Genomic DNA, 51816 nt, shown 5'->3' on the forward strand with positions numbered 1-51816 from the left:
TTGCGCTGAAGCAAGATGCATTTGTTATTGTGGGAGACTTTACAGACACAGGTTCAGTGGAGCAATATAATCGTTTTATGCAAGTGTATAATCAATATGCCAATAAAGATGCAGTGAGAATGAATTCTTTAGGAAATCATGATTATTGGAACGGATTATCAGCAGAGAAAGCGCAAAAACGTTTCTTGGGAAAAACAGGTATGGAATCCATCTATTATCACAAGGTAGTAAAGGGATATCATTTCCTTGTTCTGTCTCCAGAAGATGGAACGACACATGGATCTTATTCTGATAAACAAATAAATTGGTTAAAAGAAGAAATGGTGAAAGCGAAAAATGATGATCCAGAAAAGCCAATCTTTGTGTTTTTACATCAACATATTAAAGATACAGTGTACGGAAGCCAAGATTGGGGTACGAAGGATAGCGCGAAAATAAATGATGTACTAAAAGAGTACCCACAAGCAATTACGTTTTCTGGTCATTCTCATTATCCTTTAGATGATCCAAGATCGATTCATCAAAAAGAATTTACTTCTGTTGGTACAGCCTCTATTAGTTATATGGAAGTAGAAGGTGGAAAAGTACAAGGGAATATTCCGCCAGGAGCTAGGGAACTGAGTCAAGGATTATTAGTAGAAGTAGACGATCAAGAAGTAACGATTCATCGCCGTGATTTTCATACAAATTCTTGGACAGGTGAGCCTTGGAAAATCCAATTACCAGCAAAAAAAGATACTTTTAAATATGTAGAAAATCGCGATCAGGACAAGCCATCTTTTGAACAAGATGAAAAATTAATGGTATCAAATATAACAGAGAATTCGGCGACTATTACATTCCCGCAAGCTACAGATCATTTGCTTGTTCATTCTTATCGCTTACAAGCAAGAGAGAAAGAAACGGGTGAAATAAAAAATAAGTTATTAGCATTCTCAGAATTCTACCGTGATCCAGTGCCGAAAGAATTAACATTTACATTAGCGGGATTAGACGGTGGGAAAACATATAATGTAGAGGTAGTCGCAATCGATTCATTTGGTAATGAAAGTGAACGCCCTTTGTCAGCGGAAATAACAACGAAAACAGAAGTTATCGATCCGAATGTACAAGTACCAAAAGCAGATGTATTTGACGTGAATTTCTTAGACGGTACGTTTCAAGATCAGTCATCATTTGGTGTGAAGGGAGATGTAAAAGGGAATGTACCAATTGTGTATGACGCTGCACTTAAGAAACATGTGATGAAATTAAGCGGAGAAGCGAATACGTTCGGTTATATTCCGTTTTCAGCAGCATAAAAGGAACAAGTAACAAAGGCATTTACTTTAGAAGCGGTATTTTCTATGAATGAAATTCGCGGCCAAGGTATTTTGCAAAATACAGAAAGCGGCGGAATTGGTTTTGAATCTACAAAAAATGGGTATGTGGAATTGTGGGCTCATATTGGCGGTAATTACAAACGTGTTGGCGTTCAATTAGAAGCAAATCAAACCTATCATATAGCCGGAACGTATAACGGTAATGAGGTAGCGATTTATGTTGATGGTAAAAAAGTAAATAGTAAACCAGCAACTGGAAATGTGTCTCATCCGAATGTACCATTTGCGATTGGAGCAGATCCAAGTAGTAACGGTAATGGTGGAATTCCATTACATGGACAAGTTGCTCTTGCAAAATTATATAGTAAAGCATTAAATGCTTCAGAAGTAGCAGCAGCTTATCGTGAATTTGCAAATCGTACGAAAATTGAGCAATTAAATAATTTATACGAAGAGATTGGAAAAGGAAAAGAAACATTGGCAGGTTCCTATGAATTTGGTGATAAAGAAGGGCAATATTCTAAGGCTGCTTTTATTGAATTAGAGAACCGTTATAATGAAGCCAAGAACGTTTTCGAGCATATGGCGGTTATAGAAGAAAAAGTAACGCAAGCCCATCAAAGCTTAAAGACGGCCCATCAAAAGTTTATACAATCAAAAATAACGGAACAAATACCAGAAACAGCAAAGGATAAGTTAAAAGTAACGATCGACTTGGCAAAAGCTCTTTTAGAAGAAGGACAAGGACAGCAAACGCAAGGGCCCATTAAAGCGTTAGAGAAAAAAATTACTGTGGCAGAAGCTGTATGGAAAGATCAATATGTAAAAGAGAACCGAGTAAATAATATGCAACGCACATTGAAACATGCGATGAATCTTGTGAAAAAACAAGCGCATAAGTAAAACGGAGAAGAAGCCTCGTGATGATGGGCTTCTTTTTTGCTATACTAAAAGTAGAAGAAGCTTGAATAGGGGAGCGAATAATTTTGGAAGAGAAAAAACTGAAAAGAATTCTTGAATATGTATGGATCGCTATTGTGCTCCTTGTTGGATATTATTTTTGGAAAGATAAAAGCATATGGATTCTATTTTTCATGACATTTTTATTAGCTGGGTTAGGAACATTATTTATTAACTTTTTCTTTGATAGTGTAGCGGTATGGAAAAAGAAGAAAGACAAAAAATAATCGAATAGAAAGGATATGAAATATCGCTCGCTGTATGCCATAGTGAGCGATATTATTATAGTTTGGAATATTTCGTCAAACAAAAAATGTAACAAATAAAATGGCATCAATAAGCAGAGACTACCGTTAGGAATAGACGTATTCTATGAAGTAGGAGAAGATGCTATGCTGTTTTACTTTGAACTAGTTGTTATTTTACTTTGCACAAAACTAGCTGGTGACATTAGTGTGAGACTTGGTCAACCATCTGTATTAGGAAAATTAATTATTGGTATTATTATTGGTCCGGCAGTTTTAGGGATTATTGATAGTTCAGAACTCATTGATGAACTAAGTGAAATTGGTGTTTTACTCCTTATGTTTATGGCAGGGTTAGAAACAGACTTAGAAGAACTAAATCGTAATTTAAAATCATCATTTGCAGTTGCAATCGGCGGTATTATTTTTCCTTTTCTCGGTGGCTATTTAGCGGGAATTGCGTTTGGAATGATGCAGTCGCATGCCATTTTCTTAGGATTATTACTTTGTGCAACTTCCGTCAGTATTTCTGTTCAAACATTGCGTGATTTAGGGAAAATGAATACGAGGGAGAGCACAACCATTCTCGGAGCTGCCGTCTTTGACGATGTCATTGTTGTAATTTTATTAGCCTTTGTTATGAGTTTTTTAGGGACACAAGATGTAAACATTACCCTTATAATTGCTAAAAAAGCCATCTTTTTTATTAGTATTATTGTAATTGGATGGAAAGTCGTTCCGTGGATTATGCGTATGTTAGTGCCGCTTCGTGTATCAGAAGCATTGATTAGTGCAGCACTTATTATTTGTTTTTCATTTGCTTATTATAGTGAACAAATGGGGATTGCCGGGATTATCGGAGCTTTTGCAGCCGGAATTGCCATATCGCAAACAACATATAAGCATGAAGTAGAACATAAAATTGAACCGATTGCCTATGCTATTTTTGTACCAGTCTTTTTTGTTAGTATCGGAATGGAAATTACATTTCAAGGGATTGGAAGCCAAATTTGGTTTATCGTTTTGATGACGATAATTGCAATCTTGACAAAGTTAGTTGGATCAGGACTAGGAGCAAGATTAACAGGATTTAATTTAAAATCCTCGATTAGTATTGGAGCCGGCATGGTGTCACGCGGAGAAGTAGCACTTATTATTGCGGCAAATGGATTAACCGCAAATTTACTGGCAAAAGAGAACTTTACCGCAATTGTCATTGTTGTTATATTAACGACGATTATTACACCGCCATTGTTAAAGAAATATTTTGTTTAAAAGGAAGGGCCTGTGCAACTGGACGGGCTCTTTTTTTACATTTTTAGTAGCGGTGATTTGACGAATTTGTTGGTTGATCGATATACGATATATTTGAAAAAAGGCTCATATATGGTGAGTAGGATGGAATGAAAGTGGTGATTAAGCTACAATAAAAATAAGAGTAAGGAATGGAGGATGACCAGTGAAGGCATCAACACTATTATTTAAAATTGAAAATGATATGGATCAATTCTCCCCCGCTGAAAAAAAGGTCGCTCAGTATATTATGGAACATGCTGAAATTGTTCCAAATTTAACGACGAAAGAAGTGTCTCATAATGCGGGAGCTAGTGAAGCAAGTGTCGTGCGCTTTTGTAAAACGATTGGCATTGGCAGCTTTAAAGCATTTAAATTAGCGCTTGTTCGTGAATTAACGATTGCCGATTATAATATTAATGATTTTTCCGTGCTAAATACAGAAGATGGTCCGTTTGATTTGTTTAATAAAGTGACATATGTGAATAAGGCTGCCATTGAGGCAAGTGTGACAGCAATTGATAAAAAAGAGTTAGAAAAAGCAGCAGATGCTATTTTAAATGCGGGAACGATATTATTTTACGGAGTTGGTGGATCCGCTGCACCAGCAATGGATGGAGCATATAAATTTACAAGACTTGGGTTTACAGCGATGATGCTTTCTGATTTCCACATGATGCTTCCGCTTATTACGAATTTAAAGACAGGCGATGTCTTTGTTGCTATTTCAACATCGGGACGCACAAAAGATGTATTAGAAATGGCGCAATATGCGAAAAAACAAGGAGTAACTGTTATTGCGATTACGAAACTTGACCAATTATCGCCGTTATATAAAGAAGCTGATATACATCTTTGCATCCCAGATGTAGAGCAAGATTACCGCATTGCAAGTATTGCGTCTCGAATGACACAATTAAATATCATTGATGCATTATATGTCATTACATTTAATCGGATGGGCGATCAAGTGTTGGATCGCTTTATGGAAACGAGAGCGGAAGCAGTTCGGTTAAGAAAGTTAAAGTGAAACTTTACATACAGTACTTGCTGGCCTTCTTTATAAGCGGCAAAATTCCCCTCGCGAAATCTTACATCATTGTCATCTTTACGTAAGGTTTTTAAATAGTTTTATGATTGTTCTTATGAAATAATAAGGACATAAGAAATCATTCTATTTTTTGAGGTGAAAGAAATGAACGGAAATCATATATTAGCTTCTTTAAGTTACTTTAGTATCTTTTTTGCACCATTTCTTCTTCCAATCATTATTTATTTTGTTGCAGAAGAAGAAGTGAAATATCATGCAAAGAAAGCTTTATGGACACATTTCATTCCGTATGTAGTTGTAATCATAGGTTTTGTAATATCCGGTGCATTTGGACTAAGTTCAGCGAATGATGGTGCAGTTGGTATTGCTGTTATCGCTACATTTGTAATTGCGGGTATCATAAGTATTTACTATTTCATTTGGAATATTGTAAAAGGGATTCAAGTATTGAAAGCAATTTAAATGAACGAAGAGCCTGTTCTTTTGGACGGGCTCTTTTTTATATGAGAAAGACACAATTTCGTCATGAATGAAAATGAAATATCATAAAATGAATGGTGAATATTGATTTTTAATTTCTTGGTTATATAATAAAAGTATGAAACAAAATTTCAAAGAAGGTGAAAGAATGTTAGAGCGTTTATCGACAGAACATCGGAATGAAAACACGATGAATTTAGATGAAATGAGTATAAAAGAGATTTTAGAGGCGATGAATCAAGAAGATCGTAAAGTCGCGATAGCAGTACACAATGAGATTGAACAAATTGAAAAAATCGTTCGAAATGTAATTTCATCTTTTCAAAATGGTGGACGCTTAATTTATATCGGTGCTGGAACAAGTGGCAGATTAGGTATTTTAGATGCTGTTGAGTGTCCTCCTACATTTGGTACAGACGAGAGACAAGTACAAGGATTTATAGCAGGAGGAATGAAAGCGTTTACTAAGGCGGTAGAAGGTGCAGAGGATCGCGAAGAATTGGCGATGGAAGATTTAAAAGGGATTCAGTTAAATGATAAAGATACAGTGATTGGAATTGCGGCGAGTGGTCGCACACCATATGTCATTGGTGGATTAAAATATGCAAATTATGTTGGGGCAAAGACAGCGAGTATTTCTTGTAATAAAGGGGCTGAAATGAGTAAGTTAGCACAAGTGAGTGTAGAAGTAGAAACGGGTGCTGAAGTGCTAACTGGATCGACACGGTTAAAAGCGGGCACGGCTCAAAAGTTAGTGCTCAATATGATTTCAACGGCTTCGATGATTGGTATAGGAAAGGTATATAAAAACTTAATGGTCGATGTTCAATCAACCAATCAAAAATTAGTGGAACGTTCTAAACGAATTATTATGGAAGCAACAGAGGTAGATTACAAGGATGCAGAGGCATATTACGAAAAGGCAAATCGGAATGTGAAAGCAGCAATCGTTATGATATTACTACAGTGTGAATATGGGGAAGCACTTGAAAAATTAAAAGATGCAAAAGGATTTGTGAAGAAGGCGCTATAGAAATGGGGAGGGGGGAGATTCTACTATGAAGAAAGAACAGCGAATGGCAAATGAAATTACAGAGCAACTTGGGGGAATACAAAATATACGCAGCATTGCACATTGTATGACGAGATTACGTCTTACACTTCGTGACGAAAGTAAAGTGAATATGAATCAATTGAAAAAAGTTGACGGTGTAATGGGCGTTATTGAAGATGAAACATTGCAAGTTGTCGTTGGACCGGGAACTGTCAATAAAGTAGCGGCTGAAATGGAAGTGTTGACAGGGCTACGAATAGGGGAAGTGGCCCATGATAACGATCTTGAAGACATTGGGCAAGAAATGAAATCGGCCATTAAGAAGAAAAATAATACACCAGTGAAAAACTTTTTGCGAAAAATAGGAAGTATTTTTATTCCGTTAATTCCTGGCCTTGTTGCTTCAGGTATTATAAATGGGGTTGCGAATTTCGCAAAAAATGCAGGGGCAGATCCAAATGCGACGTGGCTGCAAATCCTACTTTTAATTGGCGGCGGTATCTTTACATTTTTAGGGATTTTGGTGGGCTGGAATACAGCGAAAGAATTTGGTGGTACACCAGTTCTCGGCGCCATCGCGGGTATTTTAATTTTCAACCCGGCTATGGCAAATGTGAAAATATTTGGTGAAGCGTTAGTGCCAGGGCGCGGTGGCTTATTTGCCGTAATCTTTGCAGCATGGCTCATGGTTATTGTAGAAAGACAAGTCCGAAAAGCGGTTCCAAATGCTATTGATATTATAGTGACGCCGCTCGTTACAGTATTAGTTGTTAGTTTAGTAACGATGCTAGCTATTCAGCCAGTTGCGGGACTATTATCCGATGGAATTACAAGTGGAATAAATGCGATTTTAAATATTGGAGGAGCTCTTGCAGGTGCGGTGCTTGCAGGAACATTCTTACCGCTCGTTATGGTCGGATTACATCACGGACTTACACCGATTCACATGGAATTTATTCATCAAACACATGTAACGCCATTATTACCAGTTTTGGCAATGGCAGGAGCTGGGCAAGTAGGGGCAGCGATTGCAATCTATGTGAAAACAAAAAATAAACGCCTTCGCAATGTTATTAAAGGGGGATTGCCAGTTGGATTTTTAGGGATTGGTGAACCGTTATTATACGGGGTGACATTACCGCTTGGGAAACCATTTATTACAGCTTGTTTAGGAGCGGCTGTTGGCGGTGCTTTTCAAGCAGTTATGAAAACGGCTTCACTTGGAATCGGCGTATCAGGGATATCGTTAATTCCGCTCATTGCCGATAATAAATATTTACTCTATTTCCTTGGTTTAGTAATCGCTTATGTTTTTGGTTTTATTTTTACGTATTTCTTCGGATTTAAAGAAGAAATGGCAGAAAATATATAGAGAAAGGGATTCCTTTCTCTTTTTCTATTAATAGAGAGGAAGATTCATATGCTAGGAGTTTCGATTTATCTTGCAAAAGAGCGAGTAAAGCAACAAGAAGAATGGTTAAAAGTTGCTAAAGAAAATGGATTTTCATCTATTTTCACGTCTCTTCATATACCAGAAGATGATCCTAATACGTATAAAGAACTCATACAAATACTTGGAAGACAGGCGCAAAAGTATGAAATGGAATTAATGGTAGATGTATCTTCAAAATCATTACACCATTTAGGCATTTCATATGAAAATGTAGAAGAGCTACTAGGCTGGGGAATTACAGGTTTACGTATGGATTATGGGATAGAACCAAAGCAAATTGCTCATATATCCCGTAAGATGAAAGTTGCATTAAATGCAAGTACAATCACACCATCTTTTTGGAAAGAACTTTGTAAGGAGAATATAAGAGTCGATTCTGTAGAAGCGTGGCACAACTTTTACCCGCGTCCGGAAACGGGATTAGCAAAATCGTTTTTACAAAAGCGAAATCACTATTTACATCAATATGGTATGAAAACGATGGCTTTTATTCCTGGTGATGGTGAAAAACGGGGCCCGTTATATGAAGGACTGCCAACATTGGAAAAACACCGATATATGCGGCCGCTTGAGGCATATTTAGAATGTGTACAAGAATGTAGTGTAGATAAAGTGTTAATCGGGGATATAAGCGGGAGTTTGCAAAGTTTACAAGACATTGCATGTGCAGAAAAAGGCGTGATTCCCATTCGTTATACACCTTGTATAAATGAGAAGAAGATAGTAGAGAGGATAGAAAGAGTGCATACGAATCGGTTTGATCCAGCACGTGATGTCATTCGTTCTGTAGAATCAAGAGAAGAAAATCCAGCTATATTACGAGCAGATAATACAGTGGAACGAAAGCGTGGAAGTATTACAATTGATAACGAATTATATGGCCGATATGCAGGAGAATTACAAATAACGCTTCACGATTTACCAGAAGATGAAAAAGTGAATGTAGTTGGAAAGATAGTAAAGGAGGATATTCCGCTATTATCTTATGTGAAGGCAGGACAAAAATTGAAACTTATAAGAGCGAAAAAAACGCCGTAATATCACGGCGTTTTCTTTAATGATTGCGCGCAAGTGGTGCGCGCGGCTGCAAGATAGCGGTTTTAAAATGAGAAAATAAATAACAACCTGTGATAACAATTGCTGTTCCTAACACTTGCACCCATGTTAACGCTTCGCCTAAGAAAAGGAATGCTAATATAGCAGTGAAAATAGGGTTGAAATTTAAGAAGATTCCCGACGTTGTCGCTCCTAATTTTTGTACGCCAATATTCCAAAGGACCATGCAGACGACAGTGGAAACAAGCCCAGTGTAAAGCAAAGAAGTCAGAAAGGAAGCATCGATCTTCGTCACAGTAAATGTACGGATATGAAAAGGTAATAATAGGATAACACCGAAAATTCCCGAATAGAAAGTTGCTAGCATGGGGGATATTGTTTTCGTTGCCCATTTACTACAAACGGAGTAGATGCCCCAAATACAAACGGCAGCAATCATCCATACATCTCCACTATTGAAATGTAACGAAAATAAAATGGAAACATCCCCTTTTGATAGAACGAGAAGAACACCAAAAAAAGATAGAATCATAGAAAGAATTTGAAGCATATTGATTTTTTCTTTTAAAAATAAAGCGGAAAATAAGGCGATTGAAATCGCATTTAATGTTGAGATGAGCCCAACATTCGTAGCGGATGTGTTCTCAAGTGCTAAAAATTGAAAAATATTAAAAAGAGCAACTCCTGTAATTCCCATCAGCACTAACGGCAGAAGAGCAGCACGCGGCGGGAGGAGTTTCTTTTCTTTCAGCCATACAACCGGTAATAAACAAACAATCGCGATGATCCACCTTAAACTTGTAAGTGTCATTGGCGAAGCATAATCAACAAGTGATTTTCCAACGACGAAATTTCCTCCCCATAATAAGCTTGTTAATAATAATAAAAAAACATAAAAATAAGGCATGACTTCAAACCCCTTTTACAAAATAAGAATGAATTGTAAATCATTTTAGCATTTTTTCTTCAAATCTAATATATTCTTTTGTATAATGGTGAAAATTCAATAAAATATTTTGCCAATCATCTGTTTAAGGAAAAAAGATTCGTATTTCATATAGTTATGATGTGTTTTTTCGAAGAATCATCGGTAAGGAAAAAAGGGGGAGTTTGATGGAGTCTTCCGTTATTAAGGTATTGGATGATTTAGATGTACAAATACTTGATATTTTACAAAAGGAATCGCAAGTAAGTAATGCGGAATTAGCGCGACGTGTAAATTTATCACCATCGGCGATGCATGCGCGCATTAAAAGACTGGAGAATGAAGGATTTATTGATAAACAAGTTGCAATTTTAAATCAAGAAAAACTTGGGTTTGATTTGTTATGCTTTATTTTTATGAGTACAAATATTCATCAAGCAGAAAAGCTAGAAGTGTTAGAAACAGAATTACAATCGATGCCAGAAGTGTTAGAGTGTCATTGTTTAACAGGGGAATACGATTACTTACTGAAAGTAGCCAATCGAGATCGCAAAGAATTAGAACGTTTTATTAGAAAGTTAAATAAGCTTGGCATTACAAAAATACAGACAAGTCTGGCGCTCCGTGAAATTAAATATTCTACTGTGTTGCCGATAGGGGATACCGAAAAATCATAAATGAATTGTTATTCCAACATCCGTCATCAAGTAAAAGAAAATCCCCCAATTTGGAGGATTTTCATTAGAGTTATTTTGTATTTAGATTGATTTGAGTTTCAAGTTGAAAGAAAATCTTTTTCTTATTCTCTTTCAGTTCTTATAAATCATTATTAAAACGGGACAACTTCAGCTAAGTCAAGATTGTGATTCGGATTTGTTAATAAGACTTTCAGTTCACCTACTTCTGAGAGAGTTACAAGAATATAACCACTAATGAGGACGATGACACGTAATGTTTGCAATGTAATGTCACGGCTATTGTTTTCTGAGGTGTTTTCGGGTGTTGAAGGTGGAGTGTTATTCATAATAAGGCTCCCCTTTTTTATTTTGTATGTGTAAAATCGTTATTTCACTTATGGATACGAATCGTATAGTCATTTTCACTATATGATAAATGTCGATGAATAGGATGAAAAATTTTAGGGTGAGAAAAAAGAGATATTTGGGGGACAGGCTGTCCATAACTGTCCGATGAATATGAAATAATAACCAGTGGGGATGAACAAAATCCCCACTGGTTAAATTTGTTTTTCATGTAAATAAACGAGGTGAACGAAAGCACCTATCTTAATATACGCAATGATTCTTCAATAAACGCTGGGATATCTTCCGGTTGTCTACTTGTGACTAGTTGATTTTGGCATACGACTACTTCTTTGTCATGAAAATTTCCACCGGCATTTTTTAAATCAACTTCAATGGATTTATATCCAGTCACATCACGACCTTCAAGTGCTTCTGCAGTGATGAGAAGCTGGGGCCCGTGACAAATAGCCAAAACAGGTTTTTTCGCATCCATAAACGCTTTGCTAAAGCGAACAAAACGCTCGTCTGCACGAAGTATATCTGGGGAAAATCCGCCCGGTATGAATAGAGCATCAAAGTTCTCTGGAGAAACCTCATCAATACTTTTATCAATTACGACTTCACTCTTTCCTTGTTTACCGTGTACCGTTTTTCCTTTTTCCGTTTCAATAGTTGTTAATTCATAACCTTTTTCACGAAAAGATTTTACCGGCTCTGTGTATTCTGTATCCTCGAAATAATCCGTTAATAAAATAGCAATTTTTTTACCCATTGCGATCAGCTCCTTAATTTATAATAATGTGAAATGATAAAACGATGTCTTTTTCTTATCGGTTCCAGAATCGTCCTTGAGCAATGCCTTCTATAAACGATTCCACCGTAGTGTCTTTTAAGTTGTAAACTCCCGCCCCATCCAGTTTAAACATACAATCATCTAAAGCAAGAGGATTACTTACGAGATGGGCTATCGGTTTAAAATGTTTAAAAGTAGTTTCTGCAAATTGTAAAACAGGTGTTTGAATGACAGGCTCACTACTAAACACTAATACTGCATCAAAAAGGGAGGGATCTGTTGTTGTATAAGTATCCGTTACTTTAATGGAATCATTAAAATGATAAACTTTCTGATCTACGATGCTATAGTTCATTCGGTGCTGTGTAAAAGCTTGAATCCATTCGGACAGAAGGGATACGCTTATTTCACCATTTAATAGAATTGCAACATTTTTGGAAGCAGCTTTAGAAATAGTATTGGCCATACTGAGTGCAGGTGATTTTGCATCCGAATGTATTTCGTGATTTTCCTTAGGCAAGGGAGCTCCAACAACAGCAGCTACTTCCTGTGCTAATTGACGATCAACGTGATTCAGAAGAGCAATTACATTTGCCTTCACCATGTCAGATTTACATTTTCCAACTTCAAAGCAAAATGCTTCTTTTATGTGCTGCTTTTCGATCGGGCTCATGCTATTGTAGAAAAGTTTAGCCTGAGAATAAAAGTCAAGGAAGCTTTTACTACGACCTCTGATTTTGTGCCCATCAATCTTTTCTTGATAATGTTCATATCCTCCCTGTTCGGCCGAGACGGTTGCTGGTTGATTGTCATTTAAGCCATTGCGGTGATAGCTCGTTTGTCCGCGATGAATCTTCATCTGATGCATACCGTCACGCTGATTATTATGAAACGGACATACAGGCTGATTAATAGGAATTTGGTGAAAATTAGGACCTCCTAAACGAGATAATTGTGTATCTGTATAGGAGAATAATCTTCCTTGCAAAAGAGGGTCATTTGAAAAATCAATACCTGGTACGACATGTCCAGGATGAAATGCTACCTGTTCCGTTTCGGCAAAGAAGTTATCAACATTTTTATTCAATGTCATTTTACCAACTAGTTTTACGGGAACTTCTTCTTCCGGCCATAACTTTGTTGGATCTAAAATATCAAAATCAAATGTATGCTCATCTTCTTCGGGAATCAACTGTACTCCAAGCTCCCATTCAGGATAATCTCTTTTTTCAATTGCTTCGTATAAATCTTGACGATGGAAATCAGGATTTTTCCCAGCAATTCTTTGAGCTTCATCCCATACTAATGAATGAACCCCGAGGGTAGGCTTCCAGTGGAATTTGACGAAATGGGCTTTTCCTTCTGCATTGACAAGACGAAATGTGTGAACCCCAAAACCTTCCATCATTCGTAAACTGCGCGGAATGGCGCGGTCACTCATCTGCCACATAACCATATGAGTCGCCTCGGGATTCTGCGCAATAAAATCCCAAAAGGTATCATGAGCGCTAGCTCCTTGCGGAATGTCAGTATGCGGTTCCGGTTTAACGGCATGGACAAAGTCAGGAAATTTAATAGCATCTTGAATAAAGAATACGGGTATATTATTACCCACTAAATCATAGTTACCCTCATCTGTATAAAATTTTGTGGCAAATCCGCGTACATCTCTTACTGTGTCATTGGAACCTTTAGATCCCTGAACGGTCGAGAATCGTACAAATACAGGTGTTTTTTTTGATGGGTCAGTAAGGAAATCCGCTTTCGTATATGCTTCTAAGGATTCATAAAGTTGAAAATAACCATGTGCGCCAACGCCGCGTGCATGAACAATTCTTTCTGGAATTCGTTCATGATCAAAATGAGTCATTTTCTCGCGAAAGTGGAAATCCTCCATTAAGGTTGGACCTCTTAAGCCCGACTTTAAAGAGAATTCATCCTCGGCTATTTTTAGCCCTTGGTTTGTTGTTAAAGCATGTTTGCGTTGATTATCGATAATATGGTCTTCTAATTGCTCGGTTTTTTTATTCACAACATTGATCCCTCCTTTACTCTGTTAATTTAATAGATACCCTTTTTATTGGGATGTAAACATGTATTACGGTTTTTATATGTAAAAATCATAGTGAAACCATAAAACCTCGGGTAAAGTAAGCTTAAGAAAAAACAGAAATAACCTAGTGTATGAAGAAGTAAAAATAAGAGCAAAGCAAAGTCTTTTGTTTGATGAAGGAGCACCAATTTACGTCAAGAGAAAAGTGAAAGTAGAAATCGAGTGCGGGCATTCCGTTCATTCTCGTATAACAAAAACCACAGAGGAAATTTATTTTCTCCGTGGCTTTTAGTCATTGAAATCTGCTTTTGGAATTAAAATGAAGTAATTCGTTTTTTTGTTTTTGGTACAATAATAAATTTGATCCAAAGTAATCCGATAATCATAATGATAAGGCTATGTAAAAATTGTCCTGTAGCAACAAGTATAACAGCTGAAAAAACAACGAATTGAATACTTATTAATATGGAAATTAAGCTAAGAAATTGCTTCATTCTTTCTTCAGTATGAATCGGATACAATGCTACAATAATATTTCCCGAAAAATATTTCCAAAGGGAACGAAGTTGCATAGAAATCATATAGAGGACGACGTAAGTGATAGCGCCTTTTGCATATATGTTTGGTATAAAGTATAAGGTGAAGGCACCAATCAGCCCTAAGCGAATATATATACCGAAATAATCATTGCCGCGTAAAAATGATAGCGTATTTAAATAAAAGAAAGTTGCTTGTTTTTTATGTAAGAAAGGTTCGATCCAACTGGTAAGCCATTTTCTTTTATGTACTTGTTTTTTTAACTGAGGCACATCGGTGAAGATGCTAGCAAATTGATAAAAGCGAATATCCAATTTTTCTTCTTGTTCAATTATGTATTCCCACGGTATTCGTTTTGTAGGTTGTTTTTTCGTATATAGAAGTAGGAAAGCGAGAAGTAAGAGAGATCCGCCTAATACGATTACATTTGCTGTATAAAACAGCATGTAAATGATAAGGGCATTACAAGCTATGCGAATGATCAGCCATATGTTTTTTTCATCATGATCACGCCACGCCCAGTGTATGTACATGTTCCACGCTTTCGTAATCATTAAAACAATAAAGATTGTACATAAGAAAGGTACAGTTAATTGTAATGATTGCATAGCAAGTGGCACGAGAATAAGGAACGTAAATAGTAGCGGGAAAAGCTGAATGATGTAATTATATAGAAGCGCCTTTTTGAAATAAGATGCTAATTTCTCTTCTAGTGCAAGCAAATAAACAGCATCAGGTCGTTGAATCAATGTGCGGATTGGGCATCTCGTTATCATAAAGGTAAGTACAGCCGTTATGAGTATGAAAGATAGTCCTTTAGAAGGAGATGTTTTTAGAAACTGAGCATAATAGTATGCACCAATGCATGAAATAAAGATAAAGCTATATAGTAAACCGTTAATCATACGTGCAAAGTATGTAATGATATTTTGAATATGTTGTTGGAAGCGGCTGCTCCATAGCGATTCGATTGACATGTTTTTCACCTCTATTTCTATTATAAGGTGAAAATAAAAACGAGCAAATTTGAAGTGACCCCTAAAAGTTAGACACGGTTATTTCATTAGGCAGCTTGATAAAAGTGAGTCCGGTATTGTACCGGGCTCATTTTTAATTTTGCCTTTATCCGTTTCTTATTATAATAATCTATATATTTTTCTAATTCTATTTTAAATTCCTCTACACTTTCAAACTCTTTTATGTAGAGGAATTCTGACTTCATGATCCCGAAGAAATTCTCCATGACTGCGTTGTCATAACAGTTTCCTTTTCGGGACATACTCTGCACCAATACCTCTTGATTCAAGTGTCCGGACATATTGTTTCATTTGATAATGCCACCCTTGATCGGAATGCATCAATAGTTGGTGGTTTTCAGGTAATCGTTCTAATGCTGTCTCTAACATTTCTGAAACAAGTGAATACGTCGGTCTAGAGCCAATTGTATAGGTAATAATCTCACCATTATACAAATCTAATACAGGTGATACATACAGTTTCTCTCCAAACAATTTAAACTCTGTGATGTCCGTTACCCATTTTTGATTTGGTGCATCTGCATGAAAATTGCGCGCTAAAATATTCGGTGCAATTTTACCAACTTTCCCCTTATAAGACTTATATTTTTTCATACGCACAACACATTTTAATCCAAGCTCTTTCATAATGCGCTGAACCTTCTTGTGATTCACTTTCTGACCACGATTCGTTAATTCATCACGTAGCCATAACGACCTTCATTTTCCTCATAAATTTCTTTAATTTCAACCTTTAAATCGGCATCTAGATCCGGACGATTCATTTTCTTTACTAAATCATAATAGGTGCTTCGTGGAATATCAGCTAGCTTCACGAGTGCCTTCACTGAATATTTGTGCCTTAATTCATAGACTACTTGCGCTTTGTCTTGTTTCGTGACTTTTCCTTGTTTTGAACTAAGGCATTCAACTTTTTTAAGTACTCATTTTCCATTTCAAGCTGTTTAATACGTGCTTCAAGTGCTTCGAATGATCCTTCAGCTGATGCTTGTTTGGATTGTTTACTTGACTCTTTTTTCATGAATGGACGCCCCTTTTTCTTTGATTGAAAGGCATCAATTCCTTGTGTTTCGAGTTGTTTTTTCCAAACAACAATCGTTGAGGGAGCAGGAATGTTAAAGATAGCTGCCGTTTCAAATAAGGACGTACCGTTTTCAATCATAAAGTTTCGTACGTCTAGTTTAAATTGTTGCGTGTAATTTGTATACCGTTTTAAAAAAGCTTCCACACCATTTTGTTTATATTGGTTTACCCAATTCAAAATTACTGTGTCTCTTATGCCGATTGCTTTACCGATTTCTCGGTAACTTTCATATCCGTTCAAATAACGTAGAACGATGTGTATTTTTTCATCAGCTGTAAATTTAACCATAGAAAAACTGCACCTCCAATTGTTAGACTGTGTCTAACAATTGGGGTGCAGTTCAATTGCTTTAGGCAACTTGCTCGTTTTTATCTTGTTTTGTATCGCGATTCATTAATGGATAGAAGGCAAAGCCGACTACGAATAAACCAATTCCGAGAAGGAATGTTTTTAAATCAGAAGAGCCTGTTTTAATCACCCATAGTGCATAGCAAAGTGCGATAACTGCGACTATGCCATCTGTAATTCTTGCCCGCATTTCATTTTTATATGTTTCACCAGTTGCGACTAGTTTTAACTGGAAGATTGGTGAAACGAGATAGGGAATGAGGTAAGCTAGTGTTGATACAGTAATAACGAATGTATAAGCTTCAGCGATTGTGCCTGATAATGTTGAGAATAAGAAAACTTGTGACATAACATTTGTCAGTCTTAGTGAATAAATTGGACTTCCTTTTTTATTTGTTTTTGCAAAGAAGGAAGGAAAGAAACCTTCTTTTGCTGCTTGATACGGTACTTCTGAGCTTAATAAAATCCAGCCTAAAATGGAACCGAAGAGAGAAGTAAGGGCAAGAAGCGCCATTAATTTTCCTCCGCCGTGACCCATAGCGGCATTTAATGCATCAGCTAACGGACGTTCTGAAACTTGCAATTGATCCATGTGAAGAACACCCATTGTTAAAATGGTAATTCCTAAATAAATTGCAACTGTGATTAATAATCCAGCTACGGTTGCATGTTTCACCGTTCTTGGGGATTTCGCTCGGTTTGATAAAAGAACAGCAGACTCAATGCCGATAAATGCCCAAAGCGTTGTTAGAGCTGCCAAGTTTACTTGTGAAAGTAGCTCATGCGAGACACCTTCTTTATCAACAATGGGGGTGTACCATTGTCCAAACTTTGAAGCTTGGAATGCAAATAAAGTCACTATGATGAATAGAAGGAATCCTGTTACTTTTGTTGTTGTTGCTAAGAAGTTTAATTTTCCAGCGCCACTTACACCGTTTGTTAAAATGATATGTGTTCCCCATAATAAGAAAGAACAAATGGAAAATGTAATGAGCTTTCCAACTTCCACATCGAAAGTACCGATTGTAAATAATAGTCGTGTATCTTTCATAATTGGGAAGAAAAGCGATAAATAACCTGCAAAAGATGTAATAATAGCAACATTACTCGCCCAGTTTGCGACCCAGTAGCCCCAAACCATGCTGAATCCAGCCATTTTTTTCTTCTTAGGTGATGAGAAGAAAGCGTATGCGTGACTTTGTGGTCCTGTCGTTAAATCAGGACGACGAATTGCTAAATTGCCAAAAACAAGAGCTAACATTAAAACACCGAATCCGGTTGTTAACCAAGCTAACGTAACACCAAGAGGGCTTGCTGTTTGTGCTAATGTACTTGGCACCATGAAAATACCAGCGCCAACCATATTGCCGACAACAAATGCTGTTAGTACCCAAAAGCCCCATTTTTTCTGTTGCATAAAAAATACCTCCAAAGTTAGTATAACCATGTCAAGCAAGGAGATATGTATGTCTTCCAAAAAGGAAGTAAGGTAAGCTTCGTACAAAACAAAAAAAGCACGGACAATCGTCGCACGTGCTTTCTATCTTATAGGAAACCCACGACATACCTCTCGATAGCTCTCCACAAACAATTGTTTGTGACAGTTCTGCATTTATTAAATAGCAGACCCAGCAAGTGTGCATAGTGGACACATCTTACTTCGGCAATCATTCCTTTCTCATTTATTCATCGATGCCACTTCATCTCCTGAAATGATACTCTTAATGATTGCAACCTCTACCTCACCGAGATACGAATGAGGATTTATGTATTTAATTAACATAAACAAGGGTAACAAATGAATTTTTATACGTCAATGGATATAGTAATAATCAGATTATAGAGAAGAGTTTGTGATTAGAGTGGCTAGTGCGTATTCAGCGGTTTGCTGTGAAATATTTGGAGAGCGATCTTTATTAATTCCGTTAGCTCGAAATAGGTAAATGCTTATTTCAGCGTAATTATAAAACAGTTGAAATGGTAAAGTGTGCATAAAAAATAGACCCTTTAAAGAGTCTGGTTAAGCGGCTTTACCTTTTTTCTTCCCAAGAAATGAAATTACCAATGCAATCGGAGCAACAAAAGGTAAAGCGGGAGTCCAACTAATGAAATAAAATATTGGTGCTAAGAAAGCTATCCCACCAAAGAACATTGATAATTGGGATTTTTTCTGTAATCCATAAACAACCAATAATAATCCTGCCATTATCAATATGACAAAAGAGATATGAAGCAAATTCATAAAATGACCTCCGACCAATCTGTAAAATGATTCCATATGTATTATACAATAAATCACATAAAAATTTCATTTTATAAAAAACAACGATGTTTACGAAAATAGCTTTGAATAAAAAAAGAAGCCGATCTAAAACTAGATCGGCTTCTACATATAAGATCAAACTAAGTTTAAGACAGTTACTTTTTCACGCGTCATAGACTCAAGGCTCTTGCGAATACCTTGTGCGCCCATACCAGAGCCTTTCACACCGATGAATGGGAAGTGGTCAGGACCGCGTTCTGTACGTCCGTTAATTTGAACAGAACCAGTATCGATTTTGTTTGCAATTGCAAATGCTTTATTAATGTCTTTTGTGAAGACACTTGCTTGTAAGCCAAACTCAGATTTGTTTGCAATTTCAATTGCTTCTTCATCAGAAGAAACGCGGATGATTGGAAGGATTGGACCAAATGGTTCTTCCCAAGCCACTTTCATTTCTTCTGTTACGTTATCGATAATTGTTGGATAGATTAAGTTGCGCTCACGTTTGTTACCAATGATAATTGTTGCGCCTTTTTCTACTGCATCGTCAACTAAACCTTGAACGAAATCAGCTGATTTATCGTCAATTAATGGAACGATTGTGCTATCTTGTTCTGGAGAACCAACAGATAATGCAGCAACTTTCTCTTTTAGTAAGCTTACAAGCTCGTCCGCTACGTTTTCATGTACAAGTACACGTTTAATAGCTGTACAACGTTGACCAGAGTAAGAGAATGCACCGCTTACGATATGGTTTGCAGCATCTTGTAAGTCAGCATCTTCACGAACGATACCAGGGTCTTTACCACCAAGTTCTAATACAAGTGGAATCATTGCAGCTTTTTTCGCTAAATGTTTACCTGTGTTCGTACCACCTGTGAACGATACCATATTGATGCCTTCGTGTTCTACTAAGTAGTCACCAATTACAGAACCGCGTCCTGTTACAACGTTTACAAGACCTTTTGGAAGGCCAGCTTTATGAAGTGCTTCAACCATTTTAATACCGCTAATTGCACCTTGAGTTGCTGGTTTGAAAATAACAGCGTTACCCATCATTAATGCTGGTGCAAGTTTTGCAGCAGATAAGTTTACTGGGTAGTTAAATGGTGCGATTGCTAATACAACGCCAAGTGGTGCGCGCTGGATAATCGCAAGTTTCGATTTTGTTCCGCCAGGGAAGCTATCGCCCATCATACTTTCTCCGTGCATATGTAGAGCTTCTTCAATAGTGTAACGAATGAAGTCAGCTGTACGAACAACTTCTTTCTTTGCATCTTTATATCCTTTACCGACTTCTTTCATAATGATGTCAGCAATTTCATCTTGCATATTTACAAGCTCATCAGCCCATTTATATAAAAACTTTGCACGATCTTGCAGAGATGCTTCTGCCCAATCTTTTTGGGCTTCTTTTGCAGATGCAATCGCTTCATCTACTTCATCGCGAGTAATTGCTTGTACTTTACCGATTACTTCGTGTAAGTACGGAGATAGAATGTCAATTGTTTGACCAGAAGAGCTTTCTCTCCATTCTCCGTTTAAATAAAATTTGTACGTATTGCTAGTTGTCATGATTAGTCCTCCTAAAATAGCAACTTGTAAGAGTGAGTATATGGTGATTGTAGGTGGTTTCAGAATATATTTCAAATAAAATGTTTGTGAAAACGATTTCTTATTGGAAATATATTTTATAACCCTTTTTTATAAACATTTCTTTCTTTATTTAAGTCGCATATAGAACATGTCATTGTTATATCAATACAGTATTCTTTCAAGTGTATTAGGATTACATCTTTTTTGATGAAAGATTATTTTATGATTAAGTGAAAAAATAATTGACAGAAAAGTCAGTTAAGTTATAAAATTAAAAATGGAAAATAAAAGAAGGAGGTGTGCGTGATGATTGTAATGGTAAATATGATGAAGTTAACTGTAGGAAAAGGTGAAACAAAACATTCATATCATTGCGCAACCTGTACGGAAAGATAAGGCTTTTTTATTTTTTGAAAGCGTACGTTGCGTAATATCGTAACGTACGCTTTTATGCATTTTCGCATATCGTCAAGCGGCGGTATGCGTTTTTTTTGTCTTTATAATGAGGGATTATTATATTTTTTATGGTTTTTATTCGCTATTTTTGGACAGTAGGACTTCTGTTTCAAGAGTCAAGGAGGAGCAAAGAAGATGGGAAGGAGCTTTATCCCGCATTAACGGGCAGTAAGACTCCCACCTCAAGATTCAGAGAGAAGCAAGGAAGATAGGTGGGAGATTAACTGCCCGTAACAGCCCGATTGGTGAGGGCTCATAATCAGTGGGGGATGAAAAAAGCCCCCACTGATTAAAGTTTTACTTTATTGTCCGTAACAACCCGATTGGTGAAGACTCATAATCAGTAGGTGATGGAGAAAAACTCGTTAATTCAAGTTTCACTTTACAAAAAAGAGAAGGTGAAAATATGTGATGTATAGTTTTTTACATGTAAAAGTGATGGCAGTCAATCGGGAACGAGAGGGGAGAGATTACATTGTTTTCAGTATTACAAAAGTTAAGATGGTTTTTTAAAGAACATTGGAAGAGGTATAGCATTGCAATTGGAGCACTTTTAATTGTCAATATCGTTGAGATTATTCCTCCGAAAGTGCTTGGTTTAACGATAGATCAAATAAAAACAGGATCTTTAACAAATGGAACAATTATTACGTATATTTGGGTTTTATTTGGAGTTACAATCGGTGGATATGTTTTGACCTTTATTTGGCAACATCAATTATTTGGAGGGGCTTTTGTACTCGAGAAAACGATGCGTTCAAAATTTATGGGGCATTTGCTGAAAATGACGCCAACCTTTTATCAAAAAAATCGCACAGGCGATTTAATGGCGCGAGCGACGAATGATTTAAAAGCAATCTCCATCACAGCTGGCTTCGGGATTTTAACGCTCGTTGATTCTAGTTTATATATGCTCACTATTGTATTTATGATGGGGTTTTCCATTAGTTGGCAGCTTACATTTGCGGCGCTTATCCCGCTTCCGATTATGGCATATGCGATGAATGTATATGGAAAGAAACTTCATGAGAGATTTACAATTGCTCAAGATGCTTTCGGAGATATGAACGATAAAGTACTCGAATCGATTGCTGGTGTGCGTGTGATTCGCGCGTATGTTCAAGAAAGGGCAGATCAAGAACGGTTTCAACATTTAGGAGATGATGTGTACGAAAAAAATATGAACGTAGCTCGAATTGATGCGTTATTCCAGCCAACTGTGAAAATGCTTGTTGGTCTTAGTTACTTAATTGGTTTAGTGTACGGGGCATATCTTGTGTTTCAATCAACAATCACACTAGGTGAACTCGTTTCGTTTAACGTCTATTTAGGAATGATGATTTGGCCGATGTTTGCAATCGGTGAATTAATTAATGTGATGCAGCGCGGGAATGCTTCATTAGATCGCGTGAATGAGACGTTAGCGTATGAGCCTGATGTGAAAAATCCACAGAATCCACAGATGATTCAGCAACCGAAACAGATTCAATTTGATCATGTATCTTTTTCCTACCCTTCATCGGCAAAAGTAAATTTAAAGCAAGTATCGTTTTCGTTAAAACAAGGAGAGACGCTTGGAATTGTTGGGAAAACAGGAAGCGGGAAAACGACGATTGTACGACAGCTTCTTCGTGAATATCCACTTGGAGAAGGAAACATTACTATTTCCAATGTGCCGCTTGATCAAATTTCAACTGAAAAAGTACGAAGTTGGATTGGGTATGTACCACAAGAGCATATTTTATTTTCAAAAACAGCAAGGGAGAATATTTTATTTGGAAATAGAGAAGCGAGCGAAGAGGAGCTTTGGAAGGCGATTGAAATTGCTGCGTTTAAAAAGGATTTAGAATTTTTGCCTGAAGGTTTAGAAACGCTCGTTGGAGAAAAGGGAGTTTCTTTATCCGGTGGACAAAAACAACGAATTTCGATTGCAAGAGCTGTGATTCAAAATCCGGAAATTTTAATTTTAGATGATTCATTATCGGCTGTTGATGCACGAACAGAAGCGGCGATTATTGAAAGTATTCGAACGGAGAGAAGCGGAAAAACGACTATTATAACGACGCACCGTTTATCGGCTGTGCAACATGCGGATTGGATTCTTGTTATGGATAACGGTGAGGTCATTGAAGAAGGAACGCATGAACAACTTGTCAAAAATGGAGGATGGTATCGAAAGCAGTTTGAAAGACAGCAAGGTGAAACGGTAGAAGGTGGGGTGAAAATATGAGTATTTCCAAGCGATTATTTCAATATGCAATGAAGGTGAAAGGTACGATTTTTGCAGCGCTAGCGATGTTATTTATTTTTGTTATTGCTGAGCTCGCCGGTCCTTTCGTTGCCAAGACGATGATTGATGATCATATTGTTGGAATAGAGAAGCCGTGGTATGAAACAGGAAAGGGCGATGATACCGTTTTCTATAACGGTGCTTATTATAAGCGGAGCGACCGCTTTCAACAAGGTGAGAAAAAAGGAAAAGAAGTTCACGTTATTCAAGTTGGGTCTCAGTACTATTTTGTACCGAGTAAAATGAACCTCGAAGGGTCACGCGTTGTAAAAAATAATATGATTACCATTCAAAATGGGAAAGCGGTGCAAGTATATAAAGCGAAGCCATTAACAAAAGAGGAAATATACGCGTTTTATAAGCCAGAAATAAAAAGGCTCCTACTGCTTGGCGGTGGATACTTTGCTTTATTAGTTGTTGTATCCTTATTTTCATATGGAAAGCAGTTTTTCTTACAGAAAGCAGCGAATAAAATTATTCAAATGATGAGAGAAGATGTCTTTTCTCATATTCAAACATTGCCGATTCGCTATTTTGATCATTTGCCAGCTGGAAAAATCGTTTCTCGCGTTACGAATGATACAGAGGCGATTCGGGATTTATATGTAACGGTGCTTGCCACATTTGCTTCGAGCATCATTTATATTATTGGGATTTTCGTAGCGTTATTTTTACTCGATATAAAATTAGCGTTGTTATGTTTACTTATTGTCCCTATTTTAATCATTTGGGCGGTTCTTTATCGAAAGTATGCTTCTGTATACAATCATAAAATGCGCTCTCGTTTATCTGATATTAACGGAATGGTCAATGAATCGATTCAAGGGATGACGATGATTCAAGCATGCCGCCAAGAGCGTGGAACACAACAAGAGTTTGAACAATTAAACGGGGATTATTTTAAATATCAAAATAAAATTTTAAACTTAAATGCAGCAACGTCACATAATTTAGTCGGTGTATTAAGAAATATCGCCTTTACAGGGGTGATTTGGTATTTTGGAGGTGCTTCTTTAAGCGCTGCCGGGTTGATTTCTTTAGGAGTTTTATATGCATTTGTCGATTATTTAACAAGACTTTTTTCACCGATTACGAACATGGTGAACCAGCTTGCTAACTTAGAGCAAGCGCGCGTTGCTTCAGAGCGAGTCTTTGAATTATTGGAGGAAAAAGGAGAAGCGCTCAAGGAAGAGCGTATCCCGCGCTTATGTGGACATGTGAAATTTGATCATGTGTCATTTTCTTATAATGGAAAAGACGAAGTGTTACAAAACATTTCCTTTGAAGCAAGGCAAGGCGAGACGGTAGCGCTTGTCGGTCATACTGGATCTGGAAAGAGTTCGATTATGAACGTACTGTTTCAATTTTATGAGTTTCAAAAAGGGAAGCTTATGATTGATGGTCACGATGTGAAACAGATGCCAAAACAGGCGCTTCGTGAACATATGGGAATTGTCTTGCAAGATCCGTTTTTATTTAGCGGAACCATCGCTTCCAATGTAAGTTTAGAAAATCCAAACATTTCAAAGGAGCGGATTATAAAAGCATTGCGAGACGTTGGTGCTGAGCGATTTGCGAATCATATAGATGAAGAAATTACGGAAAAAGGGAGTACGCTTTCGGCTGGGGAACGTCAATTAATATCATTTGCACGTGCATTAGCTTTTGATCCAGCTATTTTAATTTTAGATGAAGCAACTTCTAGTATTGATACGGAGACAGAAGCGATGATTCAAAGAGCATTAGAAGTCGTGAAACAAGGAAGAACGACTTTCATTATTGCTCATCGGCTGTCGACGATTAAAAGCGCAGATCAAATTATTGTACTAGATCGCGGGCGAATTCTTGAAAAAGGTTCGCACGATGAACTAATGAAAAAACGAGGGCGCTATTATGAAATGTACAAAACACAATTAGAAGGAAGTCAAAGTGCTTAAATTTCAAAGAATGTGTATAACGATTTCTATTCCTTATGATATGTTGGAGGAGCTTGCTTCTGTAGTAAGCTCTTTTTTTAGTAGAGAAAAAGGGGCGGATTTTGTCGACTGGTCGGTATGAGGTGAAGAAATCTTATATCTTATTTGTATTGCCTTTTCTTTTTTAGATGAAAAAGAAAATTTATTTGTATAGAGAGAAGAGGTATTGTTTTACCTTCGTTATAATTAATGCTATATTAAAAAATGTTACTTATTTTTTGTGTGTAATATGTGTTTTTTGTTTGATTATGAAGAAAAAGGATACACTAATGACGAACATTTTCATTGAAAAATTGTTCAAGATTGCATACAATCAATATAGTTTTTTAAAATTCCTATCAGAATACTTGGAGGATTAGATCATGAAGAAATTATTTTCAGTGCTTGCGGTAGCTACTTTAGCAGTTGGGATTGTGGCAGGCTGTGGCAAAGAAGAGAAAAAAGATACAGCTAGTCAAGATGCATTACAAAAAATGAAACAAAGCGGTGAACTTGTAATTGGTACAGAAGGTACATACCCACCATTTACATTCCATGATACGAGCAATAAATTAACTGGATTTGACGTTGAATTATCAGAAGAAGTTGCAAAGCGTTTAGGTGTAAAACCTGTATTTAAAGAAACACAATGGGATAGCTTGCTTGCAGGTTTAGATGCAAAACGTTTCGATATGGTAGCGAATGAAGTAGGAATTCGCGAGGACCGCCAAAAGAAATACGATTTCTCTAACCCATATGTTTCTTCTTCAGCGGCGTTAGTTATTGCGAAAGATAAAGATAAGCCAGCTACATTCACTGATGTGAAAGGATTAAAAGCGGCGCAATCTTTAACGAGTAACTACGCGGACATCGCTAAGAAAAATGGCGCAGAAATCGTCGGTGTAGAAGGATTTAGCCAAGCTGCTGAATTATTAAACTCTGGGCGCGTTGATTTCACAATTAATGATAAGTTATCAGTACTTAATTATTTAGAAACGAAAAAAGATGCAAATATTAAAATTGTAGATACAGAAAAAGAAGCATCACAAAGTGGATTTTTATTCCGCAAAGGCAGCGATAAATTAGTACAAGAAGTAAATAAAGCGTTAGAAGATATGAAAAAAGATGGTACGTATGACAAAATAGCGAAAAAATGGTTCGGTGAAAATGTATCTAAGTAGTATATTCACCCTAGATCGTTTCTCTACGTGGATGGATATTATGCAAGCTTCCTTCATGCCTATGCTGAAGGAAGCCATTTTTACGACAATTCCATTGACGATTATAACATTTATTATCGGTCTTATTTTGGCGACTTTGACGGCACTTGCACGTATTTCAACTAGTCGTATATTACAATGGATTGCTCGCATCTATGTATCTATTATTCGCGGAACACCACTTCTTGTACAATTGTTTCTTATTTTCTATGGTCTTCCAACTTTACAAATCGAAATTGATCCATATACAGCAGCAGTAATTGGATTTTCATTAAACGTTGGTGCATATGCATCTGAAATTATTCGCGCTTCTATTTTGTCTATTCCGAAAGGACAATGGGAAGCAGCTTACACAGTGGGTATGACATACACGCAAGCATTAAAACGTATTATTTTACCGCAAGCGACACGCGTATCTATTCCGCCGCTTTCAAATACTTTTATTAGTTTAGTGAAGGATACATCACTTGCTTCCTTAATCTTAGTTACAGAAATGTTTCGAAAAGCACAGGAAATTGCAGCGATGAACTATGAGTTTTTAATTGTATATTTCGAAGCTGCACTGATGTATTGGGTGATTTGTTTCTTATTATCCATTGTGCAACAAATATTAGAAAAACGTACGGAACGCTATATACTAAAATAATCCTTTCATAAAAGGAGTTTTTATTTTTATGATTTCAATTCAACATTTACAAAAAAGTTTCGGTGAAAATACCGTACTGAAGCATATAGATTTATCCGTTGAAAAAGGTGAAGTTGTTGTCATTATTGGGCCGTCTGGTTCTGGTAAAACAACATTTTTACGTTGTTTGAACGTGTTAGAAACACCGAGTGCAGGTAGTATTCGCATTGGTGAAAAAAAGTTAGATTTCTCAAAAAAGGTTACAAAGACGGATATCGTCAATCTTCGTATCCAAACTGGTATGGTGTTTCAACATCATAACTTATTTCCTCATTTCACAGCGCTTCAAAATGTAATGGAAGGGCTTGTTACAGTAAAAAAGATGAGGAAAGAAGAAGCGAAGAAAAAAGCAGCATATTTTCTTAAAAAAGTTGGTCTTGGTGACAAGATGGACTTATATCCATTCCAGCTTTCAGGTGGTCAGCAGCAACGTGTAGGGATTGCACGTGCGCTTGCGATGGAGCCGGAGGTGTTACTATTTGATGAACCGACATCAGCATTAGATCCTGAACTTGTGCAAGAGGTTTTAAAAGTAATGAAAGAACTAGCAAAAGAAGGAATGACAATGGTGATTGTCACGCACGAAATGCGCTTTGCTCATCAAATTGCGAACCGAGTGATTTTCATGGACGGCGGTGTAATCGTCGAACAAGGAACTCCAGAAGAAGTATTTACAAATCCGAAAGAAGAACGTACAAAGAAATTTTTACAAATGCTACAATAGTAAGAAAGGTCTCAAGGCGAATGCCTTGAGACCTTTTTTGCCATATATATTTATTTTTGGAATCCGCCAAGGCTTTGCTCAGCCATTGCAACTAAACGTTTTGTGATTTCTCCACCAACAGAACCGTTTGCACGAGCTGTAGTATCTGCTCCTAATTGTACACCAAATTCTTGAGCAATTTCGTATTTCATTTGATCGATTGCAGCTGTTGCTCCTGGTACTACTAGTTGATTTGAAGAATTTTGGTTTGCCATAGGAATATATCCTCCTTAGAGTATAAAAATTTTGGTTGGATTAGCTGGAATTGCACCAGAGAATCGCCTCGTTTGGCGCTAATCCATTGTTTGAAGTGAATGTATTCATAGTATGGATGTTACCTAGAAAGATATGCGAAATAATAATTTGTAAATTTTGTAAAAAAGAACTGAACTGAAAAAAAACGCAAGCGTTGTATTTTTAGAAAAGAAGGTCACACTAATGATAAATAGGCCTTAATTGGCGAATGACACGGAGGAATGATGATGATATGTCCACTTTGTAATGCATTAGATGCGCAAACATATTCTTGTCCAACTTGTCAAAATGTACTCCAAGATTACGGAAAAGTTGTGGATTATATAGATGATTACAGCGCCTATATGGATCAAGAGCTATTAACTGCTGTCGATGGTTTAACAGCACAGAATTCTGAGCATTATTGCACGCATCTGTTTTATTGTGCAACATGTAATACTGATACTGAAATGGTGGTTGAACTTCGCGGGGTGTACTAACTAAGAGGATGCAAATAGGAAATAACATAATAAAACAGGAGCCATCATAAGGCTCCTGTTTCTTACCGTTCTCGGTTTAAAATGAGCGGGGTGGACGGTAAGTTCGTTTTAGGTAACTCCGTTTCATTTTCTTGCGTCTTTGTTTTTGGGAATACAAACGCATGTTCAGTTAAATACAAGGCGTATTCATAAAATAATTGTCTCGTTTGTTCGCTTTGTTCTTTTAACTTCTCCTCTTGAAATATACTTCTACCCGGTTTTGAGTTTGCTTCAAATAACCACGGATTTTCGTCTTTATCTAAACCAATATCAAAGCCAATTTCACCAATATTTCCCGAAATATGTTGATCTAAAACAGAGCTCAGTGTTAAAGCAGCATGAGACAATATATTCGTTATTCGAACTTGTTCTGTTGGGTCTGCGAAAATTTCGTGTAAAAGTTTCACATTTCCACCGCTATTCATATGGGTTGTCATGCTACCTCTGCCGGCCACTTTGGCAACAATTGTACTAACTTGCCAATTTCCAACATGATTTTTATTTGTATGAATGCGAAAATCCATCGGTTGACCATTAAAACGCAATAAAGGGATGCCTTGCTGCACAATAAATTTCTTTAAGTCATGCCCGCTTAAAATATGGTTCATAAGTGTTTCTAAAGAATGGTACTTTCGAAATTTATTTTGTTCGTTTTGACGATAACGACAATAATACTTGTTTTCTGTTTGCGAATAAAAAATTTGATAAATATTTCGCCCAAAGCTGCCATGCATCGGTTTTAAATAGACATACTTATAGGTGGATAACAATCTTTCTACTTGTTCGAAGTGTTGAAATGCTTCTGTTCTAGGTAAGAAAGAAGCAATGTTTTCTTCTTTTATCAGTAGTTTATGAATATCCCATTTGTCAAAAAAACCAGGATTAAACCAGGGGATCGTATATTTAGTTTGCAATCGTTTTTTTGCTCGAGCGATAGGCTTATAAGATTCTGCTTTCCTATTTGGTAAGCGATCGTAAATGACATTTGGGAATGGAATCGTATGTTGCTCCCATTTTCCTTCTAAAAAGAATAATCCATCCATTGTCTCTGCGTCCCAGTTGATATGCTGCGAACCAAATAAAAAGACAAGCGGCTGTAAGGAGCAGGGTGGCGTAAGTAGATCAGTAAAAATAGTGGAACGGCTTCCTAAAGGTGCTGTCTTTGATTCAGTGAACCCAGTCGTGAAAATGCCAAGTAACGGACCAAGGATAATGGTTTCCTCTTGCATAAAGGCATGAATTGTTGACACTGGGGGAAGCAGAAGATTTTGTGAAAGCTGCTTTCCAATTGTAATTTCATTTGCAAGCGTATAGTGCGTCTCAATATTTGTAAATGAAACACTGCGAGTGCCAAAAGATAGGGATGAAAGGGATTGATTGTTAGAGAATATGTAAGGCAATGTGATCGAATTTGGGTGTTTTTCTGAAATGTGTAGTGTATACGTTTGTTCTTTCAATGACATAACCTCCTTTCTTTATTATGGAGTAAAGCGACTAAACCGAAGCGGACTATGAAAGATGTCTTCGGCTAACGCTTGTTTATAAGGGATAAAGTGAAACTTGAATTAGTAGGGGCATCTCTCACTGATTATGAGCTCTCGCCAAGTGGGCTGTTACTATCCTAAAGTTTTTTAGATCTACATGCATAAGCCAAATCGCTCCATTTCTGTCCATTATAATAGAAAGAATCTGTGTCATAGTAATCAGTTCAGTGTTTAAATCGATATCAAATGGAGTAAACTGAGCAACAACATTGTAAGAAAGGTATGCTCTTTTAGCGATTTCGGTGCAGTACGTTCATGCATGATGAAGCGAGAACCAACAAAATCACTCCTTTGTCTATGATGCTACAAATGAGAAAAGGTGTACATAATCAGTAAGTTTTTATATTATTATACTGTTGTCCATATGACGATATGCTACTTTTTCTTAGCTATATATACTTGGAGAAATGGAAGGTAGATTATAATGAATGTTTGGCTAAATATGTTAACTACAACAGGATTAGGTGCGATAATTGGCGGATATACGAACCATCTCGCTATTAAAATGTTATTTCGTCCGCATCGTCCAATCTATATTGGGAAATTTCGCGTGCCATTTACACCAGGTTTAATACCGAAGCGTCGTGACGAACTAGCGGTGCAATTAGGTAAAATGGTTGTCGATCATTTATTAACCGCTGAAGGAATCGGAAAGAAATTAACAGATGAAAACTTTCAAAGAGAAATGATACAGTGGGCACAAATAGAGGTTGATAAACTGCTTATGAATGAGCAGTCGTTACGAGACGTTTTAGAAAAATGGGGACTGGTACATGTCGAAGAGAAGGCTGTTCAAGAAATAGAAGATAGGCTTATGAAAAAAGTAGATACATTTGTATCAAAGTATTATACATATACGTGGGAGCAAGCTTTGCCTCAATCCGTTCATGAGAAAGTGGAAGAAATGATTCCAAAAGCGGCAACGTTTATTTTAACAAGAGGCATTCAATTTTTTGAAAGTGATGAGGGAAAAGCACGACTGTCAAAAATGATTGATGATTTCTTTGCTTCCCGAGGTACATTATTAAATTTAGTCGGGATGTTTTTAGGAAACGTAAGTTTAGTGGACCGTGTGCAGCCGGAAGTGATTAAGTTTTTACAGCAGGAAGGAACGAAGCGGCTGTTAAGTGATGTTTTACAAAAAGAATGGCAGAAATTAAAAGGAAGAGAAGTGAAAGAATTAGCGTCTTTTATTGAGAAAGAAAGGATTGTGAAATACATTGTATCAACAATAAAAACGCGAGATATAGTAAGCGGATTTCTTAATCAATCTGTTCAAAAGATATGTGAACCTGTGCGAACGAGCATTGTTGAAACAATGGTACCGAATATGGTGCAAAAAGGATTAGCTTGGGGAGTAAACAATACAGCGCATATATTGAAAAGATTCCGTCTTGCGGAGGTTGTTCAACAAGAAGTATCTACATTTTCTACAGAAAGATTAGAGGAGCTCGTTTTATCCATTACGAAGAGTGAGTTAAAGATGATTACATATTTAGGTGCTGTACTTGGAGGAACAATTGGACTTATGCAAGGTATATTACTGCTTTTCCTTATGTAAGGATTGTAAATAAAGTGAAATTTCTTCACATCTCTTGCATAGTTTGATATTGTAAGAAGGTGCGTATGGAAAAGGGATAGAGCTAAAATAAAGCGCTAACCTGCTAAAGGAGGAAAATAATAATGTCAAAAAATATTCATGATGTAGCATATGATTTACAAAAAGCAATCGCAGACCATGCAGATTTCAAAACGCTAAAAGAAAGCTATGAAAAAGTGCAAGGAGACGCAAATTCAAAGCAATTATTTGATACATTCCGTAACATGCAATTAGAAATTCAACAAAAAATGATGCAAGGTCAAGAAATTACAGAAGAAGACAACAAAAAAGCACAAGAAGTAATCGACTTAATTCAGCAAAATGAACACATTACGAAATTAATGGAAGCAGAACAACGCTTAAATGTTGTAATTGGCGATATTAACAAAATCATCATGAAGCCGCTTGAAGAATTATATAGTGCATATCAAGCATAATGAAAAAGACGTCTCCTGAATGAAGGAGGCGTCTTTTTGTATATACTGTGGAATGTATATTTAAGCTACACCTTATCTTAAGATTTAACGAAAAAATTAGGAGGGGATAAAAAAACAACTAACGGAAGTTTCTATTCAATTCATAGCATTCTTATTTATTTTATTATAATCAAGGATATGATTTGCAATTATATATTTTACTGGTAAAATTTGAATTTGTATCCTATATAGAAAATGGATATAATAGCTGGGAATATTTTTTAGTATAAATAAGTAGTTTTAAATTGGAAATTTGATGAAACAGGATGAAGAATGATTCTTATCCCGCCCATTTTAGGGCAGCCCGATTGGTGAGGGCTCATAATCAGTGGGGGATGAAGAAACCCCCCACTGATTAAAGTTTCACTTTATCAGATGATATAATATGAACTGTCTCCGAATCGCTAATGGTTAAAAATCCATGATTCGGCTTTTTTATTCTCCTCATACTGTTTTGCTATTCATACGTAGTAAGAAGAGTAAAGCGTCTTTGTATTTGCTTATCACTTATGCCTTCTCATATACCGTATAAAGGTTTTCTTCTTAAATTCTATTCAGAGCGTGATTAAATTATATTCATTCTGAAAAAGTGGACATGTATATATAAAATAAAAAATAATCATTTTTTCCTTTTTAAGAGAGCTGAATTGATACTGTGCCGTGCGAAATGAAAAAAGATAATGAGGAGAAGTGGAGTGAAAAACAGTTCGATTTAAAAATGAATAAGAAAGAGTGTGATAAAATGATAAAAAAAATAGGTGAATACAAATTTCAATATTTCATAATTGTATTTTCTTTCCTTATTAGTGGGTATCTTATACATTTCATTCTTACATATCCTGAGATTGGTATAAAATTAAATTCAAACTATACGATAAGCGAGGTGCATAGATTTACTTGGGCATATCAGCATGGGATCCAAGTAGGAGATAAAATAGAAAAGATAGATGATAAATTGCCGAGTCAGCACTTTACAGTTCCATCCTATCATGCCATTGAACAAGCCAAAAAAATATCTATACAAACAGATGGACAGGTAAAAGAATATAACGTTCAATATGTTGCTTACAGTAAGCAGCTTTTTTACCAGTTATTAATACCAGTTGGCTTTTATATCATATGTATTTTTATGGCTCTCTATCTTTTACTATTTGTTCCAAAAACGAATAAGAGTATAAAAGATTTACTATACTTTTTAATTGCACTTGGAATGAGTTTTATTAGTATTATAGCTGCGCAACGAAAAGATGAAATTGCCTTTATAAACGCTTCTATATCATTAGTTTCTTCTTTTACCTTTTTTATTAGATTTATGAAATTGTATTTTAAACATAATCAAATTAAATTTTTAACGAGAGGACAATTGAAAGTTTTGGATATAATAATGATTTTATTAATTGTAGTAAATATCGTTGTTTATATGAAGTATAATGAAATTTCCGTAATGTTTACAATCGTTTTAAGCATTACTTTATTTCTATTAACGGGATATCTCTTATTAAGGTTTTATTTTAGAAGTAAACATAGTCATCATTTTAAATTTATGAAGATTATCGTAATGAGTTTTTTCGTATGTGCGATTCCGTTTATTTGTTTATTCTTAATTCCTGATATGGTATATGGAAAAGAAATGATCAGCATTGAAACAACTGGGATTTTCTTTTTGTTTATTCCGATATATATGTTTTATGGGGTGGTTTCAGGAGATTTATTTGATGCTAAATTTATGATCCAACGAATTCCATATTATATTATATTGTCGATTTGTTTTACAGGCTTTTTAACCATATTGGGTATTTTCATTTTTAATGATCGTGCAGATCATATATTAGACACAATTCGCTTTAGTTGTATTACTTTTATTGCAACAACTTTGTTTTTATTTATAAAAGATTACTTAGATTTTAAATTAAGAAAAAGTTTATACCATCATCAAAAAAATTATCAGTTTAGTTTGTATCGGTTTTTATATCAAGCAAAACATGAATATAAAGTATCAAATTTGATTTATAGCATACAAAGAGAATTTTCTGATGTATTGAAAATGGAAGAAATTTGTTATGTAGAAGTGGATAAGGAGAATAAATCTATTCATGTTCTTGAGAGTAAATATGTGCCTTCCCAACAAATATTGGACAGTTTATTTGATTTTCAACTGGAAACATACAAAGTTGGTTCTATGATGAAATTAGAAGGACATTTTGGATTTGTTCTTTCTACAACGACAGAAAAAATGATTATCTTATTATGCAAAAATAACAAAAAAGAAACGTTAAATTTTGATGAGACGGTTTGGGTTGAAACCTTATGTAATTATACAGATTTGCTATTAGAATGTTCGAGTCAAATTGAAGACTTATTAAAACAATTACAAGATTTACAGAATATAGAACACCCTCCAATGTGGTTATCAAGACTTTTGTTCAAGTTATCAGAAAAAGAAAGAGCAAATCTTGCAAGCGATATACATGATGGGGTCTTACAAGATCAAATTCGTTTAGTAAGAAAGTTTGAATCTTACAATAAGCATATTAAAGAGGAAGAAATGAAACATATACTTCATGAAATAAAAGAACAATTACTCGATCATATTTATATGACTCGTGAAACATGTAATCACTTAAGACCACCATTTTTATATGAATTAGGAATAAAACAAGCGTTATTAAATTTATTCAAACAAATTAACTTAAAGGCTACTTTCTTTTTTTATTATGATATTCCTGAACATATCGTTGTACCGAGTGTAGAACATGAACAAGCAATTTACCGGGTGATACAGGAACTTTTAAATAATGCTTTGAAACATTCGAAAGCTTCGAATGTAAGTATAAAATTATTTCAAAAGGATCATAATTTATTTTTAACCTATACAGATAATGGAATAGGGATGGATTTAAATCATTTTAACTACTCGTATAATACTTTAGGATTGTCAGGAATTGTAACGAGAATTCGAAGTCTTGGTGGAGAAATAACAATAGATTCAAAGCCTAACGATGGTTTACAGGTATTTGTGAAGTTTTAGAATATGTGGTAATGCTCAAGGATAAGGAAAGGATGAAAGAGATGATTTCTGTACTAGTAGTAGACGATCATGTAGCCGTAGGTTTAGGAACAAAAGCATTAATTGAGCAATATGATGATATAACAGTTGATGTATTACACGAAAGTGATAAAGTGATAGAAAGACTTCAAAGTAAAACGTATGATGTGTATTTAATTGATTTACAAATGCCGAATATAAATGGCTTGGAACTTTCTAAGAAAATATTAACAATTCATCCAGAAGCATCTATTCTTATTTTCACTGGATATGATGTGTTGTCGCATTATAATTTACTGATTGACAATGGAGTTCTTGGTGTATTAAGTAAGACATATTTCGAAGAACAGATTATAGATGCGATTCGGCATGCCGTAAAAAAAGAAGCTGTTTTACCACATCAGCTTATTCAGCAGTTAAGAATTAAAGATAGTGTATCGAATATAACAGAACAAGAGCAAGTAGAAAATGTAGTTTCCTTAACTGAGGAAGAAAAGCAAATTTTAATTGAAGTGAGTAAAGGTAAAACGAATAGAGAACTGGCTGAAATTTTACATTTAAGTCAAAGAGCTGTAGAGTACAAATTAACTGATATATTTCATAAATTAAAAGTGTCTTCTCGAATGACAGCTGTTCAGAAGGCAAAAGAGTTGAAGATCATTGCTTTTCTCGATTTGTAAGAACCGTTTCATAATATGGAGTTGTAAATAGAAAGTAAAAAAGAGATCCTGTTCCAATTTATATGGAGCAAGATCTCTTTTTTGTATTTTGCGTGGGGACGTTTTGCTCTCTATCGCAACAAGTAATTCTTATTTGAATAGTTAATATAATGATAAAATTAAAAATTGCGTATTTTGCGTGGAAACACATAGTTTTTGCGGATATATAATCTCGTTTTTCGTTTTGAAATTTTCAGCCAATTTATATAATAAAGTTAAATCAAAAATTGAAAGGGGGAGATAATATTGAGGGAAGGAATAAGGCAGCTTAGTAAGGTATGTTTAGCCAGTGGGATTATATTAACTCAAGTTAGCACACTAGGTGCTTTTTCAACAACCGCTTATGCGATAACAGAAAATCAAATATCGGATTTTATCATAAAAGCTGATAAAGATCAGGTAAAGATAAATGAGAACGTTGTGCTTACACTAGACGGTATATACAATCAAGACCAAAATCTTGAAGTAGTATTACCTGATGGCATGAAGTTTAATGAACAAGAGACAGCGAAGTTAAATGAAAAAAATCCGGCAATTGGAACCATTCAGATGATAAATCAATCTGTTATACAAATTGAAAGAACATCAGAAGGTGTTGAAGTAGGAAAGGTATTTCTAGTCGTTACAGGAAACGTAGCTGGAGAACATACCATTACAGCAAAAGCACAACGAGAAAACAATGAGATAGAGACAAAGGGAAAGGTAAATGTTTCTGAAAATAAAAAAACAAATCCAAAGAAATTTATTCAGAAACCTGAAGTGAACGATTTAGCAAAAGTGGAAGAAAATCAACAAGTAGAATGGAAAGAGAATCCCCAAAAATCAACTGTACCATCTCAAAATATTCCGGTTCAACAATCAAGTTATTTTAAAGATGCTAAAACAGACGTAGTACCTGGGGATAATGCCTTTGTTGCAAGGTTTACGCCAAAAACAAAAGTTATTGTATCAGAGGGCATTCGGACTAAATGGGAAAATCTAGTTGTTGATCATTCACATAAAACAGCAGTAGTAACGTTTACAAATGTAGGGTATTACAAAGGAAAACCAGTAACATTAAAAGTAACTTTGCGAAATCATAGTTCAGCTGAATCATGGACTAGTACTGAATCTTATAAATTTTTATATTTAATGTTGGGGGAGCAAGTCAATGGTTCTAAATCTTCAGTAGATATGGAGTATGAATTTTTGGATGAAGAAGGTAATCCATTTCCATTAAAAACAACTTTAAATTATCAAGGTGTAAACCGCGCAAAATATATTACTATTCGTAATTTTAACGAAACAATTAGAAATATGTACGCTTCACAAGATTCACCTATTCAGTATGACATGCTAGATGGTGGAGCATATCGATTTCATTCTGATGTAAAACAATGGAATGGTGATCCACAGAAACTGACTTTAACTACAAAGGAAGTTACTCATTTAAAAATGCATATAGAGAATCGAGAGTCTACCGAATCTGAAGTAAGATACTTGACAGATTTTTTTCCAAAAGTTGAAACTCCAAAAGTGGATGCACATAATCAATCGTTTCAAGTCGCAAATGACCCCAATATAAGTGCTGAATTTATTCAAACGGTTCCATACTTAAATAAACAAAGGTACATCAAACAATTATCATATCTCTTCACTTCCAATGAAGGAAATCAATATGCAAAGTCAAAATGGATTGTGGAAAATATTCATGGTAAAGATTGCTCAAATTGGTTTACCTTTGAAGAGAATTCAGACGGTACGACGAAAATTACAGCGAAACCAGAAATATTAAATAATCAAAATTTTTATGATAATGTGTATATTTTTAAACAATTCTATGATTTTGTAGGAAGTGAAACAAATCCAGTTGATAAGTCAAGGTTAAAGCAAAATAATATGTATCCGATTGATTTTACTGTATCTCAAAGTGTTGATGGAAATACAAACTATGCAAAAATAAATGGAACAACGCTGATTAACTATATGGGTCAAGTACAAGTACAACATATTAATCAAGAAACGAATCAGCCCATTCCAAATGTCCAAGATACAATCGTAGAGGGGATTATAACAGATCCATTTCATGTGGATTCGATTGCAATTCCAGGATATCAAGTGATAAAGAATCAGCCGATAACAGGTATCTTTTTACCTGAAAAACAAATGTTGTCACACCTATATACACTAGTGGAAGCGACTTTAGAAGCAAATGACTTTTCAACTGTAGTGGGGAATATCCCAGCGGATACAGAGGAGCTCAAAAAATTTCTCTTACAGGAAGGGAAAGTCAAAGCTACGGAGTTGCCTAGTAATACAGATATCACTAGGCAAGTAGAAGTTGTAGATATAGGTGGGCTGTGCAATCAAATTGGAAGTTATACAGTGACCTTGAAAGTTAAGAATGTGGAGAAAACAATTACGGTAAATGTTATAGAAGGAAACTTAGAATTTATTTCGGTACCAGAAAAAATATCTTTTGAAAACATTCAGATTCCATCTAGAGAAAAAACAGTAAATCGCAGTAGCATGCAAGGCGAGATTGTTGTTTCAGATAAGCGCGAAAATGGAAAAGAGTGGAGCTTATATGTAAAACAAGTGAAACCACTAACTTCGAGCGAAAAGGATCTATTACCAGATGCATTAGTATACACGCAAAATGGTGTGGATACTGTACTGAGTAATCAAAATTACTTAGTGCATAGTCAAAAATCATCAGACTATCAAAATGCTCATATTAACTGGAAAGACTCTGAAGGAATCCGATTAAAAGTTAAGCCGGGCCCGAATGTCAAAGTGAATGAGACATATCAGGGTGAATTAGAGTGGACCTTAACAGATACTCCAATTTAAAATGATATATCTAATAAATATTCATAGATATATATAAATTTAAAAGGAGAGAATAGAATGGTCAAGAAATACATAGTTTCAATACTATTCATCATCAGTGTGTTAATTCCCTTGTTTTCCCCTTATGAAACAGTAAGAGCAGAAACAATGCATTCTAAAGTGGGAATTACATTTTCAAATAGTTATATTCCAAGTATAACTATGGATCCAGCAGCTATACCAGATGGTTCTACGCCGACTGATTATTCATCTGATGATCAGTTTAATAAGGGCGTGCTTCCTAAAACTGGAGGTAATCTATCTAGTTCCTTTATATATATGGGATTGGGAAGTATGTTAGTAGCCTTAGCAATTTTGATAGCATTAGCAAAAAATAATAGGGAAAATAGAAACAAATGTTTCTATCAAATAAATAAAAAACATATTAATGGAGGTACATTATGAAACTAACAAAAGTAGCATTAGCAGGAGTCGTATCATTTTCGGCAGTATTAGCAGCAGGAGCACCAACATTTGCAGACACAGCTGCAACAATGAAGTCGCATACAGACGTGTCATTTACACAAAATGAAAAACCAGTGAATCCAGTAAATCCGGTTGACCCAGGAGAAGATGTAGTGCCAAATGATGATCCAAATGATCCACATGAACCAGGAACAAAAGGTCCATTAAGTATTGATTATGTATCTAATTTTCATTTTGGCGAGCAAAAAATGTCAGGGAATGACAAAGTGTATACAGCGCAATTAGATAAAGTGAAAGTAAAAGGATCAGGAGAGGAAAAACAAATACCAAACTATGTCCAAGTGACAGATGACCGCGGTACAAATAAGGGTTGGAAATTAACAGTAAAACAAGATGCTCAATTTAAAGCAGGAAATGATGAGTTAACTGGTGCAGAGCTGAAATTACATAATCCAGTTGCAAACTCTACAATTGATATGAAATATGCTCCAGATGTAAAAGAAGTAACATTAAATCCAAATGGAGCTACACAAGAAGTAGCAATTGCACGAGATAGTAAAGGTATGGGGACATGGGTCACTCATTATGGTAAAGATAATGTGGAAGGTGCAAAAAGTGTTACATTATCTGTACCAGGTACAACTGCAAAAGTAAAAGACGCAAAATATGAAACAACATTAACTTGGGCTCTAGAAGATACACCTCAATAAGTCAAAATAAAAGATAGATAAGGAGAAAAACACTATGAAATTAACAAAAGTAACATTAGCAGGAGTCGTATCATTTTCAGCAGTATTAGCAGCGGGAGCACCAGCATTTGCAGACACAGCTGCAACAATGCATTCAAAATCATTTATTAAATTTGAACAAAATACAAATACGGTAGACCCAACGAATCCAATTAATCCAGGTGAAGTAGTAGAACCTACAACAGATCCAACTAATCCAGAAGATACACATGAACCAGGAACACAAGGACCATTAAGTATTGATTATGTATCTAACTTTAATTTTGACAGTCAAAAAGCATCTGGTAACAATGAAGTATACTATGCAAAATTAGATAAAGTGAAAAATAAAGAAGGAAAAATGATTGAAGTACCAAACTATGTACAATTAACAGATAACCGTGGTACAAATGCTGGCTGGAAACTGACAGTTAAACAAAATGATCAATTTAAAACTACGAATGGTGCAGAATTATCAGGAGCTGCTTTAACATTGAAAAACGGAACATTAAATTCACCTTCTGGAAGCGATGCACCAACAGCTCAGCAAGATATTACATTAATTCCAGGGCAATCAGCTGACGTTGTGATTGCCGAAGCAGATTACGGTATGGGAACATGGACAAATGCCTTCGGTAAAACAGCAGATGAAGGGAAAAAAAGTATTGAATTAAGCGTACCAGGTAAGACAAAGAAGGAACAAGCACAGTACACAACTTCATTAACTTGGGAATTAAAAGATTCACCTATGTAATGGCTCATTATGTAGAGAAAGTGAAGAAAGAGATAAAGAGGATTTCTTCTTTATCTCTTTTGTTATCTATATAAAATAATAGATGTGAGAGGGATACAATATGAAATGTATGAAGAAAGTAGTCAGTAGTTTATTAGCCATAGTATTTCTACTGCATATTACAAATATAACTACACATGCAGCAGAAATGAAATTTGCAGTCACTGCAGTCATTCCAGAAAATCAAATTGATAAAAATCAAACGTATTTTGATTTAAAAATGAAACCAGGGCAAAAACAAACGCTTCAAGTACAAATGAAAAATGATACAGATAAAGAAGTTGTTGTTGAAACTCATGCGAATACCGCGGTCACAAATAGTAACGGAATTACGGATTATAGCATGACAGACCCTCAATTTGACTCCACTCTAAAAAATCCATTTTCTAAAATTGCGAAAGTAGAAAAAGAAACGAAAATTCCTGCAAAAAGCACTGTTACATTAGATGTAAACATTGAAATGCCAAAGGAGTTGTTTGATGGTGTTATTTTAGGTGGCTTGTATTTTAAAGAAAAAGAAGATAAAAAAGCAAAAGGAAAATCTGATAACGTACAAATTGAGAATAAATATGCATATGCAATCGGTGTTGTTTTAAGAGAAACAGATACGGAAGTGAAACCAGATTTAAAATTGAATGAAATAAAACCAGGCCAAGTAAATGCACGTAATGTCGTTACAGCGAATTTACAAAATACAAAAGCAGCGATGCTAAAACATTTAACTGTAGATGCAAAAGTATATACGGAAAAAGGAAAAAATGTTTTACATGAAACAAAAAAAGAAGATTTACGCATGGCACCAAATTCAAACTTTGATTACGCAATTAGTTGGGAAAACAAGGCACTAGAGCCTGGAACATATCGTTTAGAAATGAAGGCAACAGATGGCGATCAAAAATGGGAATGGACGAAAAAATTTACAATTAAAGGAGACAAGGCAAAAGAGTTAAACGAAACAGCTGTCGAGGCGCAAAAAGATTATACAATGTACTACATTGTAGGAGGCATTGTACTATTCGTACTCTTATTAATTTTGATGTTCTGGTTAGGAAGACGTTCTCAAAATAAAAAGCAATAAAAATGACAGGCCGTTTATGGTGTTGAGACTTCCTTCATGGAAAGCTACTGATTTTAAATTCTTTTTTGCTTTTCATACTAGATAAAATTGCTGAATTTAACAGGAAAGGAGTTGAGAATTTAAAAATGCAAATAATAAACAAAATTGGAATCCTTTTTTTGGTGGGAGGAATTTTCTTTACACAAACGAGTGTACTAGATTATATTCCCAATAAAGTTTATGCTGCTACGAATGAAAAGCAGGGAACATTTAGTGTGAGTATAGATAAAAAAAATATCAAAGTGAATGAAAATGTAGTATTAAAAATTACAAATAAAAACAAAGAAGATTCTCGGATTGAACTTGCATTATCCGATGGTCAAGTCTTCAATGACGAAGAAACAAACAAGCTGAATGAAAAAAATAAAGCGGCTCAAGTTATATATCTACCTGAACAACGAATCATTCAAATTTCTAAAAAAGAGAAAAGTGATGATATAGGTGACATTTCTCTCGTTATTCAAATGAAAAAAGCTGGTGAATATACATTTGCACCAACTGTTAAATCTAAAGGACAAGATAAGAAAGTAAAAGCAACAGTATTAAGAGTGGAAGAACAAGAAAAACAGTTTCCTAATGAAAAAAAAGAACATATATTAACGCAACAAAAGAATGCAAATCTAGAAGATAACAAATCTACTAAAGAAACAATAAATAAAGTGGACCAAAAAGAAGTAGGAACAGTACAGCAAATGGAATCTGAGGAAAAGAAACCTGAAAATTTTGAGGGAAAAGCAGAACCGATGAAAGTAAGAGAAGAGGTAGAACACAAAAATTCTAATAGGCAATTGGATGGAATGAAATATGCGGCTCCTATCAAAGGGGAGGTTCCGCAATTAGATTGCTTTAAGGATGCGGCAACAGAGGAATTACCTGGAGATAGTGCATTTATGATCAGGAATACTTTAGAAACAGAGTTAATTGCATCAAGTGGATATGTTACAGATGAGTCTATAAAGGTTGATAATAATCATCCAACCGGTTCTATAACTTTGAAAAATGTAGGGTACTATAACGGAAAAAAAGTAACATTAAGAGTGGATGTATCTACTAAGAGTCAATCTGGGGGGGAATTGTTCTTTAATAAGAGTTATTTTTTAGGAATAGATGTAGGACCTCAAATGAATAGCTCAAAAGGAGCGATTGATGTCGAATATTCTTTTTTTGATGAAACGGGAAAACCACTTTCAATTAAAACAGCATTAAATTATCATGGTTTAAATAAAAATAAATATATTTCTATTTATGATTTTGAACAAAAGGTAGAAAATGTATTTGCTTTGAAAAATACACTGATATCTTATAACAAATTAGATGGAGGAATATATAAGTTTGGAGATGATTTCGCTCCTAATTGGTATGATGATAGAATAAAGATCACTTTCCAAACGAAGAAAGTTCATAATCTTAAAATTCATGTAGAAAATCGAGATACAACTACTTCTTCGGTCGTATATGAAACAAAATATCTTCCTAAAGTTGCTATACCGAAAGTAGAGGCGCTCAATCAAACATTTCAAGTAGCAAATGACCCTAATGTAAGTGCTGGATTTATACAAATCATTCCTTACTTAGCTCAACAAGAACGTATGAAACAGTTGTCTTATCTTGTTACTTCTGATTCAGGGAATCAATATATTGGTGCGAGATGGGTTGTGGAAAATATTCAGGGTGAAGATTATACAGATTGGTTCACCTTTGAAGAGAATCCAGATGGTACGACGAAAATTACAGTGAAACCAGAAACAGTAAATAATCCAAATTTTTATGATGATGTGTATATTTTTAAACAAATCTATGATTTTGTAGGAAGTGAAACAAATCCCGTTGATAAGTCAAGGTTAAAGGAAAATAATATGTATCCGATTGATTCTACTGTATCCCAAAGTGTTGATGGAACTGCAGATTATGCTAAAGCAAATGGTACAACTCGCATTAACTATATGAGTCAAGTACAGGTTCAGCATATTGATCAAGAAACAAATCAACCCATTCCAAATGTACAGGATACGATTATAGAGGGGATTATAACAGATCCATTTCAGGTTGATCCGCTTGCAATTCCAGGATATCAAGTGATAAAAAATGCCCCGATTACAGGCATATTTTTACCCGGAAACCAAAGAGTCGTGCATATATATGCACCGATTAAAGCAACCTTAGAAGCAACTGACTTTTCAACTGTAGTGGGGAATATCCCAACGGATAAAGAGGAAATGAAAAAATTTATCTTGAAAGAAGCAAAAGTTCAGGCTATAGAGTTGCCTAGCAATGCAGATATCACCAGTCAAGTAGAAGTTGTAGATATTGGTGGATTGCACAATGAAATTGGAAGTTATACAGTGACCTTGAAAGTTAAGAATGTGGAGAAAACAATTACTGTAAGAGTTATAGAAGGAAGCTTAGCATTCATTTCGGTACCAGAAAAAATCTCTTTTAAAAACATTCAGATTCCATCTAGAGAAAAAACAGTAAATCGCAGTAGTATACAAGATGAGATTGTCGTTTCAGATAAGCGTGAAAATGGAAAAGAGTGGAGCGTATATGTCAAACAAGTGAAACCACTAACTTCGAGTGAAAAGGATCTATTACCAGATGCATTAGTATACACAAAAAATGGTGTAGATACTGTACTGAACGATCAAGATTACTTAGTGCATAGTCAAAAATCAACAGACTATCAAAATGTTCATATTAACTGGAAAGATTCTGAAGGAATTCGGTTAAAAGTGAAACCAGGTCCCAATGTGAAAGTGAATGAGACATATCAGGGAGAATTAGAGTGGAGCTTAACAGATGCTCCGATGTGAGGAGGTTCCTAAAAAGGTTCATTTCATAAGAAAAGGAGTCCATTACCTACTGTATATAGGTGATGGGCTTCTTTCTATTCCCAACATTTTAATGAAAATATATAGTATTCTTTTGAAACAATCTAGTAGAATTCATCAGATGAGTTGAGCATAGGACCTCTCTAACGCAACAATGAACTTACATTTTTTAACACTGTTTGCAAGGTCAAACAGTGTTTTTTGATTCATAATGCGCCTCGCCACTGAAATATTGCGGAAAAACGCATCAGCTTTTCGGTGAAAGAAGAAGAAAGATAACGTATCATATAGTTATAGGAAGAGCAATAACTCGAAGAAAATTGGACGCTTGCCTTTCTTCCATAAGTTCCATTATGATGATAAAAGTTAAATCTTATTTTCCTTAGCTATTTCTCATAATTCCCTACATGTTTTTAAAAATATGAAACGAAATAGCGTACAATTTTTGGATCGAGTTACTCTGATTGTAGTGAAACTGTATTTTTATGTATTGTCTGTTTTGAGACGAGCCTGTCCCGAAAGTATAACTTTTGGACAGGCTTTTTTTGTTTATATGTTTTAGTAGTGGTGAGGTGCCGAATTGCCGTTATATTTGAAAAATCCCTAATAGATTATGCTTTTTTATTTATGTTGCGATAAAGTTTCCTTTCATATCTATAGTATGAAGTAATGAGAATATCAATCTGAAATTATTTTGATATATGAAAATTTTTTTGTTGGGATTGTCAAAATAATGTCAAATCTAAATGATTGGAAAAGTAATACATTTGTAATATAATGGTTGAAGAAGATATTACACTATATTAATTAATTAGGTGTAATATCTAGTTTGTTAACATAATAATATGTTTTATTGCACATGATTTTGATATAAAGGGATGATTAGTTTGAGTACAGAATTAAAAGCAAACAACGTGAAAACGAAGACAAAAGGAGCAGATCTTGTTGTGGATTGTTTAATGCAGCAAGGTGTGAAATATGTCTTCGGTATTCCAGGTGCAAAGATTGACGCTGTATTTGATGTATTACAAGAAAGAGGACCGAAGTTAGTTGTTTGTCGTCATGAGCAAAATGCAGCGTTTATGGCAGCAGCTGTTGGGAGATTGACAGGAAATCCAGGTGTTTGCCTTGTAACTTCTGGACCAGGAACATCAAATTTGGCAACAGGTCTTGTAACTGCGAATGCAGAAAGTGATCCCGTTGTTGCTTTAGCAGGTGCAGTACCACGTGCGGATCGGTTAAAACGTACACATCAATCGATGGATAATGCTGCATTATTCGAACCAATCACAAAATATAGCGTAGAAGTGGAACACCCTGATAACGTACCGGAGGCGATTACGAATGCGTTCCGCAATGCAACTTCGACACATCCAGGTGCAACATTGGTGAGTCTTCCGCAAGACGTTATGACCGCAGAAACATCCGTTTCATGTATCAGTGCGCTTTCTAAGCCACAGCTTGGAATCGCTCCCACACATCAAATTGAAGCAGTTGTGGAAAAAATTAAAGCAGCAAAATTACCGGTTATTTTGCTTGGTATGCGAGCAAGCACGAATGCAGTGACGAAAGCTGTACGTGAGTTAATTGCCGGGACAGAGCTACCAGTTGTTGAAACGTATCAAGCAGCTGGTGCCATCTCGCGTGAATTGGAAGATCATTTCTTTGGACGCGTTGGGTTATTCCGCAACCAACCAGGTGATATTTTACTAGAAAAAGCAGATCTTGTTGTATCTATTGGTTATGATCCTATTGAGTATGATCCGAAATTTTGGAATCAACTTGGCGATCGAACTATTATTCATTTGGATGATCATCAAGCGGATATCGACCATGATTATCAACCAGAGCTGGAATTAGTAGGAGATATTGCTTTAACTGTAAATAGTATTGCACAGAAACTACCGAAACTTGTGTTAGAAACGAAATCGATTTTAAATTGCTTACGAGCAAAATTATCAAAGCAAGCTGAATTACCAAAACGTGATTCACAAGGTCTTACACATCCATTACAAGTAATTCGTACATTGCGCGCTCTTATTGATGATGAAACTACTGTTACATGTGATGTTGGTTCGCATTATATTTGGATGGCAAGATGCTTCCGTTCTTATGAACCACGCCGTTTGTTATTTAGTAATGGTATGCAAACATTAGGAGTCGCGCTTCCTTGGGCCATTGCCGCAACGCTTGTAGAGCCAGGGAAAAAAGTTGTTTCTGTTTCTGGAGATGGTGGTTTCTTATTCTCAGCAATGGAACTTGAAACAGCAGTTCGTCTGAACGCACCGATTGTACATCTTGTTTGGAGAGATGGTACATATGATATGGTTGCCTTCCAGCAAATGATGAAATACGGAAGAACATCAGCAACTGAATTTGGCGATGTTGATATTGTAAAATACGCTGAAAGTTTCGGAGCTACTGGTCTTCGTGTCAATAAACCTGAAGAATTAGAAAGCGTACTGACAGAAGCACTTCAGGCAGAGGGGCCTGTTGTAGTTGATATCCCAATTGACTACCGCGATAATCTGAAGTTGAGTGAAAAATTACTACCAAACCAATTAAACTAATGGTAAAGGAGTAGAAGATAAATGAGTGTTGCGCAATTATTAAATATTGATGCAAAGAAAACAAAAGTAAATAATGAAGTGTATCAAACGTCAACGATGCTTGCTTTATTAGATGGTCTTTATGATGGAATTATCAATTTTGAACAATTAAAAGAATATGGTGACTTTGGAATTGGCACGTTTGATCAATTAGATGGCGAAATGATTGCCTTTGACGGTGAGTTTTATCATTTGCGTGCAGACGGTTCAGCAGAAGTAGTTGCACCTGAAGAAACAACACCATTTTCAACGGTAACGTTTTTTGAGAACGAAATGAGCTACACAATTGAACGAGCTATGAATCGTGAAGAAGTAGAAGCATTATTACACGAGCTTATGCCAAGTAAAAACTTATTTTATGCGATTCGCATGGATGGAATATTTCGCGAAGTAAGAACGAGAACAGTACCAAGACAAGAGAAACCATATACACCGCTTGTTGAAGTGACAAAATCACAGCCGATTTTCTCTTTCAAACATACGAAAGGGACAATGGTGGGTTTTTGGACGCCAGATTATGCACAAGGAATTGGTGTAGCTGGGTATCATTTACATTACATTGATGATGAAAGAAGCGGGGGCGGACATGTTTTTGACTTTGTAGTAGAAAACTGCAAGATTCAAATTTGTCAAAAGGCACATATGCATTTAGCGCTTCCAGAAACAGCTGATTTTATGGCAGCTGATTTATCGAGAGAAAATCTTGAAAACGACATTGCGACTGCAGAAGGTGCGGAGTGAAAAAAGTGAATGTTAAAAAAGAAGCAGGAGGGAAAATGATCCTGCTTCCTTTTTTATTTAGAGACGAATGGATTGTTTTGAAAATAAAATCGCCAAGGGTAATGGACAGCTTCTTCTGCGTAATCAATATTAATGCGCGGGCTTTTTGCTATTTCATATTGAGAAGAGAGATGCTGTGATTCAGGCACTAATTCAATATATAGCTTGTCTCCTTGTAAAGAGAGCCCACGTTCGTTTAATGTAATGTTAAGCGCGCGGCATAGCTTACCAGGTCCATTCGTCAAATTTTTATACTGTGTTTTCGTTAGTTCCGTCTTACTGTAGCGTGCCAGTTTCATTTCTTCTACTCCCTCGGCTGGCTCTAATGCCCGAATGAGAACGCCGTGTGGGATACCAACTGGTGCAGTAATTACATTAAAGCAATGATACATACCATAAATAAGATATACATAAGCATGACCTGGTGCGCCAAACATAATTTCCGTTCGTTCTGTTCGGCGTCCTCCGTAGCTGTGTGCTGCTTTATCATCCGGTCCTTTATATGCTTCTACTTCAACGATATAGCCGCTTCGTTTCACCCCATCTACGATATGGACAAGTTTCTGTCCAAGCAATTTTTTCGCAACGTCCAATGTATCACCTTCATAAAAGAGAGGAGGTGCTTTCATGTTCATCGCTCCTTTCTTGATGATATATGTTTTTTGTACTTGTAAAAGCTCGATTCTTAAGAGAGTCTAATTCGTGAGTGATGAAGAAAATTTTCATAAATGAAGGTCTCTCTTTATATTAAACCAAATTTATAGTAGTAATTCTAACTCGTTCTATTTCGCACATTTCTTTCATAAATTATGGATAAGGTAAAGCAGCTAAGAGGAGGAATGCGTCATGATTTATCGCTTATTGGCTCTTAATATAGATGGGACGCTATTGCAGAACAATGGTAAAATCCCAAAAGGCACAAAAGAAGCCATTGATTTTGTAAAAAGAAAAGACGTATATGTGACATTATTTACAAATCGTAATTTTCAATCGGCTCATAAAATAGCGAAGGCTTTAAAGTTAGATTCGATATTAGTTACGCATGGTGGTGCGTTTATTTCAGCAACATTAGATAAGCCATTCATGCAAAAGCGACTATCTGAAGAAAAGACTTTTAATATTGTGCAAGTATTAGAACACTTTGAATGTAATATTCGCATTTCACATGAGCGCTTTTCAATTGGGAACAGGGAACGCAATACACCAAATTTAATTGCGCGCACTGTGTTATCGAGTGCAGATCCGCTCTTTTATCCTGTTCAATTTGTCGATTCATTAGGGGATGCGCTGCGCGATCATCCTGTGGCAGCTCCTAAAATTGATGTCATCTTTCATAGTCAGGGAGAAAAAGAGCGAGCGCTTAAAACATTGCAGAAAGCATTTGCAGATATAGAATATGTGGAGTGTGATACAAGAAGATTAGAAATTCTGCCGTCTCATGTATCAAAATTAAGTGGATTACAAGTATTAGGAGAGCATCTCGGTATTCATGTAAATGAAATGGTGGCGATTGGAGATAGTTTAGAAGATCTTGAAGTAATTGAACATGTAGGCTTAGGAGTAGCGATGGGAAATGCACCGCTTCCGCTCAAACAAGTAGCAGACTGGATTACGCGCTCTAATAATGAAAATGGTGTGCAGTACATGATTAAAGAGCATTTCCGTAAACAATTCCCACTTCCGTTTTTAAAAAATCATACGCAAATGCCGAAATGGTGAGAAAAGACGGTGTATCGTTCATAGCTTTAATCTTGCTATTTACAGGCAGTAAAACTTTTATTTCAAAGAAGGAAGATAGGTGGGAACGCATAATCAGTGGGGCCTTGCAAAAAATGTTGTGTATAGGAGTCTATCACCTGTATATAGTAGGTGATAGACTCCTTTTTTAGGAAATGGACTTTAATAAAGTTTCTTTTTTTAGTCATATAACTTTCGTGAATTTTTCCAAATTAAACCTGACATTTCCATAATATTCATTTATAATAGGGAAGTTGTGGAATTATGTCTACTTATTAGGAGGTGTAGGATTTATTTCCCAGTTCAGTTCGTTTCATGTCTCTTTTCTTGTAAAAGTTTTTGGTGATTATTTTTGGGAATACCTCATCTCAATAGCATTAGAAGGGGGGACTTTATGAACTTAAAAAAATGGTTTGTCCTATTTTTAGTTTGTATTGTTATTATGTCACAAAGTTTCATGCCAATCACTGCAAAGGCACAGGAATTAAATTCAGTGGGATTTATAGATAGTATTGAGTTTGAGAGCACAGATTTATACTATGGACAAAGAACGAAAATCACGGTGAAATTTAGTGAAAAAGATAATTATGATCTACAGCCTGGAGATGTATTAACATTAACCTTACCTCAAGAATTGAAAGGATATAATAAAAAAGTCTCATTAGACGATTATGGTGTTTGTGAAATATCATCAGGCATTGCGAAATGTACATTTAATGAAAAGGTAAATACACATACAAACATTAGAGGGAAATTTGGTATTGATATTCAAGCTACAAATGTAGAAGCAAATCAGAAGAAAGAGATACAAACGAACTTAGGAACAATTTTAGATATGCAAACTATCACTATTACAGGTCCAAGTAGTGGTGGCGGTAATAGTGATGGAGAAGAGTACAAAGGACCATTTTCTTACAAAGTAGGTCATATAGATCCAGAGAATACCAATGAGGTTCAGTGGTATTTGATGATCAATTATAATAAAGAGGATGTAAATAAAGATATTAAGATAACTGATAGTTTACAAGGTGGTCAAAAATTAAAGAAAGATAGTTTTTATATAGTTGTTGAAAACAGTGCAGAACATAGATCTCTTACATTAAAAGAGTTTGAGAGCCAAGGATATGGAACAATAAAATTTGTGAATGATTCAACTTTCAATATTACTTTTAATAAAAAGAAAGCTAGTGCTACTAGATTTGCAGTTATGTATAACGTAGATATAACTGAAGAAGGAAAGAAACTTCAATATTTAGAAAACAAGTATGCTATTGAACATGAGGTAGTAGACCATGAACCGGTGTCTATTTCAGAAGTTGTACAAATTGAAAATATTACATTATATGGTGAGGCTGAAGGCGATAGCCAGGAAAAAGATAAAGAGAAACCGCAAGTAGAAGGTGTTGGGGAAGAGAAAGAAACAGAAGATCCATGGGAAACAACAGATGAGTTAAAAGAAGAACGCCCAGAGCCAGAAACAGCGAAAGAAAGTGAAGAAGAGAAACTACACGATGCAAAAGTAGAGAAGCCACAAGTAGAAGGTGTAGGGGAAGAAAAAGAAACAGAAGATCCATGGGAAACAACAGATGAATTAAAAGAAGAACGCCCAGAGCCGGAAACAGCGAAAGAAGTGGAAGAAGAAAACCTACACGATGCAAAAGCAGAGAAGCCACAAGTGGAAGGTATTGGGAAAGAGGAAGAAACAGAAGAACCGTGGGAAACAACAGATGAGTTAAAAGAAGAACGCCCAGAGCCAGAAACAGCGAAAGAAAGTGAAGAAGAGAAACTACACGATGCAAAAGTAGAGAAGCCACAAGTAGAAGGT

The 51816-nt window shown here is 35.7% G+C and carries 39 protein-coding genes, 2 pseudogenes and 1 riboswitch (1 of these 42 cut by a window edge); of the genes and pseudogenes, 29 read left to right on the top strand and 12 right to left on the bottom strand.

What is annotated here, in order from left to right:
- The 8 genes and pseudogenes from MR063_RS16020 to MR063_RS16055 form a co-directional block, all read left to right on the top strand.
- A pseudogene (locus tag MR063_RS16020) lies at window positions 1-2225 on the top strand (LamG-like jellyroll fold domain-containing protein) (it extends 235 nt beyond the left edge of the window).
- 83 nt (window positions 2226-2308) lie between these two features.
- Entirely contained in the window at window positions 2309-2509 is a 201-nt protein-coding gene (locus MR063_RS16025; RefSeq protein WP_242199356.1) for a hypothetical protein, read from the top strand.
- Window positions 2510-2674: 165 nt separating this feature from the next.
- Window positions 2675-3802, top strand: a complete 1128-nt coding sequence (locus tag MR063_RS16030) for a cation:proton antiporter (protein WP_242199359.1) — start codon at window positions 2675-2677, stop codon at window positions 3800-3802.
- Window positions 3803-3986: 184 nt separating this feature from the next.
- A complete protein-coding gene (locus tag MR063_RS16035) occupies window positions 3987-4850 on the top strand; it encodes a MurR/RpiR family transcriptional regulator (RefSeq protein ID WP_242199362.1) in 864 nt (287 codons plus the stop codon).
- A gap of 165 nt (window positions 4851-5015) precedes the next feature.
- On the top strand, window positions 5016-5333 hold the full coding sequence (locus MR063_RS16040) for a magnetosome magnetite crystal formation protein family (RefSeq protein WP_242199365.1): 318 nt from the start codon (window positions 5016-5018) through the stop codon (window positions 5331-5333).
- Between the two features lie 166 nt (window positions 5334-5499).
- Window positions 5500-6384: an N-acetylmuramic acid 6-phosphate etherase gene (murQ, locus tag MR063_RS16045; RefSeq protein ID WP_242199523.1), complete on the top strand. Its 885-nt coding sequence runs from the start codon at window positions 5500-5502 to the stop codon at window positions 6382-6384.
- 25 nt (window positions 6385-6409) lie between these two features.
- Entirely contained in the window at window positions 6410-7777 is a 1368-nt protein-coding gene (locus MR063_RS16050; RefSeq protein ID WP_242199368.1) for a PTS transporter subunit EIIC, read from the top strand.
- Between the two features lie 48 nt (window positions 7778-7825).
- Window positions 7826-8896 carry a DUF871 domain-containing protein gene (locus MR063_RS16055; RefSeq protein WP_242199371.1) on the top strand — a complete coding sequence of 357 codons (1071 nt, stop codon included), beginning with the start codon at window positions 7826-7828 and terminating at the stop codon, window positions 8894-8896.
- A gap of 16 nt (window positions 8897-8912) precedes the next feature.
- On the opposite strand, the gene MR063_RS16060 is transcribed toward MR063_RS16055, so the two are convergent.
- Window positions 8913-9821 carry a DMT family transporter gene (locus tag MR063_RS16060; RefSeq protein WP_242199372.1) on the bottom strand — a complete coding sequence of 303 codons (909 nt, stop codon included), beginning with the start codon at window positions 9819-9821 and terminating at the stop codon, window positions 8913-8915.
- Window positions 9822-10027: 206 nt separating this feature from the next.
- Between MR063_RS16060 and MR063_RS16065 the strand changes: the two genes are divergently transcribed.
- Window positions 10028-10516, top strand: a complete 489-nt coding sequence (locus MR063_RS16065; RefSeq protein ID WP_242199374.1) for an Lrp/AsnC family transcriptional regulator — start codon at window positions 10028-10030, stop codon at window positions 10514-10516.
- Between the two features lie 152 nt (window positions 10517-10668).
- On the opposite strand, the gene MR063_RS16070 is transcribed toward MR063_RS16065, so the two are convergent.
- The 8 genes and pseudogenes from MR063_RS16070 to gapN form a co-directional block, all read right to left on the bottom strand.
- A complete protein-coding gene (locus MR063_RS16070) occupies window positions 10669-10863 on the bottom strand; it encodes a hypothetical protein (protein WP_242199376.1) in 195 nt (64 codons plus the stop codon).
- A gap of 257 nt (window positions 10864-11120) precedes the next feature.
- Window positions 11121-11636 carry a type 1 glutamine amidotransferase domain-containing protein gene (locus MR063_RS16075; protein WP_242199378.1) on the bottom strand — a complete coding sequence of 172 codons (516 nt, stop codon included), beginning with the start codon at window positions 11634-11636 and terminating at the stop codon, window positions 11121-11123.
- A 55-nt stretch (window positions 11637-11691) separates the two neighbouring features.
- Window positions 11692-13689 carry a catalase gene (locus MR063_RS16080; protein WP_242199381.1) on the bottom strand — a complete coding sequence of 666 codons (1998 nt, stop codon included), beginning with the start codon at window positions 13687-13689 and terminating at the stop codon, window positions 11692-11694.
- A 335-nt stretch (window positions 13690-14024) separates the two neighbouring features.
- Window positions 14025-15224, bottom strand: coding sequence for an ABC transporter permease (locus MR063_RS16085; RefSeq protein WP_242199401.1), 1200 nt, complete (start codon window positions 15222-15224; stop codon window positions 14025-14027).
- An 86-nt stretch (window positions 15225-15310) separates the two neighbouring features.
- A pseudogene (locus MR063_RS16090) lies at window positions 15311-16656 on the bottom strand (IS3 family transposase).
- A 61-nt stretch (window positions 16657-16717) separates the two neighbouring features.
- A complete protein-coding gene (locus MR063_RS16095; protein WP_242199403.1) occupies window positions 16718-18133 on the bottom strand; it encodes an amino acid permease in 1416 nt (471 codons plus the stop codon).
- A 149-nt stretch (window positions 18134-18282) separates the two neighbouring features.
- Window positions 18283-18464, bottom strand: a riboswitch (Lysine riboswitch).
- 272 nt (window positions 18465-18736) lie between these two features.
- A complete protein-coding gene (locus MR063_RS16100; RefSeq protein ID WP_242199406.1) occupies window positions 18737-18958 on the bottom strand; it encodes a hypothetical protein in 222 nt (73 codons plus the stop codon).
- A 156-nt stretch (window positions 18959-19114) separates the two neighbouring features.
- Complete coding sequence (gapN, locus tag MR063_RS16105) at window positions 19115-20554, bottom strand: NADP-dependent glyceraldehyde-3-phosphate dehydrogenase (protein WP_242199410.1); 1440 nt, start codon at window positions 20552-20554, stop codon at window positions 19115-19117.
- Between the two features lie 952 nt (window positions 20555-21506).
- Here gapN and MR063_RS16110 point away from each other — a divergent pair.
- From MR063_RS16110 to MR063_RS16130, 5 genes are all read left to right on the top strand, one after another.
- Complete coding sequence (locus MR063_RS16110) at window positions 21507-23261, top strand: ABC transporter ATP-binding protein (protein ID WP_242199414.1); 1755 nt, start codon at window positions 21507-21509, stop codon at window positions 23259-23261.
- The gene (locus tag MR063_RS16115) at window positions 23258-25258 is read left to right on the top strand and encodes an ABC transporter ATP-binding protein (RefSeq protein ID WP_242199426.1); all 2001 of its coding nucleotides are present in this window, start codon (window positions 23258-23260) and stop codon (window positions 25256-25258) included. The genes MR063_RS16110 and MR063_RS16115 overlap by 4 nt, the downstream gene beginning before the upstream one ends.
- 401 nt (window positions 25259-25659) lie before the next feature.
- Window positions 25660-26457 carry an amino acid ABC transporter substrate-binding protein gene (locus tag MR063_RS16120; RefSeq protein ID WP_242141881.1) on the top strand — a complete coding sequence of 266 codons (798 nt, stop codon included), beginning with the start codon at window positions 25660-25662 and terminating at the stop codon, window positions 26455-26457.
- Window positions 26444-27142 carry an amino acid ABC transporter permease gene (locus MR063_RS16125; protein WP_242199526.1) on the top strand — a complete coding sequence of 233 codons (699 nt, stop codon included), beginning with the start codon at window positions 26444-26446 and terminating at the stop codon, window positions 27140-27142. Before MR063_RS16120 ends, MR063_RS16125 begins: the two co-directional genes overlap by 14 nt.
- A gap of 28 nt (window positions 27143-27170) precedes the next feature.
- Entirely contained in the window at window positions 27171-27905 is a 735-nt protein-coding gene (locus MR063_RS16130; protein WP_242141883.1) for an amino acid ABC transporter ATP-binding protein, read from the top strand.
- Window positions 27906-27955: 50 nt separating this feature from the next.
- Here the strand turns inward: MR063_RS16130 and sasP are convergent, their stop codons facing one another.
- Window positions 27956-28159, bottom strand: a complete 204-nt coding sequence (gene sasP, locus MR063_RS16135; protein WP_011983792.1) for a small acid-soluble spore protein, SasP family — start codon at window positions 28157-28159, stop codon at window positions 27956-27958.
- A gap of 264 nt (window positions 28160-28423) precedes the next feature.
- Here sasP and MR063_RS16140 point away from each other — a divergent pair, with 264 nt between their 5' ends.
- The gene (locus MR063_RS16140) at window positions 28424-28678 is read left to right on the top strand and encodes a hypothetical protein (protein ID WP_242199528.1); all 255 of its coding nucleotides are present in this window, start codon (window positions 28424-28426) and stop codon (window positions 28676-28678) included.
- A gap of 62 nt (window positions 28679-28740) precedes the next feature.
- On the opposite strand, the gene MR063_RS16145 is transcribed toward MR063_RS16140, so the two are convergent.
- A complete protein-coding gene (locus MR063_RS16145; RefSeq protein WP_242199428.1) occupies window positions 28741-30174 on the bottom strand; it encodes a YheC/YheD family endospore coat-associated protein in 1434 nt (477 codons plus the stop codon).
- A gap of 511 nt (window positions 30175-30685) precedes the next feature.
- Between MR063_RS16145 and MR063_RS16150 the strand changes: the two genes are divergently transcribed.
- The 12 genes from MR063_RS16150 to budA all read left to right on the top strand — a co-directional run bounded on the left by MR063_RS16150 (window position 30686) and on the right by budA (window position 48215).
- Window positions 30686-31822 (top strand): DUF445 domain-containing protein, encoded by a 1137-nt coding sequence (locus MR063_RS16150; protein WP_242199439.1) that lies wholly within the window; start codon window positions 30686-30688, stop codon window positions 31820-31822.
- A 122-nt stretch (window positions 31823-31944) separates the two neighbouring features.
- Complete coding sequence (locus tag MR063_RS16155) at window positions 31945-32298, top strand: YlbF/YmcA family competence regulator (RefSeq protein ID WP_242141890.1); 354 nt, start codon at window positions 31945-31947, stop codon at window positions 32296-32298.
- 781 nt (window positions 32299-33079) lie between these two features.
- Window positions 33080-35365 (top strand): sensor histidine kinase, encoded by a 2286-nt coding sequence (locus MR063_RS16160; protein WP_396021852.1) that lies wholly within the window; start codon window positions 33080-33082, stop codon window positions 35363-35365.
- 41 nt (window positions 35366-35406) lie between these two features.
- The gene (locus MR063_RS16165; RefSeq protein WP_242199446.1) at window positions 35407-36063 is read left to right on the top strand and encodes a response regulator transcription factor; all 657 of its coding nucleotides are present in this window, start codon (window positions 35407-35409) and stop codon (window positions 36061-36063) included.
- Window positions 36064-36348: 285 nt separating this feature from the next.
- A complete protein-coding gene (locus MR063_RS16170) occupies window positions 36349-38934 on the top strand; it encodes an adhesive domain-containing protein (RefSeq protein WP_242199449.1) in 2586 nt (861 codons plus the stop codon).
- A 57-nt stretch (window positions 38935-38991) separates the two neighbouring features.
- Complete coding sequence (locus tag MR063_RS16175; RefSeq protein WP_242199452.1) at window positions 38992-39378, top strand: LPXTG cell wall anchor domain-containing protein; 387 nt, start codon at window positions 38992-38994, stop codon at window positions 39376-39378.
- A complete protein-coding gene (locus tag MR063_RS16180) occupies window positions 39375-40109 on the top strand; it encodes a WxL domain-containing protein (protein ID WP_242199464.1) in 735 nt (244 codons plus the stop codon). Before MR063_RS16175 ends, MR063_RS16180 begins: the two co-directional genes overlap by 4 nt.
- Before the next feature lie 34 nt (window positions 40110-40143).
- Window positions 40144-40881, top strand: coding sequence for a WxL domain-containing protein (locus MR063_RS16185; RefSeq protein ID WP_242199466.1), 738 nt, complete (start codon window positions 40144-40146; stop codon window positions 40879-40881).
- 100 nt (window positions 40882-40981) lie between these two features.
- A complete protein-coding gene (locus tag MR063_RS16190) occupies window positions 40982-41998 on the top strand; it encodes a WxLIP family cell surface protein (RefSeq protein ID WP_242199469.1) in 1017 nt (338 codons plus the stop codon).
- A 161-nt stretch (window positions 41999-42159) separates the two neighbouring features.
- A complete protein-coding gene (locus MR063_RS21985; RefSeq protein ID WP_242199472.1) occupies window positions 42160-44847 on the top strand; it encodes a MucBP domain-containing protein in 2688 nt (895 codons plus the stop codon).
- Between the two features lie 905 nt (window positions 44848-45752).
- A complete protein-coding gene (alsS, locus tag MR063_RS16200) occupies window positions 45753-47435 on the top strand; it encodes an acetolactate synthase AlsS (RefSeq protein ID WP_242199474.1) in 1683 nt (560 codons plus the stop codon).
- Window positions 47436-47456: 21 nt separating this feature from the next.
- On the top strand, window positions 47457-48215 hold the full coding sequence (gene budA, locus MR063_RS16205) for an acetolactate decarboxylase (protein ID WP_242199476.1): 759 nt from the start codon (window positions 47457-47459) through the stop codon (window positions 48213-48215).
- A gap of 53 nt (window positions 48216-48268) precedes the next feature.
- Here budA and MR063_RS16210 read toward each other — a convergent pair whose 3' ends face one another.
- Entirely contained in the window at window positions 48269-48883 is a 615-nt protein-coding gene (locus tag MR063_RS16210; protein WP_242199485.1) for a DNA-3-methyladenine glycosylase, read from the bottom strand.
- 217 nt (window positions 48884-49100) lie between these two features.
- Between MR063_RS16210 and MR063_RS16215 the strand changes: the two genes are divergently transcribed.
- Together MR063_RS16215 and MR063_RS16220 are read left to right on the top strand one after the other, a co-directional pair.
- Window positions 49101-49973, top strand: a complete 873-nt coding sequence (locus MR063_RS16215) for a Cof-type HAD-IIB family hydrolase (RefSeq protein ID WP_087097888.1) — start codon at window positions 49101-49103, stop codon at window positions 49971-49973.
- Window positions 49974-50385: 412 nt separating this feature from the next.
- Window positions 50386-51816 (top strand): collagen binding domain-containing protein (locus tag MR063_RS16220; RefSeq protein WP_242199489.1); only part of this gene is annotated, 1431 nt, incomplete at its 3' end.

This window comes from Bacillus cereus group sp. BfR-BA-01492 (genome assembly GCF_022662815.1).
Lineage (GTDB): Bacteria > Bacillota > Bacilli > Bacillales > Bacillaceae_G > Bacillus_A > Bacillus_A cereus_BD.

Excerpts from the sequence above, each read along its gene's own strand:
- MR063_RS16030 (WP_242199359.1), top strand. The coding sequence starts at position 2,675 with ATGCTGTTTTACTTTGAACTAGTTGTTATTTTACTTTGCACAAAACTA.
- MR063_RS16040 (WP_242199365.1), top strand. The coding sequence starts at position 5,016 with ATGAACGGAAATCATATATTAGCTTCTTTAAGTTACTTTAGTATCTTT.
- murQ (WP_242199523.1), top strand. The coding sequence starts at position 5,500 with ATGTTAGAGCGTTTATCGACAGAACATCGGAATGAAAACACGATGAAT.
- MR063_RS16050 (WP_242199368.1), top strand. The coding sequence starts at position 6,410 with ATGAAGAAAGAACAGCGAATGGCAAATGAAATTACAGAGCAACTTGGG.
- MR063_RS16055 (WP_242199371.1), top strand. The coding sequence starts at position 7,826 with ATGCTAGGAGTTTCGATTTATCTTGCAAAAGAGCGAGTAAAGCAACAA.
- MR063_RS16060 (WP_242199372.1), bottom strand. The coding sequence starts at position 9,821 with ATGCCTTATTTTTATGTTTTTTTATTATTATTAACAAGCTTATTATGG.
- MR063_RS16065 (WP_242199374.1), top strand. The coding sequence starts at position 10,028 with ATGGAGTCTTCCGTTATTAAGGTATTGGATGATTTAGATGTACAAATA.
- MR063_RS16070 (WP_242199376.1), bottom strand. The coding sequence starts at position 10,863 with ATGAATAACACTCCACCTTCAACACCCGAAAACACCTCAGAAAACAAT.
- MR063_RS16075 (WP_242199378.1), bottom strand. The coding sequence starts at position 11,636 with ATGGGTAAAAAAATTGCTATTTTATTAACGGATTATTTCGAGGATACA.
- MR063_RS16085 (WP_242199401.1), bottom strand. The coding sequence starts at position 15,224 with ATGTCAATCGAATCGCTATGGAGCAGCCGCTTCCAACAACATATTCAA.
- MR063_RS16095 (WP_242199403.1), bottom strand. The coding sequence starts at position 18,133 with ATGCAACAGAAAAAATGGGGCTTTTGGGTACTAACAGCATTTGTTGTC.
- MR063_RS16100 (WP_242199406.1), bottom strand. The coding sequence starts at position 18,958 with ATGAATTTGCTTCATATCTCTTTTGTCATATTGATAATGGCAGGATTA.
- gapN (WP_242199410.1), bottom strand. The coding sequence starts at position 20,554 with ATGACAACTAGCAATACGTACAAATTTTATTTAAACGGAGAATGGAGA.
- MR063_RS16115 (WP_242199426.1), top strand. The coding sequence starts at position 23,258 with ATGAGTATTTCCAAGCGATTATTTCAATATGCAATGAAGGTGAAAGGT.
- MR063_RS16120 (WP_242141881.1), top strand. The coding sequence starts at position 25,660 with ATGAAGAAATTATTTTCAGTGCTTGCGGTAGCTACTTTAGCAGTTGGG.
- MR063_RS16125 (WP_242199526.1), top strand. The coding sequence starts at position 26,444 with ATGTATCTAAGTAGTATATTCACCCTAGATCGTTTCTCTACGTGGATG.
- MR063_RS16130 (WP_242141883.1), top strand. The coding sequence starts at position 27,171 with ATGATTTCAATTCAACATTTACAAAAAAGTTTCGGTGAAAATACCGTA.
- sasP (WP_011983792.1), bottom strand. The coding sequence starts at position 28,159 with ATGGCAAACCAAAATTCTTCAAATCAACTAGTAGTACCAGGAGCAACA.
- MR063_RS16140 (WP_242199528.1), top strand. The coding sequence starts at position 28,424 with ATGATGATATGTCCACTTTGTAATGCATTAGATGCGCAAACATATTCT.
- MR063_RS16150 (WP_242199439.1), top strand. The coding sequence starts at position 30,686 with ATGAATGTTTGGCTAAATATGTTAACTACAACAGGATTAGGTGCGATA.
- MR063_RS16155 (WP_242141890.1), top strand. The coding sequence starts at position 31,945 with ATGTCAAAAAATATTCATGATGTAGCATATGATTTACAAAAAGCAATC.
- MR063_RS16160 (WP_396021852.1), top strand. The coding sequence starts at position 33,080 with ATGATAAAAAAAATAGGTGAATACAAATTTCAATATTTCATAATTGTA.
- MR063_RS16165 (WP_242199446.1), top strand. The coding sequence starts at position 35,407 with ATGATTTCTGTACTAGTAGTAGACGATCATGTAGCCGTAGGTTTAGGA.
- MR063_RS16175 (WP_242199452.1), top strand. The coding sequence starts at position 38,992 with ATGGTCAAGAAATACATAGTTTCAATACTATTCATCATCAGTGTGTTA.
- MR063_RS16180 (WP_242199464.1), top strand. The coding sequence starts at position 39,375 with ATGAAACTAACAAAAGTAGCATTAGCAGGAGTCGTATCATTTTCGGCA.
- MR063_RS16185 (WP_242199466.1), top strand. The coding sequence starts at position 40,144 with ATGAAATTAACAAAAGTAACATTAGCAGGAGTCGTATCATTTTCAGCA.
- MR063_RS16190 (WP_242199469.1), top strand. The coding sequence starts at position 40,982 with ATGAAATGTATGAAGAAAGTAGTCAGTAGTTTATTAGCCATAGTATTT.
- budA (WP_242199476.1), top strand. The coding sequence starts at position 47,457 with ATGAGTGTTGCGCAATTATTAAATATTGATGCAAAGAAAACAAAAGTA.
- MR063_RS16210 (WP_242199485.1), bottom strand. The coding sequence starts at position 48,883 with ATGAAAGCACCTCCTCTCTTTTATGAAGGTGATACATTGGACGTTGCG.
- MR063_RS16215 (WP_087097888.1), top strand. The coding sequence starts at position 49,101 with ATGATTTATCGCTTATTGGCTCTTAATATAGATGGGACGCTATTGCAG.